The following is a 48,024-nucleotide window of genomic DNA, read 5'->3' as shown; positions in this document are numbered from 1 at the left end:
CATGACACGTCTCCTAACCCAAGGAAAACCAGTGTCGTAAGTTTAGACGGGAGAATGGCTTATGTTAGGTGGTAATCAGGTTCATTTATGCGTTTCAGCCGCGCCTTCTTGAGGCATAACCCAACGTTTAATCTTCGGAAACAGCTGTTCCACCACGCGATGATTCGATCCATCGCCCCGCCACCACTCCCAAAGCTGATGCGGAGCCGGTATCAGATAGACACCATCGGCCTCTTCTTCCGGAATGGCCGCCGATTGGCGAGTCAACAGCGATAGGGACTCCGAACCCTCCGTATTGATGATACACAATCCGGTATTGATAACAGGCTCATCATCAATGTCATTATGCATGAGCCACCGGCAAACCATCTGACAATAATTCTGCACCTCGGCGCCTTCAACGGTTACTGTATACTCAACCTTTCCCTTGTACTTATTCCGAACATTTCGCAAAAAAGCTACAACGTGCTCATCAGGCTCCGCCAGGCCATAATCAAACCACTCAATCAGTGCGCCTGTTTGAAGGGATTCCTGATCTGCATACCGCCCCTGAGCAATAAGATCCGCCACATAGGAACTCGTATCAGCAAGCACGCCCTCCAGCTGAACATGAACAACCGGCGGCTTTCCCTTTTCAACCATTTTCTTGCACCACTCTTCTGCACCCACCAGAGACTGGCGAACGGCGAGCTCGCGCTCAAACGAAGTCGAGTAAAGCACTGCCTGAATCTGTTCCTGACTGTTCAGCGAAATAGGCGTACACGGGTATCCGGCTATTTGATGAATATGTGCAAACCTCGACCAGGCTTCTTTCAACAGTTCACCTGAAGAATATTTAAAATGCGTCACCCTGTCCCATTCTCCAAATGCTGCGCAGGGCTGTACAAAATGAGTCCTCCCCACCTGCGCTAACATAACGTCCCTTTCCCCCTTGTTCATCGTTGACGGATTCCTGGGAAAACCCAAATCCATCCGTTTATCACCAGCCATGAAGACCAACTCGGGAGCTTTTCCCTGAGAGATTAACTCGTTCATAATCCTATTAGCGGTTTCCTGCTTTTCATGATTGATGTGAACATTTTTTTCACTGACATTAGGGAACCCTTGATTTTTTAAGAAATCACAGGCCGCCTTATGTATCTCAGGATGGACTTCACGGGCAGTAATATAGTGAATAACCACACCTTTCGAGTGGGCGTACTCAAGAAACTCCCTTGCCCCCGACAGAGCCTGACTCGGCTGATACAGCCACCATGCACAGCTGCTCACGTCATCCATGCGATCACTGCGACCAATAAAGCCGGTGAAATAGCTAAAACTGTCAACTATCATGTCATCCACATCAGTGAATAAAACAGGTGTACTCTGGTTTCCTGTCCTCGTCGCTTGCAATCTCAGTTCTTCCAGCCGTTGATCAAGAGCCCTCCTTGCCAGGTCGAATACCTTTCTGTGGTGCGTTTTAACATCGCATCCACTCTGCCACGCAGCGGCAGTGACGACCTGTTCATGAAGACTCCGTATATCTTTTGCTTCTTCTGCGTCAACCGGGGGAATCATCGGCTTTTGCCAGTTAATTTGCTTCACAACACGGCGGGCCGAATCTACTGCCTCTTTGGAAGCTATATGTTCAGGTGTTATCGAACTGCCATCATAAGAAGAATGATCTTTAAATTGCCTATTAAATTGATCTGTTTTCGCCTGCAGAATCGAGTCCAATTTCAGATTAAACTTCATATTAAAACGCTCCATAACCGTCAGAAAAACACCCTGACTCCCCCTTGACCGGTAACCCATCCAACTTTCTGGCTACAGCAAAAAATGTAACCTGCTATTGGTTAACAGCGGACACCAATGTCATCAGACAAGCAGAAGTCAAGGGTTAGAGCATTTTTTCAGTCACGAGTTCCATCCAGAAGGACAGCTGCGTCGCCATTCCAATGGATAAATAGCCCGATGATTATGTGCGAATTCAACAATGCTAATCCTGCATTATGAAATTTCCGGATTAATTCATATCAGCACCTAAACCCAAGTGCTCAACACGCCAGTCCGCGCATTGCGTCGCTGTAGACGACAAAATAAGAGATTACTTTTCGGGTACTTCAAGGAACGATTGCATGCTTTTCCAGAAGCGCCCTGATATCGTCTGGAATGGCGATGGCTTTCTTCTGGTCATAATCAAAATGAATCATGACCGCTTCACCTTTTGCGCAACAGGTGCCGTTTTGCCAGGCCTCATGGCCGATCGTCATTGAGCTGTTACCCACTTTTAACAGACCGGTTCGTATCTCCACATCATCGCCATATTGAAGTTCGGCCAAGAAATCGACTGTTATCCTCGCGATGATTAACCGCCACTTGTGGATATCCAGGTCAGGCGTAAACAACCGGAAGATCGGCTCCCGTGCTTTTTCAAACCAGACCGGAAGAACCGCATTGTTGATATGACCTAGCGCATCGGTCTCACTGAAACGGGGCAACATGACTTCTGTAAACACAATCAATTCCTGTGCGGGTTAGGTAGGGACTGTTACAGCATGATTCTTCCGGGCAACTGCTATACGGCTTTTTCATCCTGAGATTCCCGATAATGACCGGGCGAACACCCCGTCCATTTTCTGAAGGCCCGTCCAAAATTACTGGGATCGTTATAATCCAGCCGCTCTGCAATTTCTTCCACGGTCAGCCGGGTATTACGAAGAAAATAGAGGGCCAGCCGCTTTCTTTCCTGATTTACCAGATTGCGATACGTCGTATTGTATTCCTGCAGTTGCCGCCGCAATGTCCTGGGGGACATACCGAGATGGTCGGCCGTCTGTTCCAGGCTGGGAATCACATTCTCCCGACTGCGCATAAACGTCAGCACCTGCTGTAACAGACCGGTTTCCAGCTTCAGGCTATCCAGCATTTTGCGACACTGCCGCTCAGCCGAGGCCATGGTGATGGCATCCGCCGTCGGTAACGGTACGGAAAGATATTGGGCAGGAAAGCGGAACTGATTGGCTGGACAGCCGTAATTCAGCACTGCTCCATCAAAATCAAGGGCGGCATGGTGACGGGGACACTCGCAGGCCAACTGAATCTCCAGCACCGTCTGCGAGCCGCCGTACAGAAACCGCCGGATCACCTGATGGCTGGCAATAAACGCATCCAGGTAAAAGACACGGTTAACGCCCAGCGCTACGACTTCATCAAACTGCAGAATTGCCGTATCGCCATCCTGGAACAATTGTACGGAAAGCAGCGGATAACGGGTCGCCAGGTACCGCTCAGACACTCGGATGGACTCTTCCATACTGCGGCTGCTCATGGCGGCAGTCGCCAGTGCGCCATGGCTGGGCAGATTCAGCTGCATACCCAGCTGCCAGCCCAGCGATGCATCGCCGGTTTGCTTGAGAATGATACTGACCAGGCGATCACAGCGATCAAAATCGATATGGCCATCGTCGGCATCCAGCTCAATACGCCGGATACCCGCAGCATCCAGAACGAACGGTTCATCAACTCCCTGCTGTCCTGCCAGTGACAACAGGTGTCGAACATACGTGGTCGGAATAGCAATTGTGGTTCTTTTATTCTTCATGCCGTCGCCATATGCTGACTGCCTGCCCGCGACCGATACAGGCATATCAGGCTCCCCCAGCCCTTCCCGGCCCCAAATGACCTTGGGCTCTGCCGGTTCCGCTCTGTATTTTGCCTGACAGAATACACAGTATTGAATAACAGACAAAAAAGATAATAACAGTCATCGGACCATGAACACACCTCACGCCGCCTCCAGATGCCCAAGACCGTCCCATGTCGACGTCAAACCCCGTCGCATGCGATTCGGACTCGACAGCCTGAAACGACACTGGCATAGCAATGATGCCTTCCGAAGCCATTTTTTCAATGGCCTCTCTACCCTGTTCCCCCAGGGAGAACGCTTCTTTATTGATTCTGTACGCGGTGTTCAGCACGAGATCACCGACCCGGTTCTGCTGGCTGAAATCAAGGGATTCATCGCCCAGGAAGCGGTTCACGGGCATGAGCACGATAAATACAACAACCTGCTGCGCGAACAAGGCTACGATATTGACAAGCTGGACCGCCACCTGGGCTTCTGGACGCGTCTGGGCCAGAAACTGATGACTCGGAAACAGCAGTTGGCTACAACCTGCGCCGTAGAGCACTTTACCGCCATCATGGCCAATGCCCTGATGAGATATCCCCAGGATTGGCTGGGAGATGCACCGGATGCCATGAAGGCCATCTGGCGCTGGCATGCCATTGAAGAAACTGAGCACAAAGCAGTCTGCTTTGACGCCTATGAAGCCGTTGGCGGCGGCTATTTCACCCGGATCCTGATGATGATTCAGACCACGATCCATTTCAGCTATGTCACCACCCGCCATGTCTGCCATTTTCTGGCCAAAGACGGCGTCTTGTTCAAAGCCAGCACCTGGAAAAGCGGCTTTCAGTTCCTGTGGGGAAAGCCGGGGTTAATCCGGCAGATTTTCAGGGATTACCTCGACTATTACCGTCCGAGCTTCCACCCTTGGCAACACGATAACAGTACACTGATCGACGAATGGAAAGCCCAGCACGAAGAAAAATATTCCGTTCGCCCTGCCGCCTGACCCAATTCGCCGGCTTCAGGCCGGCGCGCCTGCTACGCTGTTGTCATCCTTAACGAACCTTTCGCCGATACGGCCGTCTAACCTGTAGGATATAACGCCAGCAATGAGGCCCACTTTATGAGCAGTGGACATGACGTCCCTTCTCAATCCCACAGCCAGCCACGGGGACAATTCAGTTCACGGCTCGGTTTCGTGTTTGCCGCCGCCGGCTCCGCCGTTGGCATCGGTAATATCTGGGGGTTCCCCACCCAGGTGGCAGACAACGGCGGTGCGGCCTTTCTTATCATCTACCTCATACTCTCGCTATTACTGGCCTACCCGGCACTGGTCGCCGAGTTGATGATCGGCCGCTACAGTCAGGCCAACCCGATCACCGCTCTGGAACGACTACCCCATGCCCAGGCGTTCAGCAAACATGGCCATGCCTTGGGCTGCCTGGCCGTCATCACCATATGCCTGATCTTTGCCTTTTACAGCATCATTGGCGGCTGGCTGATTGCATACGGATTGGCACCTGTTTTCAATGAAATCGGTCTGGAAACTGCTGCCAACTGGCTGGTCAGTTTCACCCCGGAACGAAATCTACTGATGACAGCCTGTTTCATTGTTATCACGCTAACCGTTGTTAATGGTGGGATAGAAAAAGGGATTGAAAAATGGTCATCGCGCCTGATGCCATTGCTGGTGATTCTTCTGCTGATTCTCATTGGCTGTGTAATCGGACAGGATGGCGCTTTCGATGGGGTACGGCACTATCTTGTGCCGGACTTCAGTAAAGTGACACCAACGCTACTGTTCAATGCGCTGGGACAATCCTTTTTTTCCATGTCTCTGGGAGTTGGCGCCATGATGGCCTACGGCTCTTACCTCAGCAAGCGGGCTAATCTCCCGGCGATGGCCCTGCAGGTCTGCCTGCTGGATACTGGTATCGCATTTCTTGCAGGCCTGCTGGTCATTCCCTGTATGTTTGTGGCCTTGAAAAGCGGCATGATGATTTACGATGACAACGGCCTGCTACATTCCAGCGATACCCTGGTATTTAACGTGCTCCCGGCCTTTTTCTCATCGCTCGGCGTCATCGGCTCAATTTTAGGTGTCATGTTTTTCGCTCTGATGACCATTGCAGCACTGACATCGTCGATATCGATGCTGGAAGTACCGGTTTCCTGCCTGACTGAACGAGGCAAGCTCTCCCGGCAGAAAGCCAGTCTGGTGATTTGTCTGCCTGTCCTGCTGTTGTGCACCCTGATTATTGCTAATTTCAGCACCCTCTTCAGTGGCGTCATCACACTGACAACACGGTATGCACAGCCGTTCAATGCCCTCTTATTCTGCCTGTTTGCAGGCTGGCTCATGCATCGGAACCATCGACTGAAAGAAATCCAACAAGGCTTCAGTCAGGTTGAAGAGACAATTTTCTGGCGCATCTGGCCCTGGTATGTCCGTTATTGCTGCCCCTTATTAATTGGCAGCTTGTTGCTATTTGGCTGATGAAACCTCTTACACAAAACCGACGTCAATAAATCAACATTGATGCCGAATCCCCAAGAACAATACCAAGCAAAGATCTGTCATCTAAAGTTACAGATGACGATAAATAGAACAAAAGCCATAAATACTATGCATCAATCTCAAACGGATATTGAATCTGTGTATCAAACGTCGCAGCCTCCAGCGAAAGGATACACACTTATTGAATTGCTGATGGTCGTGATCATTGTTGGGATCATGGTCGGCTATGGTACTTACTTGTACCAGGATATTGTGCGTAGCGCTAAAGTTACGGAAGCAGCCATAGCTGCGAAGGAAGTACGCCAGTCAATAGAAGCGCATGTTGCAATAAAACGTGAACTCCCCAATGGCTTCACACGCAGCATGGCAGGCATCAACTCCTCCGTCATTGATAAAATTGAAACCATAAAAATCAGTGATACGGATATCCAGGTGAATGTTTTCATCAAACGCGAAGTCTTCCCCGATGAATCTGAGCAGCAGGTCTATACCCTGTTGGGTAATTTAGTCACAGCCACGGGGACTGTAGCCTGGCATCCCTGTGGAGAAGACAACTGCATAACACCCGCCTCAAAACTCCCGACTGCAGCGACATTACCCCCCCCTATCGTCGGCCCTGGGGGTATCATTATTGCGTCAGGCCCTACTCCAGCACCCGCTCCGGTGCCTGCAGGTCCGACACCAACTCCGGGGCCTGCGGGTCCGGCACCTGCTCCGACACCTGCAGGTCCGACGCCAACTCCGGGGCCTGCGGGTCCGGCACCTGCTCCGGCACCTGCTCCGGCACCTGCTCCGGCACCTGCTCCGGCACCTGCTCCGGCTCCGGCTCCGGCTCCGGCTCCGGCTCCGGCTCCGGCTCCGGCTCCGGCTCCGGCTCCGGCTCCGGCTCCATCGTCAGATTCACGCATTATGTACTTCTGCAAAGAGCAATCGGACTATAGTCCACACCCTGAACATGGACAGATTAATTTTGAAGTCAATTACGTAGGTAGTAGTTATGAAAGAGACTACACACTTTATGGAAATAACGAAGAATGTAAGAAAGTCACAAAGGCGTATGGTAAAGACGTAGATTACCTCTGGGTAACAGGACTAAGTATTTTTATGTTTAATTCGGGCAAAATCTATCCTGAAACAGACTTTCCGGATTCAACGGCCTGTTACACAGTGAAATATCATCCGACCCCTTCGAGGCGAACACTGGAAAAACGTGGCATAGCAGGCAAAACGGAGGGATGCCCGGTGACGATTGCAGACCCTTCACGTCCTCAAGAGCTTCCTCCGGGTACGAATGCGCCTGGCTGGCCAGGGCGGATTCACCTTTGTCGTGAAGAGTCTGGATACGATATTAAATCAGTCTGGAAAACAGACTCCAGCTTCTTCGGGGATGTTAACAACGATTTATTCCCATACACGATTTGTGTAGGGGGACAGCCAAACGGATATAATGTCCTCTCAGTCGACATTCAACCCCATACCTCCATAGCCCCGGTTTGGACCGTTTACCCGGCGCTGGATTTCAAGGCTGGGGAAGAAGCCTGTTATATTGTCGCTAAAATACCCGATGGCATAGGGATTAAGTTGGTCGTGGCCGACCGCGACCCAACGGGAGGAGGGTGTACCCCACGCAAATAACCGGCCAGTGGATTTATCCACTGCGAAAATAGCACTCTTGATAACAGGGAGGAAAGGCTGGTTTACAGCCTTTCCCCATTCTATCGAATACTGATACCCTTCCAGATTACCCACGGGTCTAACGGATACAATACACGTTTATGCATTAAACCCATGGAATAGATATTCGCTTATCTAGCAGTTTCTCCCAAGACGACAGATCCATAAGAACAAATCTGTCAGACTCACCGTTGAGCATTGGAGTATCAAGAAAATACTCCGATAAAATAATCGTATGGGGTATTAGATAGAATTATTAAAACCAACCAATACATAAAGATTAAAATGTTCGCCAAGGGGAAGTGCCGTCAAAAAAATGGCGTTGTTTCTATCCAAATAAATAATCGGAAAACAAGTCGGCATCGGCATCGGCATCGGCATCGTGATTAATAACACCGGCAGTTACAGAGGTTACACACTGATTGAGATAATGGTGATCGTTTGTATTGTCGCTATTATGGCCGGCTATGCCATTAATACCTACCGAGATTATTCTACACGCGCCCGACTCACTGAGGCCGCACAACTGGCCCATACCGTCCGCCAATCCATTGAAACGCATGTTGCAACAAAACGCACACTCCCCCCAAGCGAAATGCGTAGCTTTGCCGGTCAGAACATGGACGTCGTCGAAAAAATGGAAACGGTCAGAACCGGCCCCAATTCAGTGCGAATTAATATCTACATCAAGCCCGAGGTCTTTCCTGATGAGCCGGAGCAACAGGTCTTTTCACTGCTGGGTAACATTGTGGGTGGTGAAATGTCATGGGATGAATGTGGCGGCAATGGCTGCCTGACCGATATATCCAGCCTGCCCACGCCAGTGGCTGCTCCGCCCTCTACGCCCTCCAATGGCGGAGGTATTCAGGTTGCCACCGCGCCACCGAAAATCCCTCCGCCATTTAGGCCACCAACAGGCCCGATAGCACCACCAGGACCAAGCTCACCGCCTTCCGTTTTGCCACCGACAGTACCGCCGGTTACGCCACCGACAGCACCTCCGGTTACGCCACCGACAGCACCTCCGGTTACGCCACCGACAGCACCGCCGGTTACACCACCGACAGCACCGCCAGTTACACCACCGACAGCACCGCCGGTTACACCACCGACAGCACCACCGGTTACACCACCGACAGCACCTCCTCCAGCAGGATGGCGAGGCGATTACTTGGTATGTAAGGAGGCTTACGGTACTTATGGTGTAGATGCTTACTTTAGAACCGACTCAAGATTATTCGGGAATTATTCAAAAACCCTTGTATATCCTTTTGTTATTTGTGCGGGAGGGAGACCCAATTACGGGATGCTCTCCTTAACCCTGTCCCTAACGGATGGCTCTATGCCAGCGATCACCCTTTATCCAGAACGGGATTTCAGTCCGGGAGAGACAGCATGCTACATTGTCACTCTAGAAAAAACCGTTGTTCTCGGTGACCATGACGGGAGCGCTGTGTGCACGAAGAGAACACCTTAATCGTATATTCGCCATTGAGTAGGAAATAGAAGCCGTAGAACTGTGAAAAATAAAAATGCCAGTATCAATACTGTCGATACTGGCATTTTTTTTATTGAATGAATCAGACTAAAAAGTCACCCTTGGCCTGTTCATCCGCATGATAGGAAGAGCGCACGAGAGCGCCTGAAGCCACCTTACTGAAGCCCAGTTTTTTCGCGGTGTCTGCCAGCTCAGCAAATTCATCCGGATGCACAAAGCGCTTGACCGGCAGGTGATGGCGGGAAGGTTGCAGGTACTGGCCCAGGGTGATCATTTCAATATCGTGGGCTCTCATATCCTCCATAACCTCGATAACCTGCTCATTGGTCTCCCCAAGCCCCAGCATCAAACCGGATTTGGTCGGTACTGACGGGTTACGGGCCTTGTACTGCTTCAGCAGATCCAGTGACCACTGATAATCCGATCCCGGCCGGGCCATCTTGTACAGTGCTGGCGCGGTTTCCAGGTTATGGTTGAAGATATCCGGCGGTGTTTCGCTGAGGATATCCAGAGCAACCTCCATACGTCCCCGGAAGTCAGGCACCAGGATTTCAATCTCAACCTCACTGGAACGATCACGGATTTCCTGGATGCAGCTGGCAAAATGCCCGGCACCGCCATCACGCAGGTCATCACGATCCACCGAGGTGATAACGACGTATTTCAGACGCATATCGGCAATCGCCTGGGCCAGGTGTGCCGGCTCACCTTCATCCAGCGGCTTGGGTCGACCATGGCCCACATCGCAGAACGGACAACGGCGGGTACAGATATCCCCCATGATCATGAAGGTCGCGGTGCCACCATGGAAACACTCACCCAGGTTCGGGCAGGACGCTTCCTCACAGACCGTGTGCAGGGCATGCTTGCGCAGAAGCTTCTTGATGCGCTCCACTTCCGGGGAAGCCGGAATACGGACACGCAGCCAGTCCGGCTTGCGCGGCATGTCTTCCTTGGCTGTCGGGATAACCTTGACCGGAATCCGGTCAACCTTGTCCGCCCCCCGGTATTTCACTCCCGGCTCAAGCCGACGTTTTTTCGTGGCGTCGGTGGCTCCCGCGGCGCTGGCGGGATTGGATGATGCGCTTGTCATTTCGCTTAGTCCCAGCTTTGTCGGGTCTCAATCTCAGTATAACCAAGGCCCTGCACCAGATGGTGCGTCAATCGTTCACCGGCGGACGCACAGTCCGCACTGTTGTCATAATCTGCCAGCCGGGTCATGGCTAAACCGGCATACCCACAGGGGTTGATGCGTAGAAACGGTGACAGGTCCCCATTGATATTCAATGCCAGCCCGTGAAAAGAGCATCCTCGTCGGATTCTTAGCCCGAGAGACGCAATCTTGGCGTTATCGACATAAACGCCCGGTGCATCCGGCTTGGCAGAAGAAGTAACACCGTACTCCTTCAGCGTCTCGATGATGGCATTCTCAATATGCGTGACCAGCGCCCTTGCCCCCAAACTTAACCGACGGATATCCAGCAACAAGTAAGCCACCAATTGCCCTGGGCCGTGATAAGTCACCTGCCCGCCCCGGTCGACCTGAACAATCGGAATATCGCCGGGATTCAACACATGCTCGGCTTTACCTGCCTGACCCTGGGTAAAGACCGGCTGATGTTCAAGGAGCCAGATCTCATCACTGCACTGACGATCTCGACTATCCGTATAGGCCGCCATGGCCTTCCAGACCGGTTCATAGGGCTGAATACCGAGCTGGCGGATAATCAGCCGTTCCGGCTCATTAACAGGTTCATGGCAGGGCAAAGGTTCTGTCATTGTTTTATTACAGCACCATCTGTATCCGGCCGCTGGCCTTCAACTCTTCAAAAATGGCTTGGAGCTGATCTTCACCCGTCGCTGTAATGGTGACGTTGATCGCCTGATAATTCCCGTTCTTGCTGTCACGCAGGGTCGCACTGCCGTCATGGGACGGATCATGCTTCTTGATGACCTGCAGCACGAATGCTTTCAGATCCGGTGCGGCATTACCCACAATCTTGAGAGGGTAAGCACAGGGAAACTCAATTTTGGGGGCTTTCTGTTCTTCAGTAGACATCAATCATTTACCTCGCAGGCATCCGGAAAAACGAACCTTGGCGTTTTTCCACTAGCCAGCTTTATAGGTCTGGTAAAGGCCAGCCACATGGCGCCAGACGCCTCCTGGCTTGCCCTTACCAACCGGGATACCATTCAATTCGATAATCGGCAGAATTTCTTTGCTGGAACTGGTGATCCAGATTTCATCCGCAGTTGTGAGTTCGTTAACAGACACATCCCGTTCTTCACAAGGATAGGTGCCATCATTGACCACCAACTCCAGCACCAGTGCCCGGGTAATACCACTCAAGATCTTATGACTTCTGGGCGGTGTGATAATCGTCCCATCGCGCACGATGAAGACATTGCTGGATGAGCCTTCCGTTACCCTTCCCTCAGCATCCACCAGAATCGCTTCAGTGGCACCGCTGTTCAACGCCAGCTGGTGATGCATGACATTGCTCAGCAGAGACGTGCTCTTGATATCACAACGCTGCCAGCGCTGGTCTGGCGCCGTGATAGCCGTACCGCCCTTCACGTCGTCCAGTGAGTCATTGATGCGTGGCGCAAGCGGCATTGTCATCACAAACACCGTCGGCCGGGTTTCAGTCGGAAATCCATGCTGACGGGAAGCATAACTTCCCCGTGAAATCTGGAGGTATAGCGCCTGATGCTGCCCCGGGTTGCGGCTGAGCAGCTGATCAAAAATAGAACGCCATTCAGTAATCGTTATTTCCACAGGTAACTGGATGGCTGCCAGACTGGCATTCAGTCGCTCCATGTGTTTCTCAAGACGCAGAGGATGCCCATGAAATACAGGAATGACTTCATACACGCCATCCCCGAACAGAAAGCCACGGTCAAGCACGGAAATCTGTGCCTTTTCCAGCGGAAGCATTTCACCATTCAGGTAGACATCAGACATAACAACGATTCAATCCAGCTAAAAGCAATACTGCCGTAACCTGTTAACAACAGGTTACGGCAGTGACAGAGCCTGACTCAACATTAACTGAACAGGCCAGCAAAGAAGCGAAGAATACCGTCCCAGAGACGCTTGAAGAAACCGCCTTCCTCGACAGGCTCCAGTGCGATCAGGGGCACTTCGGAAATCACTTCGTCATCCAGTGTGACTTTCACCGTACCGACCTTCTGGCCAGCGGCAACAGGTGCCATGATATCCTGATCAATCAGCATACTGGCCTGAACCTGCTTGTCCTTGCCACGGGGTACCGTGATCACAAGGTCTTTTTCCAGACCTACGGCCAGCTCATCCTGAGCACCTTTCCAGACACGTACCTGCTCCAGGGTCACACCGCCTTTCTTGACGTCAACATTGTCGAAGAAACGGAAGCCGTAGGTCAGCAGTTTCTGGGTTTCATTGGCCCGGCTGCGCTCGCTCCGGGTCCCCATCACGACAGCAATCAAACGGCGACCTTCACGCTCGGAAGACGCTACCAGACAATAGCCGGCTTCATCCGAATGGCCAGTCTTGATGCCATCCACGTTCGGGTTGGTGAACAGCAGGGTATTCCGATTAGCCTGCGGATTCAGTGGCTTACCTGTACGCTTATCCACACCGTACTGAAACTCTTTTTCCGCATAAATCGGGTAGTACTCGGGATGATCATTGATCATGTGACGCGCCAGAACCGCCAGGTCCCGGGCAGAACTGTAATGGTTCTCAGCCGGCCAGCCAGACGCATTCACAAAATGGGTATTGGTCATGCCAAACTGCTCAGCGGTGGAGTTCATCAGCTGGGCAAAACCATCTTCACTGCCGGCCACGTATTCCGCCAGAGCCACGCTGGCATCGTTACCAGAAACAATGATGACGCCTTTCAGCAGATCAGACACGGAAACCTTTTCACCCACTTCAATAAACATCAGTGAGCCTTTCATGCGCCAGGCTTTCTCGCTGACGGTGACCTGGTCGTCACGACCGATATTGCCGTTGGCCAACTCGGTTTCCACCACATAGGCGGTCATCATCTTGGTCAGGCTGGCGGGAGGCAGCTTCTGATCCGCATTTTTCTCCGCCAGTACTTCACCACTGGCGGCATCCACCAGGATATAACCATCCGCCGCCACTTGAGGGGGAGAAGGAATCAGGCCGGCCGGCAGCGCCTGGGCCACACTGGAGAAGGTCAACAGGGCCATGACAGCCATACAGGCTGAAAATACCTGTCCTTTCCGTAGAAAGTGCAATGAGATCAGGTGTTTCATATTGTTCGCTGTAGATAACTGCGGATGAATAGCCGGGCATTATAACAACAGGTCAAGCCCGCTTTAATACGACATAACCGACTATTGCAGTAAAGTTCAGTAAATAGTGCCAGACATCAACCTTCTGTCGCCGAAGACTACTCGCTTGTCGGAACCCTAAGAATATGTGCGATATTCGGTATTGGAGATTACTCAAACACCAGGTGACCGCGCTCAAGACTGGCTTCTGCCAGAAGATCACCCACCTTCAGCGCATCATTGCGATTGGGCAGAGGCCCAACCCTGACACGGTACAGTGCATCGGTCTCATCATCCACCTGAGTCACTTGCACAGGCTGCGTGATGACCTGCTGTAACCGCTTCTGCAGGGCTTCCGCGCCCGTCCGGGTGCTGAGTGCCGCCACCTGAAGATAAATCGATAACGGTGTCAACGCAGCCGTTTTTTCACTATCCCCTGCTCCAGGAGCCTGAGCGACCTGTCGCATAGGCTGGGTCGTGTCAATCGCTTCAATCACGACATTGGCCGTGCCTTTATTCTGAAAACCCAGCTTCTTGGCAGCAGCATAGGAAAGATCAATCACCCTGTTACCATGGAATGGACCACGGTCATTGACCCGCAACACAACATTGCGACCATTCGCTTTGTTGGTGACCCGTACATAGGATGGCAGAGGCAGGGTCTTGTGGGCCGCTGTCATCGCATACATATTGTAAGTTTCACCATTCGCAGTTTTGCGGCCATGGAACTTGGTACCATACCAGGAAGCAATCCCTTCCTGCCGAAAACCCGCTGCAGACGCCAAGGGCTGGTAAGACACACCTGCCAACTGATAAGGGGAGTTCTTCAAAGGCCCGTTATGCGGCTGAGGCACAGCATCCGGTATCTGGCTGACATCCACACTCTGTGACGGTGCGCCATCACGCACCATAGGCGGCGCTGAACACCCCGCCATGACCATCAGAATCATCCCTGCCAACACCATCCATGGTTTCCCTGTTACGGCGCCCGTGCTGGCGCGTTGTTCAATACGTCCCATTGAACTGCACTGCATACACATCATGGTGTGGTATCAGCCTTTGCCTGCAACTTATCCTGCGTTTGATCCTGCAACTGCGCCTGATACTGAGACTGCACCTGCCTGCCCAGCTGATAAACGGCCATTGCGTAGAGGTTACTTCGATTATATCGAGTAATGACATAGAAGTTGTCCAGCGTCAGCCAGTACTCTGGCGCGTCCTTACCTTGAAGCTTCAAGCCGCGAACCTTCGCAGAGGATGGTACATCCTTCTGGGCTGTCCAACCGGCTTCTTTCGCCCGACTCATCAGCATGGAAGGCTTGGGATTATCCTCCAGAATGTCACTGAACTGCTTGCCTTTGACCTTGGCCTGAGTCGCCACAGGCTTGCCTTCCGCCCAACCGTGCCGGCTCAGGTAGGAGGCAATACTGCCAATTGCATCCGCCGGAGAATCCCAGATGTCAGCCTGACCACTGCCATCAAAATCAACTGCATACTCCCGGTAGCTGGATGGCATGAACTGGGGAATGCCCATCGCACCGGCATAGGAACCTGTCAGCGATAACGGATCAAAGCCCTGTTCCCGCGACAGGATCAGGAAAGCTTTCAGCTGCCCCTGAAAATAGGTGGCGCGCCGAGGATAATTAAAGCCCAGTGTCGACAAAGCATCTACCACCCGGAACCCCCCACGGAATCGCCCATAGTGGGTTTCCACACCCAATATCCCCAAAATGACGTAAGCAGGTACGCCGTAGGTTTTTTCAGCATTTTCCAGGGTTTTCTGGTTCTTCTTCCAGAATTCGACGCCACGCTGAACCACAAGATCACTGATAAAGCGGTTACGATACTCCCACCACTCCAGGCTACGTTCCGCCGGACGTTCCATCAGTTCAATAATACGGTCCTGACTCTCCACCTGATTGAACAGGGATTCCAGCTCCTGCTGGTCAAACCCCTCTTCCCTGACGAGTTCATCAATAAACAGCTTCACTTCCGGCTGACCGGCAATACCGGCAGCCTGTACAGGCATCACCACACTACTGCTGACCAACACACTGCCAACCAGCCATGTGCGAATACGGTGCTCCATGGCCACCGACAACGGCTGGGAAAGATACTTCACAGTCAGGGATAAGCCCCGTGACAGCAACGATTTCATACAATCACTCCTGGCGCTCCTGGCCATCAAAACTGCCGCCGATATTGACAATACCTGTCGGCGGAAGCAGTAACTTCTACAAGAATAACACTCTATACCAGCCCTCTGGCTACTGTGTTTTTCCGGTAAGGCTCACCATACCTGGATCAATCGCTATTCTTCTTTTCGAATCTCAAACGACGGAATCTCATGACATTGTATCGTCATCAGAGAGGGAGAAATATTACAAGATGTTGCAGGCGTTCAGGATTTTGTCAGCAGAACGCCTGAAATGTTTCCAGTCATATTGAAAGGATCAAGTATATCTACCAAGGAAGTTCTTGTGTGTATGCACTGACATCAAAACACCGAAGCCTGCCATCAGTGTCACAATCGAGGTGCCGCCACGACTGACCAGCGGCAGCGGCACACCGACCACCGGAAGGAGTCCGCTCACCATACCGATATTCACGAAGACGTACACAAAAAACGTCAGCGTAATACTGCCTGCGATCAGCCTTCCATAGAGCGTCTGGGCATTCATCGCAATATAAATACCACGACCGATAATCAGCGCATAAGCTGCCAGTAAGACTGCCACACCGAGCAGCCCAAACTCTTCAGCAAGAACAGCAATAATAAAGTCGGTATGACTTTCAGGCAGAAAGTCGAGGTGCGACTGAGTACCCAGCAGCCAACCTTTCCCGTAGAGGCCGCCTGAACCAATCGCGATTTTCGATTGAATGATATTCCAGCCAGAACCCCACGGATCACTTTCCGGATTAAGAAACGTTAATACCCGCTGCTTCTGATAGCCATGCATAACAAAGTGCCACATCGCCCAGATCGCCGGTATCGCCAGCAACACCGCCGTACCGATGATGCGCCAGCGCAGTCCCGCCAGAAGCAGAACAAAAATACCTGAAACAGCAATCAACAACGCGGTTCCCAGATCAGGCTGCTCCAAGATCAGCACAACGGGAATACCAATCATTAACAGGCTGACACCAATTTCCTTATACCCCGGAGGTAAAGGATGGCGACTCAACCACCCAGCAATAGTCAACGGCATGACCAGTTTAAGGATTTCAGACGGCTGAAACCGGAATCCCGGGAGGCTAATCCAGCGCTGTGCTCCCTTAGACTCAATACCAATGATCAGCACACCAACAAGCAAGACTACCGCAGCCCCATACGCATAAGGTGTCAGACGCTGCATCAACCGCTGGGGTACCTGGGCGACAACCGCCATCACAACGAAGCCTATCGCGAGGTAAGTCGACTGTCGCATGATCATGGCCATATCACGACCATTCGCGCTATACAGAACAAACAACCCTGCCGCGCAAAACAACAGCAACATCAGCAGAAGCACAGGATCCAAACAGAGACGATTCCATACCGACTGGGTACGACGCAGGTCATGGTTATCATCCAACTGACGGATAAAATCACGGCTCATCCATTCCCCTCCCTTGCCGCCAGCTTCGCCGACGACTTGTCTGCCTGCTTACCCTGACGAGGCAACAAGTAGGCATCCATGACTTTTTTTGCCACGGTTGAGGCCAAGGACGAATCGTTTTCTACCACAACCGCGACAGCGATCTGCGGGTTTTCAACAGGTGCAAAACCGATGAAAAGGCCATGATCACGCTGAAACTCTTCGAGCTGTTCGGCGTCATACTTTTCTCCTTGGGCAATACCGACCACCTGGGCGGTACCGGTTTTACCGGCCATGGAATATTTCAGATGTCGCCCAATACGCCAGTAAGCCGTACCTCGGGGAGAGGCCACCACGTCTGTCATGGCATCAATGATCGCATCCCACTCCTTGGCCGAACGATCCTGAATCACATCAGGCTCCGACAGTTTCTCATCGGGACTGGGCTTGGCCAGGCGAGGTTGGTGCACCAGCCCTCGGTTGGCGATCACACTGGTCGCAGCCGCCAACTGCAATGGTGTTGTCAGCATATAACCCTGACCTATACCACTGATTACGGTTTCTCCCGGATACCAGGGACGCCCACGGGCGCGACGCTTCCATTCCGGCGAAGGCATCAAACCGGGTCTTTCAGATGCGATATCCAACCCCGTACGATCACCAAACCCAAAGCGGACCATGTAGTCGTGAATCGTATCTATCCCCATCTTGACCGCAACGGTGTAGAAGTAGGTATCGTTAGAGACCACAATAGATCGATGCAGATCCACAACACCGTGCCCCTGCCGCTTCCAGTTACGGTATTTATGATCATCACCGGGCAGCTGGAAGTAACCGGGATCATTGACTTTAAAACGACGATCAACGGCTTTGCTGTCCAGTGCCGCCAGCCCCATGAAGGGCTTGATCGTTGATGCTGGCGGATACTCACCCAACGTCGCACGGTTATAAAGAGGACGATGAATGCTGTCCCGCAATTCGCTATAGCTTTTGTAATCGATTCCCGTCACAAAAGGATTGGGGTCAAAGGAAGGTGTACTGACCAGAGCCAGCACGCCACCAGTATTTGGATCAATCGCAACGACAGAACCCCGTTTACCCGCCAGGGCTTTGCTCGCAGCCGCCTGCAGATCAAGATCAAGGTACAGCTGCAGATCTTTCCCCGGCTCCGGATCCACCCGTTTCAACACCCGCAGAATGCGACCACGGGCATTGGTTTCCACCTCCTGGTAACCCGGCTTACCAAGCAGTGCAGACTCGTAATATTTTTCCACCCCGGTTTTGCCAATAACATGGGTGCCGCTATACAACGCCGGGTCCAAGGTGGCCAGCTCCCGATCATTGATACGACCCACATAACCGATCGCATGGGCAAACTCTTCATCGTAGGGGTAGTGACGGATCAGCTGTGCCTCGACTTCCACACCCGGCAGCCTGAACTGATCAACCGCAATTTTGGCAATTTCTTCTTCTGAAAGGCGGTATTTAAGTGGCACCCCTTCGAACGGGCGCCGTTGCCGCAAACGCTGCCGGAATTTCTCCAGCTCATTCTCAGACAATGGCAGGATCTCACCGACGGCCTCTAATGTGGCCTCGATATCCTTCACCCGTTCACGGACAATGGTCAGGGTGTAGCTGGGTTGATTTTCAGCCAGCAAACGTCCCTTGGTGTCATAAATCAGTCCGCGTATGGGAGGCACTGCCTGCAGGTGAATCCGGTTCTCTTCGGACTGGGTGGCCAGATCGCTGTAATTCATCACCTGCAGGTAAAACATGCGCGCCAGCAGCCCCCCGGTAATGATCAACATAACCAGTACGGACAGCCAGAGCCGGAAGTTGACCAAGCGGCGTTCGCTGTAATGATCCTTGAACGTGTCAGACGCCATGTATCCCTGAGCTGTCAGCGGTGATAAGGGTGATTATTAAGGATGCTCCATGCCCGGTACAACTGCTCTGCAATTAGAACCCGTACCAGGGGGTGGGGAAGTGTCAGTGATGACAGGGACCAGCGGAGATCCGCGCGGGCCGATACTTCAGGCAACATCCCTTCCGGTCCACCCACCAGCAAACTGACATTCTCACCCAGATCATGCCAGCCGCCCAACTGGTCGGCCAGTTTCTCCGTCGACCAGTTTTTGCCATTCACTTCCATGGCAATCACCTTGTCGCGGGAGTCAATGGCCGCCAGCATCTGATCGCCTTCCTTGCGTTGCATCCGGGCAATATCCGCTCCGCGGGTACGTTTACCCAGCGGGATTTCACGGAGTTCCAGGGAAAAGTCGGCCGGCAGACGTCGGGCATATTCGCTATACCCCTCGGTCACCCAGCCGGGCATCTTCTGGCCGACGGCAATCAGTCGGATACGCATCAGGGCGTCGCAATCGCTTCAGGGGCGGATTCCCACAGGCGTTCGATATCATAGAACTGGCGGGTCGCCGGCAGCATGAGGTGCACCACGGTATCGCCAAGGTCAACCAGAACCCACTCAGCCTTGTCGTCGCCCTCCACGCCAATCGGACGAATCTGGTTTGCCTTGCAGCGTTCCACCACGTTATCTGCGAGAGACTTCACATGACGGTTGGACGTACCGGAGGCAATAATCATGAAATCGGTCACGCTGGTCAGACCACGCACGTCCAGCACCTTGATATCATTGCCTTTCATCTCTTCGATGGCGTCAACCACCAGATCTCTCAGTTGTTCAGAACCCATGTAAGCAACAAAATCCTCGATTGAAGAATGAAAAATGACCTGAGTGTATCAGGGACACTCAGGTCATAAAGCCGTATTCATACGACAATTCGTCGTACTGACGCGCTGACTGACACTTACTGCCGAACGTGCCCATCACCCAGAACAACGTATTTCTCCGATGTCAGCCCTTCCAGACCGACAGGGCCACGCGCATGAATCTTGTCGGTTGAGATGCCGATTTCAGCGCCCAGCCCATACTCAAAACCATCTGCAAAACGGGTGGATGCATTCACCATAACAGAACTGGAATCCACTTCCCGCAGGAACTTGCGCGCCCGGGAGAAATCTTCCGTCACAATGGCATCGGTGTGGTGAGAACCATAATGGTTGATATGCGTGATCGCATCTTCCATGCGATCAACCACCTTGATGGACAGCACGGGCGCCAGGTACTCCGTACTCCAGTCTTCCTCAGTCGCTTCAATCGCGGAAGGGATAATGGATCGGGTGCGAGGACAACCGCGCAATTCCACACCCTTTTCGGCGTAGGCATTGGCCAGCACAGGCAAAACACCACCAGCAATATCCTTGTGCACCAACAGGGTCTCCATCGTGTTACAGGTGCCATAACGGTGGGTCTTGGCATTGACAGCGATGCGTTCGGCCTTGTCCGGATCAGCGCGATCATCAATATAAACGTGGCAAATGCCGTCAAGATGCTTGATCACAGTCACCCGGGCATCCCGGCTAATCCTTTCGATCAGCCCCTTACCGCCACGGGGAACAATGACATCCACGAACTCCGGCATGGTGATGAGTTCACCCACCGCCTCACGATCGGTAATCTCAAGCACCTGCACGGCATCCACCGGCAATCCTGTAGATTCCAGCCCTTCACGAATGCATCGCGCAATGGCCTGGTTGGAATGAATCGCTTCGCTACCGCCCCGCAGTATAGTGGCATTACCGGATTTAAGGCACAGGCTCGCTGCTTCCACAGTCACATTGGGGCGGGATTCATAAATAATGCCAATCACCCCCAGCGGCACCCGCATCTTGCCAATCTGGATACCACTGGGCACATAATGCAGATCCGAAATATTACCCACAGGATCCGGCAACGCCGCCACCTGTTTCAGCCCTTCAATCATGTTATCAACACGGTCAGATGTCAGCGCCAGCCGGTCCAACATGGCGTCATTCAGACCATTCTGACGGCCGTTCTCCAGATCTTTCTGGTTAGCCTGATGGATCTGCGCTCGGGAAGCGTCCAGAACAGCAGCAATTTTCAGCAGCGCAGCATTCTTCTGCCCAGCATCGGCACTGGCGACCACTGTCGCCGCAGCACGGGCCTGCTGCCCCAGACGCTGCATATAGGCTTTCACATCTCCGGACAAGTTCGCCTCCATCATGACAGTGTCAGCCGCGATTGATGTATGCAACCGGAGCCTAGCTGCTCATTTTGTTGTTCAGGTATCGGGCGATTATAACTTGTCTGCCTGACAGCGCCATAGCTGACTGACTGGGTGAGTGGCCAACCACTGCGTCTTAATCTTCTGATTTTGGAGCAAGGTATACTGCTATTTTAACCGCGTAGACCTTGCCCATGACGCATCTGAATTGAATGATTTTATTTGCAGGTAACCGTGATCAAAGTTCTGCCACCGGAACCGTGAACCAGAACGTGGTTCCCCCCTCCGGATTCCGGATAAAGTTCAGCACTCCGCCATGGGTCTGGATGATACTGTGACAGACAGATAACCCAATCCCCATACCGTCATCCTTGGTCGTATAAAAAGGCGTAAACAGTTGGTGATCTGCATCGTCTGCCAAACCATAACCACGATCAATAACCGATACGCGGACAAATTCACGATCCTGACGCTCCGTACTGACCCATAAACCCACGTCTTTCTCTGGCATATCCCGCATCGCTTCCATGCCGTTTCTGACCAAATTTAACGCCACCTGCTGAATTTGTACCGGATCAACTTTTATGGCGGGAAGACCTTCAGCCAAATCAAGGTGAATTTCCATGCCATTATGGCGGGCATCCACTTCCGCAAGCTTAACGACATCCTGCACCAGTCGGTTACAGTCCACGACCTGAAGACAGTGGTCCGGCTTTTTCACAAAACTGCGGATGCGGGCAATGATATCGCCGGCACGCCGTGCCTGAACGCCAATTTTTTCCAACCCATCGCGCAGTGACTCCATATTGATAGGGTCACGCTGCATCAGGCGCTGGCAAACCTGGGCATAATTATTAATCGCCGTCAGCGGCTGGTTCACTTCATGGGCAAATCCGGAGGCCATTTCCCCCATACTGCTCAAACGGGACATATGCATCAGTTTGTCCTTCTGCTCCTGCAATTCGTCCAGCGCATCCTGCAGTGCGTCTTGATGCCGTTTTTTCTCGGTGATATCCCGGAAAACGATTACCGCACCATCGGCTTCACCATCACGCATAAACGGCGTACAGGAATAATCCACAGGAAAGCTGGTTTCGTCCCGCCGCCAGAACACATCGTCTTCTACGGTCTGGATGATATTTTCTGACAGTGTCGTATAAAGCGCGGTCTCTTCACGGGGACGGATGGCACCGTCCGCAGAACGGGGCATCAACAGGCCATGGGCATCAGCGCCAATCAGTTCTGCCGCCTCCCAGCCCGTGATCCGGCTGGCCGCCGGGTTGGCAAAGGTAATCTTGCCGTGTCCATTGATCCCGACAATCCCTTCCCGCATGGATTCAAGAATATGTTCATTCTCAGCCTCCAGCTGGCGGTTCCTGCGGGCAAGCGCCTGCTCCAGCCGATGAATCTTGAGGTGGGTCTCCACCCGGGCAATCACTTCCTCGGCCTGGAACGGCTTGGCAATGTAATCCACCGCACCGGTTTCCAGCCCCCGGACCTTGTCACGGGTATCATCCAGTGCGGAAAGGAAAATGACCGTCACGCCCGAGGTCGTCGGATCATCCTTCAGGCGCTTGCAGACTTCATAGCCGTCAATACCCGGCATCATGATATCCAAAAGCACCAGCGCGGGCCGGACCTTGTGGACGATATTCAGGGCGTTGTCACCATTCTTGGCAATCAACAACTTGTAGCCGCGCCCACTGAGCGTCTGCAGCAGTACCTGCAGGTTGGTCGGATTGTCATCGACCAACAGTATTTTTTCTTCCTCGTGATCCGCCGACATTGGCGCTAACTGCCTCATACCACCACTCTTACTGCTGTCATGTCGAAACCGTGCACCATACGCCGGTTCACAACCAACGCCAAGCTTGACCCGTATTTTTCACTGCCAGTGGTCAGGCAACATCCCGAGCCTGACGCCGGAGACTCATCAACAGCGTTTCCAGTTGCCCTACCGCAAAGCTGTCGCATAATGTGTCCAATCGCTCTCCCCAGGCTTCAATACCAGGCATCGCCGCGTAATGATGCGCCAGCCCACGGATCGCTTCGATATCCCCCATTTCCATCGCATTCTCCAGGGCGTTAGCAAAATCTGTTGCAATGTCGGGCGTCAGTATTGGGAGATCAGGCAGGGCTGATGACGATTCACAGTCACTGCAATACCGCAGACCAAGATGCTTCTGCAGGGTGTCAAAAATCTCATCGGCACGGAATGGTTTACCCACAAAGTCTGTAAACCCATGCAGGTGAACCTTCTCACGCAACTCACTGTAAACACTGGCCGTGACAGCAATGATAGCCGGGGCATGTGTGCCTTCAAGGCTTCGAATGGCATTGGCGGCATCAAAGCCATCCATGACGGGCATGCGCAAATCCATCAAAATGGCATCAAAGGCCTCCTGCTGCGCACAATCCAGTGCAACCTGTCCGTTTTCTGCCTGCCGGACGGAAAAACCAGAACTCTGCAACAATGTCACCAGAATATCCCGGTTAACGGCATTATCATCCACCACCAGCACTTTCACTTGCTGCCCCGGTGCCAGCACTTTGCGACAGAGCCCCTCATCCGATGGAGAGCTTGCCCCTAAAACCTGCACTTCGTCATTGCAACGAATCAGCGGCAAATCAAAATAAAAACAGCTGCCTGTCCCCAGGATGCTTTCCACACGAATCTGCCCCCCCATGATTTCGACCAAACGACGACTGATCGCCAATCCAAGCCCTGTTCCGCCCGCCTGACGTCCGCCTTCGGTCTGGCGGAAAGGCTCAAAGATAAGCTCAAGGCTGTCTTTATCGATACCGATACCGGTGTCTTCCACACGGAAACACAGCCGCTCATCCAGGTTATCGCCCTGACGCTCCAGGGATACTGACAACAACACCTGGCCAGATCGGGTGTATTTAATGGCATTGCCTGCCAAATTGATTAACACCTGTCGCAGGCGCGTACTGTCGAGCCAGATCATACGGGGAAGCGCCGTCTCCAGGCTATCCGGATCAAACTCAACATGATTGATTCTCTGGCCGCCAAGATTCAGTTTGAACTGAATGCCTTTGTTCTCCGCCCGCTGATACAGCATCTGGTGCACAGACAACACCAGTCGGTACAGATCCACCGGCTCCGTTATCACTTCAAGACCACCCGCCTCAATTTTGGCAAGATCCAGGATGTCATTAATCAAGGTCAACAGATGCTGGCCGCAGTCTTCTATCGCTACCAGACTGCGGCGGTGCTGCGGATTCAGCTGTTTATCCCGCAACATCACCTGCGTATAACCCAGCACCCCATTGAGCGGGGTACGCAACTCATGACTCATGTTAGACAGGAACAGACTCTTGGCATGGCTGGCCGCCTCAGCGGCATCGCGAGTCCGGCGAAGTTCCTCTTCAGCTCTTTTATAGCTGGTACGATCCCTGGCAATACCTTCTACGGCCTTAACCTTGCCGTCACTACCAAAGGCCGGCACTTCAAGTACTTCCAGTACACTGACCGCCCCGTTGCCGCGGTAGATCTTGACTTCATAGCTGGGCCTGATCTGCCCATTGGCGACTCGCCGAGTGTTTTCCTGTACCCAGGTACGCTCTTTGTCATCGTACAAGTAGTCGCGGGAATGCTTCATGAAGTCCACAGGACGATATCCCAGGATTCGCTGCACGGAATCCGTGACATAGATATAACTGCCGTCCGGATTCAACGAATAGAAGAAATATTCCTGCTGCAAACCTTCCACCAAACGGCGGAACCGCGCCTCACTCAATCGCAACGCAGCCTCAGCCTGCTTGCGATCCGTGATATCCCGCACTGACACCGAAAAGAGCGTACCGTCCCAGGTTTCCAGTGGACTGAGTGTATACTCGACAGGGAACTCTTCTCCCGAGGCCCGTCGGCAAGCGCCTTCACGCCCCCGGCTGATTTTCAACGTTGCACGCTGCTCCAGTGGCGTTGTCAGCAATGGAAAGATGCCGGACTGATCATGATCCGGGAAAAGACAAGCGACAGACTGACCGATAAGATCATCCCGCTCCTGTTCAAACAGGGTTTCGGCCCGCTCATTGACGATCAGAATCTGACCTTCAATATTCGTTATGACCATGGCATCCGGCGCAGACTCAAGCAGCCCGCGGAATTTTTCCGTATCACTCACCCGCGCCGTGATGTCATGGGCCAGACCTTCAATACCGCTGATACTGCCATCCGGCTCAAACATCGGTACCTTGAACACTTCGATGTAACGCCGACGCCCCTGGCTATCGAACATCTCCACTTCATAACCATTGGCCTGACCTGTGGTCAGCACCTGGTCAGTAATCGTCAATGAGGAACGGTTTGATTTTTTGTTGGTCTGATGCGTAGTGAAATGCTGGCAATACTCTTCCACCGTGAAACCCAGGACATCCATCACCGAAGGGCTCGCTGATGTGATATTGCCATCACGATCATGACTGAAATAGAAATAGCGCCCTTTCAGGCCCTGCACAATGCTGTCAATGGCAAAGTTCTTGGACGCACGCAACGCCTCTTCTCGCAGCGCCAGCTGCCTGGTCATTTCTGAAAAATAACGGGCAAGGCTGCCGGTTTCATCCCGGTTGGGAATATGCACACTGGCATTCAGATCACCGGACGCCACACGACGAACCGCACGCTCCAGTTGCCGGATGGGACGGGAAATACGGCCTGAAATAAACCAGACACAACCAAAAATCAAAACCAGCGAGATCAGCAGAATTACCGCTTGGGTCACGGCATGTGCACGTAAATCGGCCAGTGCCCGGGAACGTGGTACCGACGCTGCCAACATCCACCCTGCCGATCGTACCGGTGCGTAAAACAGCCAGTGATCCTCATCCCCCATTTTAAGGCGGATCTTGCCAGACTGACTGCCGGTCATGATATTCGCAAACTTCACGTAATCCGGATGATTCAGACGCTTGGCGGTATCAAAAACGGTCTCGCCCCGCGAGATGGCATAGGGGGCATAAATATAGGAACCATCATTGGCAACCACCATGAAATCCATCTCAGATGACGATTTCCAGGACGATACATCATTCAATCGGTTAAGATTGACATCCAGTGCCACCATGCCGCGAAGCTGTCCATCCCGATAAATGGGCTCCAGAAATGTTGAGACCTGTTGTGGATGATTGGGATGCTGATCAGGTGGGCACCACTGCCGCCGCAGGTACGATTTGTCGTTCAACCACGCATTAATCCGGTTCCGAAAATCGGTATCGCCGCCCCGATCCCGAAACAGGACTGAACCACTGTTTCGCCAGGCTGTTGGTGCAAACAGCGGCTGACCAGCCCCTCTCATATCTGGCAGGAATATCAGGCTGGCGCTGACCAACATGGGATTATCCGACACACTGTTGGCCACAAGACGATATAGATGTGCATCATCCAGACGGGGGCTGATCTCAATACAACCGGCAATGGAACGGGCAACCTGGGAGGATTCCATCAAGAAGTTGTCAAATTGACCGGCATATCGCCATGCCGTTTCTGCCATCTGGTTCTCAAGCGCCTGCGACGAACGTTGAACGGATTGATACAGATTTATTCCGAACAGCAGGTTATAGATGACGGTGACAGGCACCACCGTAAAAAGTATGATTTTCTGCCGTATCGTGGAGGTCACAGTTTACGTTCTTTGAGAAGGGGTTATCAGGTAAGACCCGCTAAGGTAACGTGACTCCGGCAAACGGCTGAATAAGTAATACTTCGTAGCCACCACAATCTCAGCGTACCGATGACAGTTGTCGCACATAGCCAGCCTGTCACAATACCGGTATCAGCCAGTGAATCAGCGCACCGTTTCCAGGAAAAATACAGATGAAGGTTCTTATCATAGGCGGTAATGGACAGATCGGTTATGAGCTCCGGGCTTTATTGAAAGCAGCCAATATTCCGCACTACGCCCCGGGTCGTGACCAGCTGGATCTGACCGTCCCACGTCAGATTGAGGAAGTGATTGCCGAATACCGTCCGACGATTGTCGTCAATACCGCCGGCCACAGAAATCCTGCACGGGCTGAAACCGAACCCTCTCGCTGCTTTGCCCTGAACCGTGACGCCCCGGCGGCACTGGCCAAAGTCTGCGACCAATACAAATCCGTCCTGATTCATATTTCATCCTGGCGGGTTTTCGATGGTATGAAGCAGGAGGTGTATACCATCAAGGATATTCCCAATCCTTCCGGTGTACTGGGCGGCAGCTTCTGGCAGGGCGAACAGCAGATCAGGGAACACTGCTCGCGACATGTCATCCTTCGCCTGTCATGGGTCATCAGCCCCCAGGGACGCAATCGACTGACCAGCATTCTCAACAGCCTGACTCACGGTGAACCCATACTCGCATCCGCCAATAGCCGGGGACGTCCGACGCCAGCCGATGATGTTGCCCGGGTGATTCTGGCTATCATGCGACAGATCGATTGTGATGCGCAGGTCTGGGGAACCTATCATTACAATGCAGCGGAAACCGTTGATGAGGAGTCTCTGGCGGAGGTCATTCTGGCAGAAGCGTCGCAGTACCGTGATTTTCCGATTAATGCGACAGAGCTGTTTCCTGATTCTGACAACAACGGCAAAACCGTTAATGCCTGCCTCGATACAACTCACTTACGCAATACCTTTGGTATTCACAGTAAATCCTGGCGCAGTGGTGTCGCACGACTCGTGAGGGATATTTATGTCACAGCCAAAGATAGATGACGTTTAATGCAGAGAAAATATACATCTATAAAACAAAAGTGCAGGCTTTTGCCTGCACTTAATCGAACACTACCTTTTTTTAGAACTTGTAGGCAACGCCAACCATGTAAACCATGGGATCAAGCTCTACATCAACTTTATACTTTGTCGTCCCGTCTGCTGATTTGAATTTCGCTTCAGTATCAATGTCGACATACCAAACTGCAGCGTTGACGCTCCAATTATCATCAATACGATAATCAGCACCCAGTTGTGCTGCAAGCCCCCAGGAATCCTTTAACTCCAGACCTCTGAAAGCAGTTTTATTGGAGCCTTTAAACTCTTCATCAAAGAACGTAGTGTAGTTTAAGCCCAGACCAACATAAGGCTGGAAAGCAGAAGAGCTATCCATGGGATAGTATTGCAGAGTCAATGTCGGGGGCAGGTGTTTCACGTCGGCCAACTTACCAAGACTTGCCAGCCCACCTTTAGTTTTGATGGTATGCTGGAATGGCGTAGCAGCCAATAATTCAATACCAAACTTGTCATCCAGCATATAAGTCATGGACAGACCCAACTGAGTGTCTGAATCCACATCGACAGTAGTAGGATCAGCAGGATTAACGACAGCTCCATTCGCCTTTAATTTTCCACTATCAACATCCGGATCAACAGTCGCAGCACCGGCACGGACAATCACATCGCCGGCCTGATAAGCCATGGCAGGACCGGACAACGCAGCAACGACAGCCATTACCGCAGCAGCAACAGGCAGTTTTTTCACAGAAGACCCCTCCAGTTTCATAGAAACCCCCTAACAATTCCTTGTGATTTGTTGTTCATCTGCCAGCCCCTTCAACCGTGAAGCAGCGGCACGATACTTGTTGTCTACCTATGATAATCCGTATAAACCGAACAACCTTTGACCTAGCTCAACAAATCATCCCTTTAGGCCAGTGAACAGTCTTCTTGCACCAGCTGTCTGCGGAGCAGCATAATAGACAAGCATTAGGCTAATACGTATTCACCACAATAAACAATAACAATGCCAGCAATTGTCAGAATTTCTATCGCCATTGTCTTACTGGCTTCTTCACTGCAGTCAAGGATCATCGCAGCTGATGCCGCCTCACTGGACGATGCCATCAACCTGCAGAGAGACACCCTGCAACGGTCTGCTCAATCCCAGCAGGCGATCAACCGTCTGGATGATGATACCCGACGCATGCTGTCAGAGTACCAGTCGCTTCAGGAATCCATTGAAACCCTCCGTGAAGAAAATCGCCACCTGGAACACCAACGCCGGAAAATTGCCCAAAAGCATGCAGAGCTGGAAGCAGACATCCAAAAAACCACACAGCTGCTGGCAACACTACCCTCCCTGAATCAACAGATTCATGAAACCTACGGCCACTTTATTGCTCTGGATCTTCCCTTTCAGGGCAATCGCCGTGAGCAGGAACACCGGTTTCTCGGCGAACTTTTGAACGACGTTGACCAGACACCGGTGGAGAACCACCTCGCATTGGTGCGCCAACTCAGGGAAACGGCGGAACAGGGGCTCCATATTCAGCACTGGACGGGCAAACTGTCCGATGACCGGCAGGTCACCTTCTTACGACTCGGTCATATTGCCCTCTATTACCTGACGCCGGATGGCGAGGAAGGCGGGATTTGGGATCGAACCACAGAAACCTGGTCCACCCTGCCCATGGAAGACCGTCACAAGCTGTCACGCGCGATCCGTGTGGCGGCGAAGCAGGAGCCGGAAGGCTGGCTTGTTCTTCCGTTACCGACACATCGCTCGCAACCGGAGGGTGATGTATGAAACTTCTCCTGACGCTGACCGGTACGTTGTTAGCATTAACTATTCAGTGCAGTTTCGCTCAAACACCCAATACCATCACGCCACTCGATGCGCTGGTTGCCTCTGTAAAAGAGGCACGAAAAAAAGAACTCGCACAAAATAGCGAGCGGGAACAAAAATTCCTGAATGCACATCAGCAACAAAAAGCGTTACTTAAAGAAGCTCAACTGACAGTTGCCGCACTCAAGAAAAAAAACAGCAACCTCAAACAATCACTGGCCGAGGATAAGGAAACACTGGTTGAACTGGAGCAGGAACAGCAGGCACTGCTACAGGAAAGTCGCCTGTTAACAGAAGGCATAAAAGACGAAGCAGGGCGTCTGAGCCGCAGCTTCAACCATTCCGTTCTTCCTGCCTTCAACGCTGACCGGTCAGCACGGATCAACCAGCTGGCGCTGAACCGCACCGTACCTTCCCGCGAGCAGCTTTACCAGTATTGGGAAGACCTCAATACCATTCTGGCGGACAGTAGCCGGATTACCCGTTCGACAACCACCATAACACGAAGTACCGGAGACCCCATCACAGCCCCTGTCACCTTTATTGGCCCCTTTACGGCGGTCAGCAACGGTAACTTTCTGCGTTACTACCCTGAAACCGGTCAGCTGGGTATTCCGATCAAACAACCCCGCTTCAATCTGCGTATTGATGCAGAAAGCTTTGAAAATTCCCATGATCCCCTGGCATTGATGGCCATAGACCCAGGCCGCGGACGACTGCTCGAACAGCTGGAAACGAGTCCCACACTCATTGAGCGGATAGACCAGGGCGGTTTTATTGCCTGGCTGATCATCGCACTTGGCGCTTTCGGTGTCGGGCTGCTCATCACCCGCTACCTGAGCCTGATGCACGAAAGTCGCCGCATACGTCAGCAACAGGTGCACATGGATAACCTGAGCCGCAGCAATGCCCTGGGACGAGTACTGATGGCCTGGGAAAAACACCGCCAACAGGGATCCCCTGAAAACCTGGAACTTCGCCTGGATGAAGCCATCATGGCCGAAATACCACGGCTCGAAAGCTGGCAAAGCGCCATCAAACTGATGGCTGCGATTGCCCCCATGCTGGGTTTGCTGGGCACCATTACCGGGATGATCCGGACCTTTCAGGGTATGTCCGGCAATGCCGGCCAACACCTGATGGCCGTCGGGATATCCCAGGCGCTGATCACAACGGCCATCGGCCTGATGGTCGCCATTCCACTGCTGCTGGGACACGCTTTCCTGACTAATCGCAGCCGACAGCTGGTCCTTCTGCTGGACCGTCAGGCGGCAGGGCTGATGGCTGAACACCTGGAGAACAAGGCATGCTGATCCCCTTGCCCATTCTCGACTACCTCACCCGGGGCGGCTGGGTTCTCTGGATCGTGTTCGGACTGACCAGTGTCATGTTGACGTTGCTATCCGAGCGGTTTACCTACCTTGCCTGGCACTGGCGAAAACGTCACCGGAAAATCATTACACTATGGCGCGCCAGAACCGATCGATCATCATGGCGCGCACATAAGGTACGTGAAACACTTCTGGCTCGTGAACAGGCCGTCATGGAAGCCGGTTTTCCCGTCATTAAAGGCTTGATTGCCATCTGCCCTTTGACCGGATTGCTGGGAACGGTCTCCGGCATGATCACACTGTTTGAGCGGATGGGTTACCACGGCCTCACCGTTGGCCCGATGCTGCTGGAAAGTCTGTCGCGGATAACTCTCCCCACCCTGGCGGGTATTCTGGTCACCATTGTCGGCGTATATGCCTACACCTGGTGCCTGAAACTGGCAGAACGCCGGCAACACCGACTGGCGGATGCGCTCACACTATCCGATCCCGCCCCCCCCCTGCGGTCGGCCAACGCCAGCTAAACGGAGGGATACTGAATGCGTGCCCGTCGCCATATTACAGCCGAGGCAGAAGACACCGGCATTGATATGACCCCAATGCTGGACGTGGTCTTTATCATGCTGATTTTCTTTATCACCACGGCCACGTTTATTCAGCAGTCCGGCATTACCCTGGAACGTCAGGAAGCCGTAACCGCACAACCGGTTCAGGGTCAGGCGACAACTATCAGCCTGACCGAAGCCGCTACCATCCATATTGATGGCGACACCGTCGAACCAACCAACCTGAAAAGCTACCTGATCAAACGTCTTCTGCCCGGCACTGCCATCATCATTGATTCTGATCGCAAGGCACCCGGCGGGTTGTTAATTCAGGTGATTGATATTGCCCGCCAGGCCGGTTTTGATGACATTACCCTTGCGGCAAAATCAGGGCATTCACCATGACCCATGTATTGGCCGGACTATCCATCAGCCTGCTGCTGTTTCTGATCATGCAGTGGATGGTTGAACCGGACAAACCGGAAGACAATGGTTATCAAACTGTTTCGGTCAGTGCTCCCAAGGTCAACCAGCAGCAGGCAGGAACACCATCGGCTAATCTCAGCGCTGATAATACGGTGAAAAAAACATCCGACAGCCTGCCTCGCCCAGGATTCCCTCCCTCTCTCAGCACAGTCAGCAGCTTGCGTTCAGGTGTCAGTGGCAGTCTTTTTGCGCCACCGGATGCCCAGTCCCTGTTGAGTTCTCTCGAAGCACCAGGGTTAGCCGGAAAAACCGGAAGCAATACCCCTACCATCAATCCTGACGCCCTGCCACTGGCCAGCCTGGACCCGGACTATCCACGCCAAGCCGTCAATCAAGATCAAAGCGGCTGGGTGAAAGTCCGTTTTACTGTGACAGAACAGGGAACGGTGGATAACATCCGAATTATTGAAGCCAACCCAACCGGCGTATTTGAGCAGGCCGCCATCAAAGCCGTTCGTGAATACCGTTTCAGGCCTCGCATGGTCAACGGAAAAGCGGTTCCACAGCGTACAGAGCGAACCATCAGGTTTCAACTGCAATGACTCTTTTCAGGATGTTTCGAAAACGGGTAGCAATGACCCCCTTATCCCCGGTTCGGGCCTTTCAGCTCTACGTTCTTTTAATACCCACACTGTTGCTGAATACGCCCGAAGCCCATGCAGGCAAAGCACTGCAACAGCTACTGGCCGATATACAACTCTTCATCACAGCCGGTCGTTACGAGAAGGCACAGATGGATGCGGAAGTCTTGCTGGAGCAAACCCAGCCCGGCTCACAAAAGCGAGCGATGGTACTGCGAACGCTGACCCAGATTGCCATGCTCCGGGGCGACTATACGACAACCAGCGACCATATCCTCGAATTGCTGGACAATTACACGTTGCCCAATGATCTGCGCATTACCCTGGAAACCTCCCTCGCCCAGGCCTGGCTGCAACAGGGCAAGGTGGACAATGTCATTGACCGGTTAACACCACTGCTGAATAACGAACAACTCTCTGTTAGTAATCCCTTGCCCTGGATGATCCTCGCATCGGCGCTGGTATCCCGCGAACGCTATTCAGAAGCGCTTCCTGTGATGAAAACGGCCATAGCGCTTAATCGACACGCACCTGCGGCCTGGCATGAACTATTACTCAGCATTCAGTTTCAACTGGCAGCGTATGAGGACAGCATTGCTACCGTGAAAACCCTGCTGGATCTTCATCCCAACCGTGCCCGCTACTGGCGTCAGCTCGCCAGTCTTTATTTGATGCTTGATAAGCCCGATGAAGCACTTGCGATCATGGAAACAGGGGCATCACATAATCTTCTGGATCGGCTGCCTGATATTGGCCAGATGACCTGGCTGCGACAAAGTAATGGCCAACCCGCCCAGGCCGCCAGACACCTGGCCAGCGCGCTGGAAAAAGGCACCATGGCCAATCATGCCCAGCACTGGGAGCAACTCGGAGAACTCTGGCTCAATGCCAAGGAAACGGAGCTGGCTATTGATGCCTTTGCTAAAGCCGGAGAGCATGCCGATAGTGGCCAGCCCTGGCAACGTCAGGCCGAATTACAAATACATCGACAAGACTGGCCAAGCGCTGCAACCAGTCTTACCAACGCCATTGAGAAAGGTGGACTAAAAGATGCCGGTAAAGCGTGGCTTCTACTGGGCTATCTGCACCTCAAAAATGATAATATTGATCTCGCGACCCACGCCTTCCAGTCCGCCACTGACTGGGAGACCGTGCAGAATGATGCCCAACAATGGCTGACCTGGCTCGCCCAATCCAACGGCCAACCGAACGACTGATAACGATTTCCTGATGAGCAACACCTTGTCCGTCGCCTTGCCGTCACTGCCTGTGACCGAGGTACTGCCCGATATTGCCAATACACTCTCACAGCATGATCGACTGCTGTTAAAAGCACCTACCGGAGCCGGAAAAACAACACTGGTACCCCTTTACCTGCTCGACGCAGCCTGGCGAGGTGAAGGCAAAATTCTGATGCTGGAACCCCGGCGACTGGCCACTCGAGCAGCAGCATCACGCATGGCACAACTCCTGAATGAACCGGTTGGCAAAACCGTTGGCTACCGCATGCAGCTGGACAGCAAAATCAGTGGCGAAACCCGTATCGAAGTCATCACCGAAGGCATACTGACCCGCATGCTGCAGCATGACCCGGCACTCAGCGGGATCAGCCTGGTGATTTTCGACGAGTTCCATGAACGATCCCTGCAGGCGGATCTCGGACTGGCGCTGGCGCTGCAATCCCAGCAAGGCTACCGTGAATCCGATAATCCGTTAAAACTGCTGGTCATGTCCGCCACGCTGGATACCCCCGGACTGGCTGAATTACTGGATTGCCCGGTCATTCACAGCGAGGGTCGAAGCTATCCGGTAACCGTCCATTACAGTGAGCGTCCACTTCCTCCCGGCGACGTTCGTACGGCCTGTGATCGCATGGTGGAGACCATTTTCCAGGTGATTCACCAGGAAGAGGGTAATCTACTGGCGTTTTTACCGGGTTCTGCAGAAATCAGAAGAGTCGCTCACGGCATTCAGGGCAAGGGTTTACCTGCACATATCGATGTATTCCCATTACATGGCAGTCTTTCCCTGCCCGAACAGGATCAGGCCATACAACCTTCCCCTACAGGTCGCCGAAAAATCGTGCTGGCCAGTGCCATCGCGGAAACCAGCCTGACCATTGAAGGCATCCGCCTGGTGGTGGATGGCGGATTGATGCGCATCCCCCGCTTTGATCCACGTACCGGAATGACGCGCCTGGATACCATCCGGACATCAAAAGCGAGTGCCGACCAGCGCAAGGGCCGTGCCGGTCGACTAACCCCCGGCCAATGCTACCGTCTGTGGACAGAACAGGAGCACCAGCAGCTCTTACCCTTCTCCCCGCCTGAAATTACCGATGCGGATCTGGCTCCGGTTGTCCTGGAGCTGATGAACTGGGGCATGTCAGACTGCGATGAACCGGATTGGGTCACATCACCACCGAAAGCAGCGGTTGAACAGGGATATCAGCTGCTCGAGACACTCGGTGCACTTGAGCACAAAAACCACCGCTGGGGCATCACCCCCCATGGACGGGCCATGGCGGAAACGGGGCTTCACCCTCGTCTGGCTCATATGGTGTTAACCGCACGTCAACAGGGACTGGATTACCTGGCAGCGCAACTCTGTGTATTGCTGACGGAAAAAGATCCCGTCAGAGGCTATGCATCAGAACGCCCTCTGGATGACTGAGTGACCGTTGGGCAAAACGCCTTAGAGCCAAAAAGCCTGCCCCCTACAACACAGAAGCCATAGCAACCTTGCTGGCCTGCGCTTATCCGGATCGCATTGCACGCCGCAGGGCACAATCCGGACAGTTTCTCCTCAGTGCAGGCCAAGGTGTAGCCGTGCCCGGCCACGACCCATTGTCAGCCTCTGACTATCTCGTCATCCCGGCATTAGGTGGCCAACGGAAACAAAGTAACGCTACCGCCTTTCTGGCCTGTGAGGTGCAGCCGGAGCAGATCTCTGCACTCTACCCAGAACGTCTTGAAACGCACGACAACATTCGCTGGCAGAAATCCACCAAAACTGTTGTCGCAAACCGAGAAGTTCGCTTTGGCGCCCTGGTACTGGAACGTCAGCCATTGGCGTCTCCCTCTGCCGAAGCAATAAGTACGGCGCTGATTGATGGTATACGGCAATCTGGGCTTCAGGTCCTACCCTGGACGCGGGAAAGCGAACAATTGCGACAGAGAATCTGCTGTGTCGCACAATTTGAACAGGGTTGGCCTGATACCACAGAGACTGTCTTACTGCTCTCGCTGGAAGACTGGATTGCACCATTCCTTGCTGGCATGACAAAGCTTGATCACCTGAAAAAAATCGACCTTGCCACCTGCCTGAAAGCGCTGCTGGACTGGCCTTCCCAACAACATCTGGAACGAGAAGCACCAGAGCGATTAAAAGTCCCAAGCGGTTCACAAATCCGCATTGACTACAGCAATCCGGCCGAACCCAGGTTATCCGTCAAACTGCAGGAGTTGTTTGGCTTACTGGAAACCCCTGCGATATGTTCAGGAAAACTACCGGTCACCATTGAGTTGCTGTCACCGGCCATGCGCCCGGTACAGACTACGCGGGATTTAAAGAATTTCTGGCACACCACCTACCACGAGGTCAAAAAAGACCTGAAAGGGCGCTACCCCAAACATTACTGGCCTGAGGATCCCTTAACAGCTGTTGCAACGCACCGCGTTCGACCTGACAGCCAACGGTGAATAGCCATAATAATGATGTATCATTGAGGCAAACGGAGAGCGCATCATGCGCTCTTTGCCTTGCCATACTTGACCTTCTCACGGCATTTATTATTTACTCTCCGACTCATGGCCAACGATTGATTGTCACGAATGAACAAACAGCGCTGCGAATGGTGTACGTCGGATCCACTGTATCAACACTACCATGATCATGAATGGGGGCGCCCTGTACATGATGATCGCATGCTGTTTGAATTACTGATTCTTGAAGGTGCACAGGCTGGTCTCAACTGGCTGACGGTTCTGAAAAAGCGGGAAGGCTATCGTGCAGCATTTGATAATTTCAATGCTGAAAAGATCGCTCGTTATGATCAGGAAAAAATTGAAACACTATTGACGGATAGCAACATCATTCGAAACCGGATGAAAATATTGTCGACTATCAACAACGCTCGCGCTTTTTTAGCCATCGTTGATGAATTTTGTTCATTCAACGACTTCATGTGGCAATTTGTTAATTATGAGCCTCTCCTGAACCATTGGAGTACTCAGGCAGAAGTGCCTGCCGTTTCACAAGAGTCGGAAGCAATGAGTAAAACATTGAAAAAAAAGGGATTCAGTTTTATTGGCCCAACAATCTGTTACGCCTATATGCAGTCCAGCGGGATGATAAACGACCATACCAAACACTGTTTTTTATACCATGACAATTGAAAAGAGCATGCCAACGGTTATCCTAAAAGCATTCTAGACATCAGTATATCTATATACCCCTAAAGATTAGCCATAATAAAAACTGCATTGAATAGCTGATTCAGATCCCTGCCATGCAATATAAACCATATAGACAGCATCAATATAATCCACATTTTCACGCAGCCAAACCAAAAAATAAATTCCTAAAAATTCATCCTGCAATCTGGCAATATCAACAGCATCACCTACACTCCAGCATCAAGTCGATATTACGTGAAGTCTAGCCATATCGACTACACCAGCAGACTGCTTACTATATACATACCTCTCTTTTGGCAGGGTTTGAATATAGAAAGCAAGCGGCTTGGGCACGTGCAATGGATTTTGTGTTAATACTGATATTGGGTGAGATGTACCATGAAGATAGTCCGACTATATCCCTTATTTTTTTTCTCGCTGCTTTTGGCCTTATTTTCAAATGCCCACGATGAGCCGATTGAAAAAAATGCCAATCACGATGAGCGAACTCTTGTTCGCCGGGCAGATTTAGCAGAAATTTCAGTAAAATTTTTACCAGGCACTGCTTATTTGGCTTACATCTACGCACGCAACAGTGAAACTGGCGTTCTCCATAATTATGGAACCTATTATGTTAACTCGCACTGGCATACCTTTTTGCCCGTTGGCTCAAGGTTCAAAATCACGGTACTCGGTGCAGGAAAACATTGTCGCTTTTTCACTGTCGTCAATCCTACACACTCACAACTGGAATTTTGGGGATCGTCAGATCATTCAAAATATGAGCATGTTTCGGGTGATGCAGTAGTTCTTGATGACTTTTACACTACTCACGCTGTTTATGGGTGCCCTGATCCGTAAATGGTTATACCAATCACGTGGACACCCTACAATGACACTCGAACAAACCTCACCTCTGTGAGGTTTGTTCATAGCAAGAAAAAGTTATATCCTGCTTTCTTTATACTCATATTTCACTCATCAAAAAACCACAAAATAACAGACAACTGTCATAAATTATAAAATAGATTTACACAGTCAAAATTGAAGCTATCTCATAAGATTCCTCTACACGCCCACTCCCTTTAATTTTCTATAAAAACCATTAAAGAAAAAATCTTTCTTGGCAAAATCACAATAAAGCGCGACATACATTTCCAGCATACAGCATAGTCATGTGTCTGTTTTTTGATATAGACACAGAAATTGCCTCCTCTCTTCTGGCAATATTAAAGCCATCACCTACACTCCTGCATCAAGCCAATGATATGAACATGGGACACATTGGCTATAGCAGCATTGTGAAATGCATCATTCCAACCCTGTGATTTTCATCCGCATGGCGCGAATGATGCAAACAATAGACTGAACACATGCCGCGGGTTTTTAATCCCCAAATTTGAGTGAGATGTACGATGAAAACAAACCGATTATTTCTATTCTTTTTTTTCTCACTAAACATCGTTTTTTTTGCACACGCTAGCGAGGAAGATATTAATGATGGTAATCACCACGCTTACAAGGTGTCCGGAAACCTCGAGGACCGAGCAGAGGTTTCGGTCAAGTTTCTACCCGGTACGGGTTTTATATCATGGATTCTTACTCGAAACAGTGAAACGGGTGTTTTAGATGACTATGGACGATTTTATGTTGATGACCATTGGACCGGGTATTTGCCAGAAGACTCACGCATTCTCATCGCAATACGGGGTAATGGCGTAAACTGCTATTATTTCAGAGTCGTCAAACCCACATTTGGCCATGTAGAGCTGGTAGGTGCATCTGGAAGTCCCAGTATTGAAGTTGCCGCAGGTGACGCGCTTGTTATAGAAAGGCTGTATAACACCCACAGTGCGGCATGGTGCCCTGATCCGTAAACCGATTGTCCTAAGGTTCACTTTTGGACGAACCGTAGGATTTTCCTTTCATACGGTTCGTCATTAATATGCATAAATGGACTCAATGATGATTGATCAATCGACGCTCTCAACGATACCGTCAAGACAGCAATGCAACGCTAGATATTGTCGTGATAGTTTGTGGTTAGGTGCTAAAAAAACGAGGGGAGTACAAGCATAGTGTGACTCTCTCATTTTGACTGACTGATTGAGATAGGTGGGTAAGACAGGGTACCCTTCCACAATGAGTTCCTCTATCAGCTGAAGGGGCAACTTAGCCTGTGGCTGAAACTGATTAACAATAATCCCTTCAATCATCAATTTCTGGTTATGATCTTCTTTTAGCTCCTGGATCTCCCCCAGAATACTGAACAACGCCTGACGCGAAAACGCATCACAATCAAAAGGAATCAAACAGCGTTCGGTAGCAATCAAGGCTGAGCGGGTATAGAAGTTCAGTGCAGGCGCCGTATCAATGTAAATGCGGTCATACTTAGCAGAAAGACTCTTAAGGGCATCTCGCAATTTGTATATCTTATGCTTACTTTCTAACTTATGCTGAAGTTCTTCCAGCTTCTGGCTAGCAGGCATAACATCCAGATTTTCAAACGGCGTTTGATGGACAAACTCTGTCGGCTCCTTGGTAAAGAGATTAAACGAAAGCGTCTGTTCAAAGAGGTCCGCTACCGTATTCTTTAATACCTCCGCACCTTTCCCCAACAGATAATGTGTTGCATTTCCCTGAGGATCCAAATCAACAACCAGGGTTTTTAAGCCTTCACTGGCGCTAATTGCGGCCAAATTACAAACAATGCTGGACTTTCCAACACCACCCTTTTGATTAAATACCACCCGCCGCATGTTATTCCCCCTGGTTACCTGGCTAGGTCATTGCATGACGTTAACTGCCATACGGCGGCAATTCAATAGTTTGCGGCTCAAGACAAACTAAAAGCTTCATAGAATCAGCCGGTAGCACTACGTATTGTCACAGGTTACAGGCAGACTACGATAACCCCATCCGAGCCAACAACAATCAACAGATGTCGTGTTCCAGCCATGCTGCCAACCAATGAGACGGAACCGTTTGCACCGCCACGCGAAACTGCCAACCTGTTACTGGATATTGCCATCTTACAGCTGCGGTGTGGCGCGCATACTGAACGTGTCAATCGTAACGTCAAACGGTTTGCACGTGCCCTGGGGTATGAACCGGAATTGTTCTTTTCGTTTTCCGGCGTCACACTGACCCTGCAAAATCAACAGCACACGATCACCCTGTTTCGTCGCGTCGAAACCCACGGTATTAAGTTAAGTGTTCTGGTTGGCATCAGCCGCCTTAGCTGGCGGGCACAGGAAGAACAGCTGTCTATTGATGAAATCAGGGAAGAAGTCTATCGACTCAAGGAAAGCCCCGCCTATCCATTTCCCCTGATTGTCGCACTGGTCTCCCTGGCCTGCGCGAGTCTGGCGCGTCTTTTCGGTGCAGATGCTTTAGTCATGCTGACAACGGCTGTCGCGACTATGGCCGCGTTGGTGACACGCCATACCCTTCAGCAATGGGGATTTAATATTTTTCTTGTGATTGCCTGTTCCGCCTTTATCGCTGTCACTGTCAGCGGCATGGGGATTCACCTGGCTATAGGAAGCACCCCTCATTTGGCCATAGCAACCTCGGTGCTTTTTCTTGTACCCGGCGCACCACTGATCAATGCCGTTATCGACCAGATCAATGGCCATATTCTGGTGGGGGTTGCCCGGGGCATCATGGGCACGGTAATCGCCTTCGCCATAGCGCTCGGCATGCTGGTCGCGCTTAACCTGCAGGGGCTCGGACAACCATGATGCCTGGTCTTGAAGCATTCTTCGAAGCTGCCTTCTGGTCAGCGGCTACGGCCACCGGATTTGCTGTACTGTTTCATGTACCGCATCGTTCACTCCCGCTGGTTGCTCTGCTGGGCGCTCTTGGCTATTGTCTGCGCGTGGCGTGGCTGGCCCATGGCGGCAGCATTGTGCCGGGAACACTATTGGCCTCATGCAGCATCGGTGTAGGTAGCATGGTGCTTTCCTATTTCATCCATTCTCCAGCCGTCGTTTACTCCATGCCAGCCGTCATCCCGATGGTGCCTGGTACTTACGCCTATAAAACCATGATCGGCCTGATGCAGATCGCCGATAATGGCGCCACACTCGATGTGCTGATTCAAACCGTCAACAATGGGCTGATTACCGGATTCATTTTGGTTGTGCTGGCGATTGGCGTCTCAATTCCCAACCTGCTACTGAGAGGCAGGAGTATTCGGGAAATTCGCTGGCTGTCAGCCAAAAAATCTGACAGCCCTCCGGTATAAGACTATGTGTCTGCGGACAACGCGCGCTCTCGCTGATACGCTTCATAATCAGGCACCAGCCGTTCAAATGGCTGATTGAAGAGCGGTGATGAAATGATAAAGTCCGCAGAAGACGCGTTGCAGGCAACGGGAATATTCCAGACAGCAGCCAAACGTAACAATGCTTTGACATCCGGGTCGTGCGGTTGTGAGGACAGGGGATCCCAGAAGAATATCAAGGTATCCAGACGTGACTCGGCAATCATAGCGCCAATCTGCTGGTCGCCGCCCAGCGGACCACTCATGAGGGGATGAACCGCTAAACCGAGCTGCTGGTTCAATATTTCTCCCGTTGTACCGGTCGCATAAAGATGATGCGATGCCAGTTGGGGCTTATGTCGCTGGCTCCACGCCAACAGATCCGCTTTCTTGTTGTCATGGGCAACCAGCGCGATATGCCGATTTTCAGGCATGGTGACAGTTTTATAGCGCATAGCATCGGCTCACATAAACAGGTCGATATAAAAAAGGCTGCCAGATGGCAGCCTTTATTCACTCAAACGTCGAAGGCAGGTAATTTCTTTTCCACACAAACCCGGTTCAAACGGGTATGCACCGGAACGCCATCTTTGAAAGGAGGATAGTCTTCTCCCATGATCAGAGGCGCGAGGTAACGCCGACACTCTTCAGTGATATGCAACCCATCCTCACGGATAAAGTGACGGGGCATTTTCATTTCCACGTTGGCGACCATTTCCAGTGGCACTTCACCGATGGACCAGGTGTACGCAGGACCTTCACCACGAACAATGGTAGGCATAATGCCATTTTTGCCCTGTACGGCATATTCAACTGCCGCCGCACCAACCGCATAGGCCTGTTCCACATCCACGGCTGAAGCCATGTGACGGGCAGCACGCTGCAGATAGTCCACCACCGCCCAGTGATACTTGTAGCCCAGGGAATCCTTGATCATTCGTGCCAGGATAGGTGCGGTACCACCCAGCTGAACGTGGCCGAACGCATCTGTGGAACGTGAGGCTGACAGGAAGGTACCGTCACCGTAGTGCGTACCTTCTGAGGCGACAACGACACAATAGCCGTGGTCTTCAACAGTCTGTTCGACCTGGGCAAGGAACGTTTCCCGGCAGAAATCGATCTCCGGGAACAACAGCATATGTGGCGGGTCATTCTCTTTGTCCATGGCCAGCGCCGCAGCGGCTGTGATCCAGCCGGCATGGCGCCCCATGACTTCCATGATGAATACCTTGGTCGAGGTTTCATGCATGGACTCGATATCCAGCGAAGCTTCCTTAACCGATGTCGCAATATATTTCGCGACAGAACCAAAACCGGGGCAGTTATCCGTGGCAGGGAGATCGTTATCGACGGTTTTTGGAACACCGATACAGGTGATGGGGTATCCCATTTCCTTGCTGTAAAGAGAGACCTTGTGGGCGGTATCCATCGAGTCCCCACCGCCGTTATAAAAGAAGTAGCCAATATTATGGGCTTTGAATACCTCTATCAGGCGTTGGTATTCAGCCGGCTTGTCTTCCGGGGTAGAGAGTTTGTAACGGCAGGACCCAAAGGCACCACCCGGGGTGTGGCGCAGTCCCGCGATCGCGTCGATAGACTCCAGACTGGTGTCAATCAACTCTTCCTTCAGGGCACCGAGAATGCCGTTACGACCGGCGTACACCTTGCCGATCTGATCCGGATACTGACGGGCGGCTTCAAGGACGCCACAGGCGCTGGCGTTTATGACAGCGGTGACACCTCCGGACTGGGCATAAAAGGCATTTCTGACGGACATCCAGGGCGCTCCTGTTACTTGTGTCTATCCTGATTTAGCAGCACACCATGCTGCAAGGGCTCAATGATGGCGTGGCAATCATACTGGAAAACAGCGGCCTGAGCCAAAACGATAGCCCTGTGGTCGGTCTCTCTTTTCAGGTCTCTCACACCGGGACTGGCAACCATTCTTTCTGGTCTGCGATATTTGACAACAGTCTGGGCAGAAATATCCTGCTCACCCTCAGAAATAGCTAAAATCTTTATGATCGGCATACGCCGAATGATATAGCCCGATTCCACTGAGAGGCATGGATCGTTAATTTGACAGACTGTGAGCAAGCTTCTATTTCTTTCCCTGTCATTTCAGCAGAGGGCTGAAATAATGTCGTTTCTTTTTCAAAAAACCTTCACTGGACTCCCTGTATCCACTGGTGGATGTTGTCATGATAAAATGCGCTGCACGTTTTCTCGTTCTTTATTGTCTTGTTTCGGCCTCCTACAGTACAGCCGCGACCTCCTCTTTTAATTGCGATTCATTTCTCAGCCAACCTATCGAAAAACAGCGAGCAGAATTCACAAAAGCCAGGGACTTATTCATCCGTAATTTCAGTCAGATAAAAGGTGTCGATAACTCCGCCTGGGAGCTCACTAAACTCCTGCAGCAAAAGCGTTTTGACCCGAATATTGAAAAAGGCGTCTACCTGGCCCATCTTCCTGGGCACCTGCTGAATTACAACGAAAATATTGACACTGCTTTTTTAAAAAATCTGCAACAGGCCATCAATAATCTTGAAGACATCGGAAAATGTTTCCATTATCGAAAAAACAATACTAAAAAGCAGAATCCATTAATGGCGCTAAAACTGTATGAGAATGACAGCGCCCAATCCCAGGATGATGTTTCTCATATTTTCTTTGGTTATACTACCTCCGCAATGCAACAGGGCAATGCCATAAAAGTTGCCCGGGGTGCCGACACCAGAGAATGCTCATTAGCCAATTGTGTTTTCAAAAACATTCCTATTGAAAAGGCCCGTGAGTTTGTCAAATCGCACACAGTAATTCGTCTTGTTCATAGTCCGGTTGAACTCCAGCGCATACAGGCTAACGCCCAGGCACAGCCCCATGAAAAGCAGTTACCGGACAAGAGCTGGCTGACTGGCGTCAAGCTTTATAAAACCGGCGAGATATTCACCAGCCCAGAAATTTACGTCAACATTGGTTACTACGCAGGTGAACAGCTGATTGGCAAAAATGTCCTGCAATTGCCCTGGGTTACCAAGAAAGGCATGAACCGAGGAAATACATTGTTGCTAGATTGGCCCGTCGGCAGTGACAAAGCCAAAGTTGTTGTCATGGAAAGTGACGTTGATATCCCCTATGACGTGATGCTGGATGCAGCCTTTGGTATTGGAAAATACTTTACTGACGAAAACTCAACAACCGGTTCTTTGCTGAGCAGCCTGCACAGTGCTATTTCCGGTTGGTTCAGTGGGACGGGCTGGGGTGATGACGACTACATTGGCACCGTCGTGATTGATAGAAACGCCCAGATGCCTGAAATCGCCACTGACGAAGGTTCCGCCATACTGCAACTCCGCCATGAAAGCGAAGCAAAACGTTTTCCGATATATGGTCAATAGCCTGCATAGAGGTTCTTAACAAAGAAAGATTAGGTGGCACAATAAAAAAAGCAGTACCTCAACGGGTACTGCTTTTTAGTGCGAAAAATCACTGTAAAGGCTTTTAAGCAGCAGATGCAGCTTCGAAGAACGCTTTCATCCTTCCTACATGCCCTTTAAAGTCTTCATTCTTGATCTTGGATTCTGTCAGATGCTTGCTGACAGCTTCTTTGACCGGTACTTCAGCAACAGTACGCTCTGAGACAGTTGCATTGTCCATAGGCTCCAAGAAATCGACATTTTCATCACTGTCTGTGAAAAGGTCAAAATCCTTCATTGCTTGTTGTGCACGCGTTCTTGCATCAAATACTGCGACTTCATCTTCCATTGCGAATCCATCACTATTACCAGTATCTTCATCCTCAAGATCAAGATCAAAAGCCAATGCATAATAACTGTGTGTCAATGGCATTCTCAGGGCATCAACTCTTTCTGTTACTGATACATTTTTTTCATCAGCAGTAGAATGATAAAAACCTTCATCCTTTGAACAACTCTTCAGGTCACTTTCAGCTTTTGCAATATATTCTTCCAATTCACACTCAAGCTTATCGATATCTGTTTGAATAGTATCCCATGTCATCCAACTCGCTTTATTTCCACCTAAACGGCCAGAATCATTATCGACGCCTGCTTCCAGAGACTCATTTTCACCGGCACTAGGGCTGTCTGTGAGCTTCAGCTCAATATCACACTCATCACCTGAAGAAACTTTACGTTTTTCAATTGAAGGGGCAAGTGAGCCAAATATCAGCGCTGTTGATAAAACAGAACCGGTACCTTCCTGCGTTACAAACTTTCCATTTAACTCGCCTTTAATATCAGGCTTCGTACTTGCTGAACGGTCATACGCTTTAAAAATAGAAAGTTTATCTTGAAAACTAAGTTTTTCTATACTCATCGGAATCCCTCCTTCATAGTTGTGAGTTAAAGATACCCGAGCTACTGAAACAGCGAAATTAGACCAACGGTCAATAGTGAGAATAGCTATAATAATTATTTATTTAATTTCTTTTAATGAACAATCCCGTCTCAAGAGGCGGGATATCAAAAAAGTCGCAACTATATACTCAATTTTCGTTTCGTTCAGTTGGGTATATAGCGCTGCAAGCAGCGGGGAATTAGACCCTGAGGGATTAAATATCCCTATAACAACTGCGTTAATCAAAATCCTATTATTCGAAAATGTCATCAATTCGAGCCTCTAAATAATGCTAAACAATATTACGGTTCTTGGCGCTGGCATGGTAGGCACCTGCTGTGCCATACAACTAGCCGAACGGGGCTATAAGGTAACGCTGATTGATAAACGTCGCCCCGGGCACGGAACCTCCTATGGCAATGCCGGCCTGATCAACCGGGGTTCCGTTTTTCCGCTGGGAATGAACGAATTGGTACACCACCTGTTTCCGGCCATTCTCAAACAAACACCCCATGTTCATGTCCATCTACGCTACCTGCCCGCTTATTGGCGCTGGCTTGTCACTTTGATCAAAAACAATCGTACGCGGTCTGCCTATCACAACACCGTGATTTCGCTTGACGCATTGTTCCAGCATGCGCTGGATGAACATAAGCGCCTACTGCTTAAAGCCAACGCCCTGGACATGTTGCTTGAGGGTGGCTGGCTGAAACTCTATCAACATGAAGACGCCTTTCAGGACAGCCATCGCGAAAGAACCTTTTATGATCAACTGGCCATAGCATATGACATCCTTTCCCCCTCGCAGATCAGCGAACTGGAGCCCGCCATCTTCCCACGTTACGCCAAAGGGATCTTGATTAAGGAAACCGCCTCTTTGTCAGATCCCTGCGCCGTCGTTAATCGTTATGTTGACCTGTTGTTGTCACTGGGCGGCAAATACCTTCAGAGAGACGTCAAACGACTGATTCCACACTGTCAAACCTATACAGTGGAAACAACCCAGGAAACACTCGAAGCCAACGAGATCATTCTGGCTATGGGTCCATGGAGTGACAACCTGCTTCATTCACTGGGTTACCACTACCCCATGGCCTGGGAACGAGGTTACCACCAGCACTATCAGCCAGAAGATGGCTCTCGTTTGAATCGTCCTATCTACGATGTCGAAGGGGGCTTTGTTATCGCTCCCATGTTACAGGGGCTTCGTCTAACCACCGGGATTGAACTGACCCACCGTGATGCCCCCGCCTCTCCTCGCCAGCTAAAGCAGGCAGCATTAGCAGCGCAAAGCTGTCTTCCCCTTGGACATCCAACAGGTGACGCATGGCTCGGCAGTCGCCCCTCCATGCCTGATAGCCTTCCGGTGATCGGTGCAGCCCCGAAGCACCCTGGCCTGTGGTTTGCGTTTGGCCATGGACATGTCGGGGTTGGCACTGCCGCTATTACAGGGCGGTTGCTGGCCGAACAAATCTGCAACGAAAAACCACTCATCGATATGACACCCTTTTCACCCTCGCGGTTTCTGTAACCAGCACATTCACTGATCACTATTTATGCACCATCGTTCAATTTATATACACTGTGCTAACGATTGGTGCATTGTTCGCCCTGCCGAACACCACGACCGTGCACATCGCCCGTGATGAGTCACCAATTGATGCCGTAGCGATCCGTAACAGAGGAATATTCACACCGCAGTCATTACGAATGAAGTACCCACGATAACAATGAGAGAGGGTATGACATGCAATTCTGCACAAGAGCACTGAGTACAACCATTCTTACACTGCTTATGCTGTTTGGCAGTCTTCCAGCCCATGCCGAAGAGGGCGATTATTCCTGGTGGCGCAGCTTTCTGAATCTGTTTAATCCACCGGGTGCTGACAATCCCGTAAACGACAGTGATACCCAGGGAATGTACCCTTTGGCCAAACCGGAATCCGGTTTCAACGACGGCTATGATCCCAAGCGCTATTATGCGTGGCAGAAAATTGAAGTGCCTGCCAGCACCGGTGCGGCCTGCGGTAATGGCTCGCCTTACAAGTTTTTTGTCAGTACCGTGCCAAATACCAAAAACACCCTGATCTACATGGAAGGCGGTGGCGCCTGCTGGGACTACGAGAGTTGTTCCGGACAGTTGCGTATTCTGGCACAACTTGAACACCGATTCTGGTAACTCTTGAACACCCATTCTGGTAAGTCTTGAACACTGATTCT

Annotated in this window: 43 protein-coding genes; 21 read left to right on the top strand and 22 right to left on the bottom strand. The window is 51.5% G+C overall.

Features of this window, described 5'->3' with window-relative positions; translation table 11 throughout:
* Positions 1-81 precede the first annotated feature (81 nt).
* The 3 genes from ABD892_RS22510 to ABD892_RS22500 form a co-directional block, all read right to left on the bottom strand.
* Positions 82-1,734 (bottom strand): HAD family acid phosphatase, encoded by a 1,653-nt coding sequence (locus ABD892_RS22510; RefSeq protein ID WP_345198454.1) that lies wholly within the window; start codon positions 1,732-1,734, stop codon positions 82-84.
* A 368-nt stretch (positions 1,735-2,102) separates the two neighbouring features.
* A complete protein-coding gene (locus tag ABD892_RS22505) occupies positions 2,103-2,498 on the bottom strand; it encodes an acyl-CoA thioesterase (RefSeq protein WP_345198453.1) in 396 nt (131 codons plus the stop codon).
* Between the two features lie 59 nt (positions 2,499-2,557).
* On the bottom strand, positions 2,558-3,628 hold the full coding sequence (locus tag ABD892_RS22500) for a helix-turn-helix domain-containing protein (protein ID WP_345198451.1): 1,071 nt from the start codon (positions 3,626-3,628) through the stop codon (positions 2,558-2,560).
* Between the two features lie 127 nt (positions 3,629-3,755).
* Here ABD892_RS22500 and ABD892_RS22495 point away from each other — a divergent pair, with 127 nt between their 5' ends.
* From ABD892_RS22495 to ABD892_RS22480, 4 genes are all read left to right on the top strand, one after another.
* Complete coding sequence (locus tag ABD892_RS22495; RefSeq protein WP_345198450.1) at positions 3,756-4,619, top strand: metal-dependent hydrolase; 864 nt, start codon at positions 3,756-3,758, stop codon at positions 4,617-4,619.
* A 117-nt stretch (positions 4,620-4,736) separates the two neighbouring features.
* Positions 4,737-6,110 (top strand): sodium-dependent transporter, encoded by a 1,374-nt coding sequence (locus ABD892_RS22490; protein ID WP_345198449.1) that lies wholly within the window; start codon positions 4,737-4,739, stop codon positions 6,108-6,110.
* 42 nt (positions 6,111-6,152) lie between these two features.
* Complete coding sequence (locus ABD892_RS22485; RefSeq protein ID WP_345198448.1) at positions 6,153-7,766, top strand: type II secretion system protein; 1,614 nt, start codon at positions 6,153-6,155, stop codon at positions 7,764-7,766.
* Positions 7,767-8,187: 421 nt separating this feature from the next.
* Positions 8,188-9,282, top strand: a complete 1,095-nt coding sequence (locus ABD892_RS22480) for a pilin (RefSeq protein ID WP_345198447.1) — start codon at positions 8,188-8,190, stop codon at positions 9,280-9,282.
* Positions 9,283-9,385: 103 nt separating this feature from the next.
* Here the strand turns inward: ABD892_RS22480 and lipA are convergent, their stop codons facing one another.
* From lipA to ABD892_RS22410, 14 genes are all read right to left on the bottom strand, one after another.
* Positions 9,386-10,396, bottom strand: a complete 1,011-nt coding sequence (gene lipA, locus ABD892_RS22475; protein ID WP_345198446.1) for a lipoyl synthase — start codon at positions 10,394-10,396, stop codon at positions 9,386-9,388.
* A gap of 5 nt (positions 10,397-10,401) precedes the next feature.
* Entirely contained in the window at positions 10,402-11,082 is a 681-nt protein-coding gene (gene lipB, locus ABD892_RS22470) for a lipoyl(octanoyl) transferase LipB (RefSeq protein ID WP_345198445.1), read from the bottom strand.
* 7 nt (positions 11,083-11,089) lie between these two features.
* Positions 11,090-11,362, bottom strand: coding sequence for an HP0495 family protein (locus tag ABD892_RS22465; RefSeq protein ID WP_345198444.1), 273 nt, complete (start codon positions 11,360-11,362; stop codon positions 11,090-11,092).
* 51 nt (positions 11,363-11,413) lie between these two features.
* Positions 11,414-12,268, bottom strand: coding sequence for a D-amino acid aminotransferase (locus ABD892_RS22460; RefSeq protein ID WP_345198442.1), 855 nt, complete (start codon positions 12,266-12,268; stop codon positions 11,414-11,416).
* 83 nt (positions 12,269-12,351) lie between these two features.
* Positions 12,352-13,512, bottom strand: coding sequence for a D-alanyl-D-alanine carboxypeptidase family protein (locus tag ABD892_RS22455; RefSeq protein WP_345198439.1), 1,161 nt, complete (start codon positions 13,510-13,512; stop codon positions 12,352-12,354).
* A 245-nt stretch (positions 13,513-13,757) separates the two neighbouring features.
* Positions 13,758-14,621, bottom strand: a complete 864-nt coding sequence (locus ABD892_RS22450; protein ID WP_345198437.1) for a septal ring lytic transglycosylase RlpA family protein — start codon at positions 14,619-14,621, stop codon at positions 13,758-13,760.
* 5 nt (positions 14,622-14,626) lie between these two features.
* Positions 14,627-15,745 (bottom strand): lytic murein transglycosylase B, encoded by a 1,119-nt coding sequence (gene mltB, locus ABD892_RS22445; RefSeq protein ID WP_345198435.1) that lies wholly within the window; start codon positions 15,743-15,745, stop codon positions 14,627-14,629.
* A gap of 295 nt (positions 15,746-16,040) precedes the next feature.
* Positions 16,041-17,186, bottom strand: a complete 1,146-nt coding sequence (gene rodA, locus ABD892_RS22440) for a rod shape-determining protein RodA (protein WP_345198434.1) — start codon at positions 17,184-17,186, stop codon at positions 16,041-16,043.
* Positions 17,183-19,051, bottom strand: coding sequence for a penicillin-binding protein 2 (gene mrdA, locus ABD892_RS22435; protein ID WP_345198431.1), 1,869 nt, complete (start codon positions 19,049-19,051; stop codon positions 17,183-17,185). The genes rodA and mrdA overlap by 4 nt, the downstream gene beginning before the upstream one ends.
* 14 nt (positions 19,052-19,065) lie before the next feature.
* Positions 19,066-19,533 (bottom strand): 23S rRNA (pseudouridine(1915)-N(3))-methyltransferase RlmH, encoded by a 468-nt coding sequence (rlmH, locus tag ABD892_RS22430; protein ID WP_345198430.1) that lies wholly within the window; start codon positions 19,531-19,533, stop codon positions 19,066-19,068.
* The gene (gene rsfS / locus ABD892_RS22425) at positions 19,533-19,877 is read right to left on the bottom strand and encodes a ribosome silencing factor (RefSeq protein WP_345198429.1); all 345 of its coding nucleotides are present in this window, start codon (positions 19,875-19,877) and stop codon (positions 19,533-19,535) included. The genes rlmH and rsfS overlap by 1 nt, the downstream gene beginning before the upstream one ends.
* Positions 19,878-19,993: 116 nt before the next feature.
* The gene (locus tag ABD892_RS22420) at positions 19,994-21,232 is read right to left on the bottom strand and encodes a glutamate-5-semialdehyde dehydrogenase (RefSeq protein ID WP_345198455.1); all 1,239 of its coding nucleotides are present in this window, start codon (positions 21,230-21,232) and stop codon (positions 19,994-19,996) included.
* A gap of 277 nt (positions 21,233-21,509) precedes the next feature.
* Positions 21,510-23,057, bottom strand: a complete 1,548-nt coding sequence (locus tag ABD892_RS22415; RefSeq protein WP_345198428.1) for an ATP-binding response regulator — start codon at positions 23,055-23,057, stop codon at positions 21,510-21,512.
* Positions 23,058-23,169: 112 nt separating this feature from the next.
* Positions 23,170-26,913, bottom strand: a complete 3,744-nt coding sequence (locus tag ABD892_RS22410; protein ID WP_345198426.1) for a PAS domain S-box protein — start codon at positions 26,911-26,913, stop codon at positions 23,170-23,172.
* 194 nt (positions 26,914-27,107) lie between these two features.
* Here ABD892_RS22410 and ABD892_RS22405 point away from each other — a divergent pair, with 194 nt between their 5' ends.
* The gene (locus tag ABD892_RS22405; RefSeq protein ID WP_345198424.1) at positions 27,108-27,989 is read left to right on the top strand and encodes an SDR family oxidoreductase; all 882 of its coding nucleotides are present in this window, start codon (positions 27,108-27,110) and stop codon (positions 27,987-27,989) included.
* 79 nt (positions 27,990-28,068) lie between these two features.
* On the opposite strand, the gene ABD892_RS22400 is transcribed toward ABD892_RS22405, so the two are convergent.
* Complete coding sequence (locus ABD892_RS22400) at positions 28,069-28,773, bottom strand: OmpW/AlkL family protein (RefSeq protein WP_345198423.1); 705 nt, start codon at positions 28,771-28,773, stop codon at positions 28,069-28,071.
* Positions 28,774-29,013: 240 nt separating this feature from the next.
* On the opposite strand from ABD892_RS22400, the gene ABD892_RS22395 reads away from it, so the two are divergent.
* The 11 genes from ABD892_RS22395 to ABD892_RS22345 all read left to right on the top strand — a co-directional run bounded on the left by ABD892_RS22395 (position 29,014) and on the right by ABD892_RS22345 (position 39,052).
* Positions 29,014-29,796 carry a DUF3450 family protein gene (locus ABD892_RS22395; protein ID WP_345198422.1) on the top strand — a complete coding sequence of 261 codons (783 nt, stop codon included), beginning with the start codon at positions 29,014-29,016 and terminating at the stop codon, positions 29,794-29,796.
* Entirely contained in the window at positions 29,793-31,148 is a 1,356-nt protein-coding gene (locus tag ABD892_RS22390) for a MotA/TolQ/ExbB proton channel family protein (protein WP_345198421.1), read from the top strand. The genes ABD892_RS22395 and ABD892_RS22390 overlap by 4 nt, the downstream gene beginning before the upstream one ends.
* Entirely contained in the window at positions 31,142-31,690 is a 549-nt protein-coding gene (locus ABD892_RS22385) for a MotA/TolQ/ExbB proton channel family protein (protein ID WP_345198420.1), read from the top strand. The genes ABD892_RS22390 and ABD892_RS22385 overlap by 7 nt, the downstream gene beginning before the upstream one ends.
* Before the next feature lie 15 nt (positions 31,691-31,705).
* Entirely contained in the window at positions 31,706-32,116 is a 411-nt protein-coding gene (locus tag ABD892_RS22380; protein WP_345198419.1) for an ExbD/TolR family protein, read from the top strand.
* Positions 32,113-32,739 (top strand): energy transducer TonB, encoded by a 627-nt coding sequence (locus ABD892_RS22375; RefSeq protein ID WP_345198418.1) that lies wholly within the window; start codon positions 32,113-32,115, stop codon positions 32,737-32,739. Before ABD892_RS22380 ends, ABD892_RS22375 begins: the two co-directional genes overlap by 4 nt.
* Before the next feature lie 32 nt (positions 32,740-32,771).
* Entirely contained in the window at positions 32,772-33,995 is a 1,224-nt protein-coding gene (locus ABD892_RS22370; RefSeq protein ID WP_345198416.1) for a tetratricopeptide repeat protein, read from the top strand.
* 13 nt (positions 33,996-34,008) lie between these two features.
* A complete protein-coding gene (hrpB, locus tag ABD892_RS22365) occupies positions 34,009-35,451 on the top strand; it encodes an ATP-dependent helicase HrpB (RefSeq protein WP_345198415.1) in 1,443 nt (480 codons plus the stop codon).
* Between the two features lie 68 nt (positions 35,452-35,519).
* Positions 35,520-36,479 (top strand): ATP-dependent helicase C-terminal domain-containing protein, encoded by a 960-nt coding sequence (locus ABD892_RS22360; RefSeq protein ID WP_345198414.1) that lies wholly within the window; start codon positions 35,520-35,522, stop codon positions 36,477-36,479.
* 132 nt (positions 36,480-36,611) lie between these two features.
* The gene (locus tag ABD892_RS22355) at positions 36,612-37,175 is read left to right on the top strand and encodes a DNA-3-methyladenine glycosylase I (protein ID WP_345198412.1); all 564 of its coding nucleotides are present in this window, start codon (positions 36,612-36,614) and stop codon (positions 37,173-37,175) included.
* Between the two features lie 399 nt (positions 37,176-37,574).
* Complete coding sequence (locus ABD892_RS22350) at positions 37,575-38,036, top strand: hypothetical protein (protein WP_345198411.1); 462 nt, start codon at positions 37,575-37,577, stop codon at positions 38,034-38,036.
* Positions 38,037-38,590: 554 nt separating this feature from the next.
* Positions 38,591-39,052 (top strand): hypothetical protein, encoded by a 462-nt coding sequence (locus tag ABD892_RS22345; protein ID WP_345198410.1) that lies wholly within the window; start codon positions 38,591-38,593, stop codon positions 39,050-39,052.
* 96 nt (positions 39,053-39,148) lie between these two features.
* Here ABD892_RS22345 and ABD892_RS22340 read toward each other — a convergent pair whose 3' ends face one another.
* Positions 39,149-39,934 (bottom strand): ParA family protein, encoded by a 786-nt coding sequence (locus tag ABD892_RS22340; RefSeq protein WP_345198408.1) that lies wholly within the window; start codon positions 39,932-39,934, stop codon positions 39,149-39,151.
* A 198-nt stretch (positions 39,935-40,132) separates the two neighbouring features.
* Here ABD892_RS22340 and ABD892_RS22335 point away from each other — a divergent pair, with 198 nt between their 5' ends.
* Positions 40,133-40,918 (top strand): threonine/serine exporter family protein, encoded by a 786-nt coding sequence (locus ABD892_RS22335; RefSeq protein WP_345198407.1) that lies wholly within the window; start codon positions 40,133-40,135, stop codon positions 40,916-40,918.
* Positions 40,915-41,424: a threonine/serine exporter family protein gene (locus ABD892_RS22330; protein WP_345198405.1), complete on the top strand. Its 510-nt coding sequence runs from the start codon at positions 40,915-40,917 to the stop codon at positions 41,422-41,424. The genes ABD892_RS22335 and ABD892_RS22330 overlap by 4 nt, the downstream gene beginning before the upstream one ends.
* A gap of 2 nt (positions 41,425-41,426) precedes the next feature.
* Here the strand turns inward: ABD892_RS22330 and ABD892_RS22325 are convergent, their stop codons facing one another.
* Complete coding sequence (locus ABD892_RS22325; protein ID WP_345198404.1) at positions 41,427-41,897, bottom strand: methylglyoxal synthase; 471 nt, start codon at positions 41,895-41,897, stop codon at positions 41,427-41,429.
* Between the two features lie 62 nt (positions 41,898-41,959).
* Positions 41,960-43,219, bottom strand: coding sequence for a 6-phosphofructokinase (locus ABD892_RS22320; protein ID WP_345198402.1), 1,260 nt, complete (start codon positions 43,217-43,219; stop codon positions 41,960-41,962).
* A 412-nt stretch (positions 43,220-43,631) separates the two neighbouring features.
* Between ABD892_RS22320 and ABD892_RS22315 the strand changes: the two genes are divergently transcribed.
* Complete coding sequence (locus ABD892_RS22315; RefSeq protein WP_345198401.1) at positions 43,632-44,843, top strand: hypothetical protein; 1,212 nt, start codon at positions 43,632-43,634, stop codon at positions 44,841-44,843.
* Positions 44,844-44,946: 103 nt separating this feature from the next.
* Here the strand turns inward: ABD892_RS22315 and ABD892_RS22310 are convergent, their stop codons facing one another.
* Complete coding sequence (locus tag ABD892_RS22310) at positions 44,947-45,783, bottom strand: hypothetical protein (protein ID WP_345198400.1); 837 nt, start codon at positions 45,781-45,783, stop codon at positions 44,947-44,949.
* Between the two features lie 310 nt (positions 45,784-46,093).
* Between ABD892_RS22310 and ABD892_RS22305 the strand changes: the two genes are divergently transcribed.
* Entirely contained in the window at positions 46,094-47,335 is a 1,242-nt protein-coding gene (locus tag ABD892_RS22305) for an NAD(P)/FAD-dependent oxidoreductase (RefSeq protein ID WP_345198399.1), read from the top strand.
* A 216-nt stretch (positions 47,336-47,551) separates the two neighbouring features.
* Entirely contained in the window at positions 47,552-47,983 is a 432-nt protein-coding gene (locus ABD892_RS22300; protein WP_345198398.1) for a hypothetical protein, read from the top strand.
* The last annotated feature ends 41 nt before the right edge of the window (positions 47,984-48,024 follow it).

It is taken from the genome of Kistimonas scapharcae, from assembly GCF_039540975.1.
GTDB classification, from domain to species: Bacteria; Pseudomonadota; Gammaproteobacteria; order Pseudomonadales; family Endozoicomonadaceae; genus Kistimonas; species Kistimonas scapharcae.
The sequence above is the reverse complement of the archived record's forward strand: the minus strand, read 5'-3'. Positions and strand labels throughout refer to the sequence as shown.

What these genes read in the sequence shown, in the direction of transcription:
- ABD892_RS22510 (WP_345198454.1), bottom strand. Translation starts at nt 1,734, where the DNA reads ATGAAGTTTAATCTGAAATTGGACTCGATTCTGCAGGCGAAAACAGAT.
- ABD892_RS22500 (WP_345198451.1), bottom strand. Translation starts at nt 3,628, where the DNA reads ATGCCTGTATCGGTCGCGGGCAGGCAGTCAGCATATGGCGACGGCATG.
- ABD892_RS22495 (WP_345198450.1), top strand. Translation starts at nt 3,756, where the DNA reads ATGAACACACCTCACGCCGCCTCCAGATGCCCAAGACCGTCCCATGTC.
- ABD892_RS22490 (WP_345198449.1), top strand. Translation starts at nt 4,737, where the DNA reads ATGAGCAGTGGACATGACGTCCCTTCTCAATCCCACAGCCAGCCACGG.
- ABD892_RS22485 (WP_345198448.1), top strand. Translation starts at nt 6,153, where the DNA reads ATGCCGAATCCCCAAGAACAATACCAAGCAAAGATCTGTCATCTAAAG.
- lipA (WP_345198446.1), bottom strand. Translation starts at nt 10,396, where the DNA reads ATGACAAGCGCATCATCCAATCCCGCCAGCGCCGCGGGAGCCACCGAC.
- lipB (WP_345198445.1), bottom strand. Translation starts at nt 11,082, where the DNA reads ATGACAGAACCTTTGCCCTGCCATGAACCTGTTAATGAGCCGGAACGG.
- ABD892_RS22465 (WP_345198444.1), bottom strand. Translation starts at nt 11,362, where the DNA reads ATGTCTACTGAAGAACAGAAAGCCCCCAAAATTGAGTTTCCCTGTGCT.
- ABD892_RS22460 (WP_345198442.1), bottom strand. Translation starts at nt 12,268, where the DNA reads ATGTCTGATGTCTACCTGAATGGTGAAATGCTTCCGCTGGAAAAGGCA.
- ABD892_RS22455 (WP_345198439.1), bottom strand. Translation starts at nt 13,512, where the DNA reads ATGGCTGTCATGGCCCTGTTGACCTTCTCCAGTGTGGCCCAGGCGCTG.
- ABD892_RS22450 (WP_345198437.1), bottom strand. Translation starts at nt 14,621, where the DNA reads ATGCAGTGCAGTTCAATGGGACGTATTGAACAACGCGCCAGCACGGGC.
- mltB (WP_345198435.1), bottom strand. Translation starts at nt 15,745, where the DNA reads ATGAAATCGTTGCTGTCACGGGGCTTATCCCTGACTGTGAAGTATCTT.
- rodA (WP_345198434.1), bottom strand. Translation starts at nt 17,186, where the DNA reads ATGAGCCGTGATTTTATCCGTCAGTTGGATGATAACCATGACCTGCGT.
- mrdA (WP_345198431.1), bottom strand. Translation starts at nt 19,051, where the DNA reads ATGGCGTCTGACACGTTCAAGGATCATTACAGCGAACGCCGCTTGGTC.
- rlmH (WP_345198430.1), bottom strand. Translation starts at nt 19,533, where the DNA reads ATGCGTATCCGACTGATTGCCGTCGGCCAGAAGATGCCCGGCTGGGTG.
- rsfS (WP_345198429.1), bottom strand. Translation starts at nt 19,877, where the DNA reads ATGGGTTCTGAACAACTGAGAGATCTGGTGGTTGACGCCATCGAAGAG.
- ABD892_RS22420 (WP_345198455.1), bottom strand. Translation starts at nt 21,232, where the DNA reads ATGCAGCGTCTGGGGCAGCAGGCCCGTGCTGCGGCGACAGTGGTCGCC.
- ABD892_RS22415 (WP_345198428.1), bottom strand. Translation starts at nt 23,057, where the DNA reads ATGTCGGCGGATCACGAGGAAGAAAAAATACTGTTGGTCGATGACAAT.
- ABD892_RS22405 (WP_345198424.1), top strand. Translation starts at nt 27,108, where the DNA reads ATGAAGGTTCTTATCATAGGCGGTAATGGACAGATCGGTTATGAGCTC.
- ABD892_RS22400 (WP_345198423.1), bottom strand. Translation starts at nt 28,773, where the DNA reads ATGAAACTGGAGGGGTCTTCTGTGAAAAAACTGCCTGTTGCTGCTGCG.
- ABD892_RS22395 (WP_345198422.1), top strand. Translation starts at nt 29,014, where the DNA reads ATGCCAGCAATTGTCAGAATTTCTATCGCCATTGTCTTACTGGCTTCT.
- ABD892_RS22390 (WP_345198421.1), top strand. Translation starts at nt 29,793, where the DNA reads ATGAAACTTCTCCTGACGCTGACCGGTACGTTGTTAGCATTAACTATT.
- ABD892_RS22385 (WP_345198420.1), top strand. Translation starts at nt 31,142, where the DNA reads ATGCTGATCCCCTTGCCCATTCTCGACTACCTCACCCGGGGCGGCTGG.
- ABD892_RS22380 (WP_345198419.1), top strand. Translation starts at nt 31,706, where the DNA reads ATGCGTGCCCGTCGCCATATTACAGCCGAGGCAGAAGACACCGGCATT.
- ABD892_RS22375 (WP_345198418.1), top strand. Translation starts at nt 32,113, where the DNA reads ATGACCCATGTATTGGCCGGACTATCCATCAGCCTGCTGCTGTTTCTG.
- ABD892_RS22370 (WP_345198416.1), top strand. Translation starts at nt 32,772, where the DNA reads ATGACCCCCTTATCCCCGGTTCGGGCCTTTCAGCTCTACGTTCTTTTA.
- hrpB (WP_345198415.1), top strand. Translation starts at nt 34,009, where the DNA reads ATGAGCAACACCTTGTCCGTCGCCTTGCCGTCACTGCCTGTGACCGAG.
- ABD892_RS22355 (WP_345198412.1), top strand. Translation starts at nt 36,612, where the DNA reads ATGAACAAACAGCGCTGCGAATGGTGTACGTCGGATCCACTGTATCAA.
- ABD892_RS22350 (WP_345198411.1), top strand. Translation starts at nt 37,575, where the DNA reads ATGAAGATAGTCCGACTATATCCCTTATTTTTTTTCTCGCTGCTTTTG.
- ABD892_RS22345 (WP_345198410.1), top strand. Translation starts at nt 38,591, where the DNA reads ATGAAAACAAACCGATTATTTCTATTCTTTTTTTTCTCACTAAACATC.
- ABD892_RS22340 (WP_345198408.1), bottom strand. Translation starts at nt 39,934, where the DNA reads ATGCGGCGGGTGGTATTTAATCAAAAGGGTGGTGTTGGAAAGTCCAGC.
- ABD892_RS22335 (WP_345198407.1), top strand. Translation starts at nt 40,133, where the DNA reads ATGCTGCCAACCAATGAGACGGAACCGTTTGCACCGCCACGCGAAACT.
- ABD892_RS22330 (WP_345198405.1), top strand. Translation starts at nt 40,915, where the DNA reads ATGATGCCTGGTCTTGAAGCATTCTTCGAAGCTGCCTTCTGGTCAGCG.
- ABD892_RS22325 (WP_345198404.1), bottom strand. Translation starts at nt 41,897, where the DNA reads ATGCGCTATAAAACTGTCACCATGCCTGAAAATCGGCATATCGCGCTG.
- ABD892_RS22320 (WP_345198402.1), bottom strand. Translation starts at nt 43,219, where the DNA reads ATGTCCGTCAGAAATGCCTTTTATGCCCAGTCCGGAGGTGTCACCGCT.
- ABD892_RS22310 (WP_345198400.1), bottom strand. Translation starts at nt 45,783, where the DNA reads ATGAGTATAGAAAAACTTAGTTTTCAAGATAAACTTTCTATTTTTAAA.
- ABD892_RS22305 (WP_345198399.1), top strand. Translation starts at nt 46,094, where the DNA reads ATGCTAAACAATATTACGGTTCTTGGCGCTGGCATGGTAGGCACCTGC.
- ABD892_RS22300 (WP_345198398.1), top strand. Translation starts at nt 47,552, where the DNA reads ATGCAATTCTGCACAAGAGCACTGAGTACAACCATTCTTACACTGCTT.